This window comes from Planctomycetota bacterium, from assembly GCA_035384565.1.
Lineage (GTDB): Bacteria > Planctomycetota > PUPC01 > DSUN01 > DSUN01 > DAOOIT01.
In genome coordinates this window covers 56,371-102,021 of the sequence record DAOOIT010000017.1, presented here as the reverse complement: position 1 = coordinate 102,021, position 45,651 = coordinate 56,371, and the positions used below count along the sequence as shown (strand labels likewise).

At 69.2% G+C, this 45,651-nt stretch carries 36 protein-coding genes (1 of these 36 only partly in view); 16 read left to right on the top strand and 20 right to left on the bottom strand.

From position 1 onward, the window contains the following. Window positions 1-92: 92 nt before the first annotated feature. Window positions 93-1,406: a KamA family radical SAM protein gene (locus PLE19_08720; GenBank protein ID HPD15020.1), complete on the bottom strand. Its 1,314-nt coding sequence runs from the start codon at window positions 1,404-1,406 to the stop codon at window positions 93-95. Between the two features lie 522 nt (window positions 1,407-1,928). Between PLE19_08720 and PLE19_08715 the strand changes: the two genes are divergently transcribed. Next, window positions 1,929-3,089 (top strand): Gfo/Idh/MocA family oxidoreductase, encoded by a 1,161-nt coding sequence (locus PLE19_08715; protein ID HPD15019.1) that lies wholly within the window; start codon window positions 1,929-1,931, stop codon window positions 3,087-3,089. Window positions 3,090-3,378: 289 nt separating this feature from the next. Here PLE19_08715 and PLE19_08710 read toward each other — a convergent pair whose 3' ends face one another. After that, window positions 3,379-4,554 carry an AAA family ATPase gene (locus PLE19_08710; GenBank protein HPD15018.1) on the bottom strand — a complete coding sequence of 392 codons (1,176 nt, stop codon included), beginning with the start codon at window positions 4,552-4,554 and terminating at the stop codon, window positions 3,379-3,381. A gap of 1,248 nt (window positions 4,555-5,802) precedes the next feature. On the opposite strand from PLE19_08710, the gene PLE19_08705 reads away from it, so the two are divergent. From PLE19_08705 to PLE19_08675, 7 genes are all read left to right on the top strand, one after another. Next, a complete protein-coding gene (locus PLE19_08705; protein ID HPD15017.1) occupies window positions 5,803-6,867 on the top strand; it encodes a uroporphyrinogen decarboxylase family protein in 1,065 nt (354 codons plus the stop codon). Window positions 6,868-6,986: 119 nt separating this feature from the next. Next, a complete protein-coding gene (locus tag PLE19_08700; GenBank protein HPD15016.1) occupies window positions 6,987-8,528 on the top strand; it encodes an FGGY family carbohydrate kinase in 1,542 nt (513 codons plus the stop codon). Window positions 8,529-8,612: 84 nt separating this feature from the next. Continuing rightward, on the top strand, window positions 8,613-9,578 hold the full coding sequence (locus PLE19_08695) for an L-rhamnose/proton symporter RhaT (GenBank protein HPD15015.1): 966 nt from the start codon (window positions 8,613-8,615) through the stop codon (window positions 9,576-9,578). Window positions 9,579-9,596: 18 nt separating this feature from the next. Then, entirely contained in the window at window positions 9,597-9,719 is a 123-nt protein-coding gene (locus PLE19_08690) for a hypothetical protein (GenBank protein HPD15014.1), read from the top strand. Between the two features lies 1 nt (window position 9,720). Next, window positions 9,721-10,839, top strand: coding sequence for a glycerol dehydrogenase (locus PLE19_08685; protein ID HPD15013.1), 1,119 nt, complete (start codon window positions 9,721-9,723; stop codon window positions 10,837-10,839). A gap of 40 nt (window positions 10,840-10,879) precedes the next feature. After that, window positions 10,880-12,073 carry a VCBS repeat-containing protein gene (locus PLE19_08680; protein ID HPD15012.1) on the top strand — a complete coding sequence of 398 codons (1,194 nt, stop codon included), beginning with the start codon at window positions 10,880-10,882 and terminating at the stop codon, window positions 12,071-12,073. Continuing rightward, window positions 12,073-13,473 carry a radical SAM protein gene (locus PLE19_08675; GenBank protein HPD15011.1) on the top strand — a complete coding sequence of 467 codons (1,401 nt, stop codon included), beginning with the start codon at window positions 12,073-12,075 and terminating at the stop codon, window positions 13,471-13,473. The genes PLE19_08680 and PLE19_08675 overlap by 1 nt, the downstream gene beginning before the upstream one ends. A 126-nt stretch (window positions 13,474-13,599) precedes the next feature. Here the strand turns inward: PLE19_08675 and PLE19_08670 are convergent, their stop codons facing one another. Continuing rightward, window positions 13,600-15,366, bottom strand: a complete 1,767-nt coding sequence (locus PLE19_08670) for a hypothetical protein (GenBank protein HPD15010.1) — start codon at window positions 15,364-15,366, stop codon at window positions 13,600-13,602. A 115-nt stretch (window positions 15,367-15,481) separates the two neighbouring features. On the opposite strand from PLE19_08670, the gene PLE19_08665 reads away from it, so the two are divergent. Then, window positions 15,482-16,819, top strand: a complete 1,338-nt coding sequence (locus tag PLE19_08665) for an alpha-glucosidase/alpha-galactosidase (GenBank protein HPD15009.1) — start codon at window positions 15,482-15,484, stop codon at window positions 16,817-16,819. Window positions 16,820-16,902: 83 nt separating this feature from the next. On the opposite strand, the gene PLE19_08660 is transcribed toward PLE19_08665, so the two are convergent. From PLE19_08660 to PLE19_08635, 6 genes are all read right to left on the bottom strand, one after another. Then, the gene (locus PLE19_08660; GenBank protein HPD15008.1) at window positions 16,903-17,610 is read right to left on the bottom strand and encodes a ubiquinone/menaquinone biosynthesis methyltransferase; all 708 of its coding nucleotides are present in this window, start codon (window positions 17,608-17,610) and stop codon (window positions 16,903-16,905) included. Window positions 17,611-17,617: 7 nt separating this feature from the next. Next, window positions 17,618-19,627 carry an FAD-binding protein gene (locus PLE19_08655; GenBank protein ID HPD15007.1) on the bottom strand — a complete coding sequence of 670 codons (2,010 nt, stop codon included), beginning with the start codon at window positions 19,625-19,627 and terminating at the stop codon, window positions 17,618-17,620. A gap of 111 nt (window positions 19,628-19,738) precedes the next feature. Then, complete coding sequence (locus PLE19_08650; protein HPD15006.1) at window positions 19,739-20,833, bottom strand: zinc-binding dehydrogenase; 1,095 nt, start codon at window positions 20,831-20,833, stop codon at window positions 19,739-19,741. A gap of 292 nt (window positions 20,834-21,125) precedes the next feature. Then, a complete protein-coding gene (locus PLE19_08645) occupies window positions 21,126-22,895 on the bottom strand; it encodes a right-handed parallel beta-helix repeat-containing protein (protein ID HPD15005.1) in 1,770 nt (589 codons plus the stop codon). Between the two features lie 19 nt (window positions 22,896-22,914). Then, the gene (locus PLE19_08640) at window positions 22,915-23,832 is read right to left on the bottom strand and encodes a sugar phosphate isomerase/epimerase family protein (protein HPD15004.1); all 918 of its coding nucleotides are present in this window, start codon (window positions 23,830-23,832) and stop codon (window positions 22,915-22,917) included. A 33-nt stretch (window positions 23,833-23,865) separates the two neighbouring features. Further along, complete coding sequence (locus PLE19_08635) at window positions 23,866-24,285, bottom strand: hypothetical protein (protein ID HPD15003.1); 420 nt, start codon at window positions 24,283-24,285, stop codon at window positions 23,866-23,868. 147 nt (window positions 24,286-24,432) lie between these two features. On the opposite strand from PLE19_08635, the gene PLE19_08630 reads away from it, so the two are divergent. The 4 genes from PLE19_08630 (at window position 24,433) to PLE19_08615 (ending at window position 29,258) form a co-directional block, all read left to right on the top strand. After that, complete coding sequence (locus tag PLE19_08630; protein HPD15002.1) at window positions 24,433-25,047, top strand: site-2 protease family protein; 615 nt, start codon at window positions 24,433-24,435, stop codon at window positions 25,045-25,047. Between the two features lie 10 nt (window positions 25,048-25,057). Beyond that, window positions 25,058-26,251, top strand: coding sequence for a segregation/condensation protein A (locus PLE19_08625; GenBank protein HPD15001.1), 1,194 nt, complete (start codon window positions 25,058-25,060; stop codon window positions 26,249-26,251). Window positions 26,252-26,322: 71 nt separating this feature from the next. Further along, window positions 26,323-27,564 (top strand): Gfo/Idh/MocA family oxidoreductase, encoded by a 1,242-nt coding sequence (locus tag PLE19_08620; GenBank protein ID HPD15000.1) that lies wholly within the window; start codon window positions 26,323-26,325, stop codon window positions 27,562-27,564. Between the two features lie 146 nt (window positions 27,565-27,710). Next, the gene (locus tag PLE19_08615) at window positions 27,711-29,258 is read left to right on the top strand and encodes a class I adenylate-forming enzyme family protein (GenBank protein ID HPD14999.1); all 1,548 of its coding nucleotides are present in this window, start codon (window positions 27,711-27,713) and stop codon (window positions 29,256-29,258) included. Between the two features lie 51 nt (window positions 29,259-29,309). Here PLE19_08615 and PLE19_08610 read toward each other — a convergent pair whose 3' ends face one another. The 10 genes from PLE19_08610 to PLE19_08565 form a co-directional block, all read right to left on the bottom strand. Then, window positions 29,310-29,957 (bottom strand): class I SAM-dependent methyltransferase, encoded by a 648-nt coding sequence (locus PLE19_08610; GenBank protein ID HPD14998.1) that lies wholly within the window; start codon window positions 29,955-29,957, stop codon window positions 29,310-29,312. Between the two features lie 41 nt (window positions 29,958-29,998). Beyond that, window positions 29,999-30,709 carry a hypothetical protein gene (locus PLE19_08605; protein ID HPD14997.1) on the bottom strand — a complete coding sequence of 237 codons (711 nt, stop codon included), beginning with the start codon at window positions 30,707-30,709 and terminating at the stop codon, window positions 29,999-30,001. Between the two features lie 243 nt (window positions 30,710-30,952). Further along, on the bottom strand, window positions 30,953-31,483 hold the full coding sequence (locus PLE19_08600) for a TlpA disulfide reductase family protein (protein ID HPD14996.1): 531 nt from the start codon (window positions 31,481-31,483) through the stop codon (window positions 30,953-30,955). 880 nt (window positions 31,484-32,363) lie between these two features. Beyond that, complete coding sequence (locus tag PLE19_08595; GenBank protein HPD14995.1) at window positions 32,364-33,251, bottom strand: ParB/RepB/Spo0J family partition protein; 888 nt, start codon at window positions 33,249-33,251, stop codon at window positions 32,364-32,366. After that, window positions 33,241-33,999: a ParA family protein gene (locus PLE19_08590; protein ID HPD14994.1), complete on the bottom strand. Its 759-nt coding sequence runs from the start codon at window positions 33,997-33,999 to the stop codon at window positions 33,241-33,243. Before PLE19_08590 ends, PLE19_08595 begins: the two co-directional genes overlap by 11 nt. Window positions 34,000-34,938: 939 nt before the next feature. After that, window positions 34,939-35,946 carry a hydroxyacid dehydrogenase gene (locus PLE19_08585; GenBank protein ID HPD14993.1) on the bottom strand — a complete coding sequence of 336 codons (1,008 nt, stop codon included), beginning with the start codon at window positions 35,944-35,946 and terminating at the stop codon, window positions 34,939-34,941. 12 nt (window positions 35,947-35,958) lie between these two features. Beyond that, on the bottom strand, window positions 35,959-37,353 hold the full coding sequence (locus PLE19_08580) for a sulfatase (GenBank protein ID HPD14992.1): 1,395 nt from the start codon (window positions 37,351-37,353) through the stop codon (window positions 35,959-35,961). A gap of 50 nt (window positions 37,354-37,403) precedes the next feature. After that, the gene (locus tag PLE19_08575) at window positions 37,404-38,867 is read right to left on the bottom strand and encodes a sulfatase (protein ID HPD14991.1); all 1,464 of its coding nucleotides are present in this window, start codon (window positions 38,865-38,867) and stop codon (window positions 37,404-37,406) included. 15 nt (window positions 38,868-38,882) lie between these two features. Next, the gene (locus tag PLE19_08570; GenBank protein HPD14990.1) at window positions 38,883-39,845 is read right to left on the bottom strand and encodes a PmoA family protein; all 963 of its coding nucleotides are present in this window, start codon (window positions 39,843-39,845) and stop codon (window positions 38,883-38,885) included. A gap of 83 nt (window positions 39,846-39,928) precedes the next feature. Beyond that, window positions 39,929-40,777 carry a sugar phosphate isomerase/epimerase family protein gene (locus tag PLE19_08565; protein HPD14989.1) on the bottom strand — a complete coding sequence of 283 codons (849 nt, stop codon included), beginning with the start codon at window positions 40,775-40,777 and terminating at the stop codon, window positions 39,929-39,931. Between the two features lie 315 nt (window positions 40,778-41,092). Between PLE19_08565 and PLE19_08560 the strand changes: the two genes are divergently transcribed. From PLE19_08560 to PLE19_08550, 3 genes are all read left to right on the top strand, one after another. Further along, window positions 41,093-41,827 (top strand): polysaccharide deacetylase family protein, encoded by a 735-nt coding sequence (locus PLE19_08560; GenBank protein HPD14988.1) that lies wholly within the window; start codon window positions 41,093-41,095, stop codon window positions 41,825-41,827. Window positions 41,828-41,868: 41 nt separating this feature from the next. Then, window positions 41,869-43,041, top strand: coding sequence for a DegT/DnrJ/EryC1/StrS family aminotransferase (locus PLE19_08555; protein ID HPD14987.1), 1,173 nt, complete (start codon window positions 41,869-41,871; stop codon window positions 43,039-43,041). A gap of 95 nt (window positions 43,042-43,136) precedes the next feature. Next, complete coding sequence (locus PLE19_08550; GenBank protein HPD14986.1) at window positions 43,137-44,102, top strand: uroporphyrinogen decarboxylase family protein; 966 nt, start codon at window positions 43,137-43,139, stop codon at window positions 44,100-44,102. A gap of 282 nt (window positions 44,103-44,384) precedes the next feature. Here PLE19_08550 and PLE19_08545 read toward each other — a convergent pair whose 3' ends face one another. Next, on the bottom strand, window positions 44,385-45,651 hold the 3' portion of the coding sequence (locus tag PLE19_08545; protein HPD14985.1) for an SPFH domain-containing protein. The gene runs 659 nt beyond the window's last position; 1,267 of the gene's 1,926 nt are visible here — the last part of the coding sequence; its start codon lies off the right edge, out of view; its stop codon occupies window positions 44,385-44,387.

Here is a 45,651-nt window from a genome sequence, read left to right as displayed (position 1 = left end):
CGATGCTCTCCGTTGCATCGCCTCCTCCGTGCTCCTAGCCTGCGGCAAGAATCGCCGGCGTCGCAGTCCCACGCGGATTCTTGGACAGGCTCCTAGGTATCCGAGGGCAGCGGGTCCGGGTACCGGTAGAGCTTGCCCTCGAAGTTGCGCAGGAGCACGAAGTTGCCCTCGCGCCCCTGGTAGTATTCGGGCAGAAGGGGTATCTTCCCGCCGCCGCCCGGCGCATCTATGACGTAGTGCGGCACGGCGTAGCCGCTCGTGTGGCCGCGGAGGCCCTGGATGATCTCCAGGCCCTTCTCGACCGGCGTGCGGAAGTGCGCGCTGCCCACGATCGGGTCGCACTGGTACAGGTAGTAAGGCCGCACGCGAATCCTCATCAGGCCGTGGACCAGCCGCGTCATCGTGCCCACGCTGTCGTTGACGCCGGCCATGAGCACCGTCTGGCTGCCGAGCGGGATGCCGGCGTCGGCAAGCCGCGTGCAGGCGAGGGCGGCCTCGGGCGTTAACTCGTCGGGGTGGGTGAAGTGCAGGCTCATCCACAGGGGGTGGTACTTGCGGAGCATGCGGACCAGGGCCGGCGTGACCCGCTGGGGCAGCACGGCCGGCACCTTGGTGCCGAGGCGGATGATCTCGACGTGTTCGATGGCCCGCAGGCGCGACAGCAGCCACTCGAGCCGCTCGTCGGAGAGCGTGAGCGGGTCGCCGCCCGAGATGAGCACGTCGCGCACCGTGGGCGTGGCCGCGATGTACTCGATCGCCCTCCCCCACTCCTCCAGGCTGAACGGCGCGCCGGCCCGATGCCCCACCAGCCGCGAGCGGGTGCAGAAGCGGCAGTAGACCGAGCAGAACCGCGTGACCAGGAAAAGCACCCGGTCGGGATAGCGGTGGACCAGGCAGTGGACGGGGCTCTGGTTCTCCTCGCCGAGCGGGTCCTCTTCCTCGCCCTCGGAACGGACGAGTTCGGCCTCGACGGGGATGACCGTGCGCCGCAGCGGATGCGCGGCGTCGGCGGCATCGAGCAGGCTCAGGTAGTAGGGCGTCACGGCCACGGGCAGGACGTGGTCCTGCCGCGTCAGCGCCCTGCGCTCGTCGTCCGACAGGCGCAGCACGCGCTCGAGGCCCGCCAGGCCTTCGATGCGGTGGCGCACCTGCCAGGCCCAATCGCACCACTCGGCATTGGTCGCTTCAGGGTAGAAGCGCCGGCGGAACGCGCGCGAGCGCGCGCTGATGCGCTGCTCCAGAACCGGCGATTCTGGCGGGGCGGGAATGCTGTCGCGGGTTTCGAGGGAAGGACAAAGCTCACCGGGCCTCGACTGGCTCCACCGGGCAGCACCGGGCGCGCCGCTCGTAGCGGCGCTGAGCACCGCAGTGGTACTCCCCGGAGGTTCGCCGTCTTCGACGCTCATCCGTCGGCTCCTAACCAGAGGATTGGGAGGCGGCATCCCACAGCCGCTCGCGCGCCCAATCCTATCAGAACGAAGTGACAAACGCAACTCTCTTCTCTGCGGGGCCGCTGCGGCTCCGCGCGGCGATCCCACGCTCGCTCCTCTCTCCTGCGGTTCCCCCGACGCGCCCCTCTCCGTCGCCAGGCCGCCGTCTCGCAGGGACGCGCCGCAATAAGCTGGGGGGAACCAACCCGCTATGCCCTGGCCCTTGTGGCTCTCTTGCGCTAATGTGTAACCGGTTTGGGGCGCAATGTCAATAGGAAAAAATCACCCGCGAGCGAAATTTCTGCATTTTTCCGCGCCGCGCGCGGCACCGGCCCGGGGCGCGCGACGGGCGGCCACGCTCCGGCCCCGCCGCCGCCGCACCCGCTTCGCCGTGCGGACCAAGGCCGCCCCGCAAACTCCCGCGCTGGCGCACCGCCGCCGATTTCGCTAGAATACGCGCCGCGGCCACTGTCCCCTCGGCGCAAGGAGCAACAAGGCATGGAGTCCGTTCGCATCGGCATCGTCGGCCTCGGCGGCATGGGCAGCCACCACGCCAGCTACCTCCTCAAGGGCGAAGTGCCCCACGCCAAACTCACCGCGGTGTGCGACGTGGCGCCCGACCGCCTCGCCTGGGCCAAAGAGCACCTCGGCGAGGGCGTGGCCGCCTACGAGAGCGCCGATGCCCTGTTCGCCGCGAAGGTTGTTGACGCCATCGTGATCGCCACCCCCCACTACTTCCACCCCCCCATCGCCGTCCAGGCCTTCGGCCACGGCCTCCACGTCCTCACCGAAAAGCCCGCCGGCGTCTACACCCGCCAGGTGCGCGAGATGAACGAGGCCGCCGCCCGCAGCGGCAAGGCCTTCGGCATCATGTTCAACCAGCGCACCGTGCCCGTCTACCAGAAGCTCAAGGAGCTGATGGACTCCGGCGAGCTGGGCACCATGAAGCGCAGCGTGTGGATCATCACCAACTGGTATCGCGCCCAGAGCTACTACGACAGCGGCGGCTGGCGCGCCACCTGGGCCGGCGAGGGCGGCGGCGTGCTCATCAACCAGTGCCCCCACAACCTCGACCTCTGGCAGTGGATCTGCGGCATGCCCCGCCGCCTCCGCGCCTTCGTCGCCTTCGGCAAGCACCACGACATCGAGGTCGAGGACGACGCCACCGCCTACGTCGAATACCCCAACGGCGCCACCGGCCTCTTCGTCACCACCACCGGCGAGGCCCCCGGCACCAACCGCCTCGAAATCGCCGGCGACCACGGCAAGCTCGTCCTCGAAGGCAACAGCCTCACCTTCTGGCGCACCCGCACCCCCGTCAGCCGCCACATTCGCGAATACAAGGGCGGCTTCGGCGAGCCCGAGTGCTGGAAGTGCGAAATCCCCGTCCGCCAGGGCGGCGGCTCCCACGCCGAAGTCACCCGCAAATGGGTCGAGAACATCCTCAAGGGCACCCCCCTCACCGTCCACGGCGCCGAGGGCATCAACAGCCTCCAGATCTCCAACGCCATGCTCCTCTCCGCCTGGACCGATGCCTGGGTGGACCTCCCCGTGGACGAGGGCCTCTTCTACGAGAAGCTCCAGGAGCGCGTCCGCGCCTCCGCCGCCAAGAAGGCCGGCGGCAAGACCATGAGCGTCGAGGGCACCTTCGGCACCTGACGCGCGCCAGCCCGCGCCTCCCAGGCACCCTCCCCGGGGCGCACCCAGGGGCCTCGCCGCCCTGTCCATCCCGTCCAGCCCCCGGCCCGCGCCATGCTTGCTCATCTCCCCCTCCGTTCCGGAGTGAGCAAGCATGGCGCTTTGGCCATTCTCGCCCTTCTGCGGCCGCGCATGCCATGCTGTATCACTCTCTCCCCCACAGGGGTGATACACCATGGTCCAAGCCGCGGCTCTCCCGTAGGTCTCGGCGCCTCCGGCAGGGCGTCGCTTGATGCCCCCGGTCCACCCGCTACACAAGCCCCGGCGCAGCCGCCCCCGGAGGCTCCGCGGCCCGAACCTCCGCCTCGACCGGGCGGCTCTCCTCCGCTGAGAGCCGCCAAAGGTAGGCGCCGCCGAACACGCTCCGAGCCGCCACCACCCCCAGCTCCCGTTTGGCGCGGCGCAGGGTGATCAGCGCAATGCCTGCCGCCTTGGCGCGTGCCTCCACCTCCGCCGCCGGCACCGGGCCGCCGGCCAGCACCTCCTCCAGCCACAGCCCCGCCCGCTCGCGCCGCGTCGCCGCGGTCAGGCGGGCGTCCAGCGCGTCCTCCGCCCACACGGTCACCGGCCCCGGCTCCCAGGCCAGCACCGGCACGTCGGGCGCCGCGGCCGAAGGCACGATCCGGTAGGCCAGACCCGTCACCCCGCCCGCCAGGTTGCACTTCAGCGGCAGGAACAGCAGGCGGCCCGCCGCCTGGCGGTCCGGCCCCACCGCCCACACCGCGCGCGCCGCCGCCACGAACGCCAGGCTGCCCATCGCGCGATACATCGCCGCGGCATCCGACTTCTTCGTCAGGTGGCTGATCGCCACAACGGCCACCCGGGTCCGTTCGGCCAGCTCCCTCACCGGGGCCAGCGCGTGGCGCACGTCGGCGTTGCTGTTCGCCGCGGCGCCCCCCAGGTACGCGCTCACGGGGTCCAGCACCACGAGCCGCACATCCCCAAGCTCCCGGATGCACGCCGCGAGCACCTCGACGTCGTGGGCCAGCGAAAACATCTGGTCCCCCTCGGCTCCGGCCCGCTTCACGGCCCGCAGCACCAGCACGCGGCTCGGGTCGCCCCCCGCCGCCTCGAGGCGCGGCCGCACCGTATCGCCCGCATCGTCCTCGGCCGTCAGCAGGATCACGCTGCCGCGCGGATGCACACCCGCCGGCCTCGCCTCGCAAGCACCCAGCTCGGACCGCGAAAGCTCCTCATCCGGCCACAGCGCGCCCGTGGTCACACGCGCAGCCATGTCCAGCGCCATCAACGACTTGCCGCGCCCAGGGTCGCCCACGAGCAGCGTCACCTTGCCCGCCGGCACCCGCCCCGGCCACAGCCAGTGGATGGCGCGCGCCTCGACGTCCGACAGCCTTGCGACCCGCACCTCGACCGGCTCCTCGGCCGGCTTGGGCAGCCGCGAATAGCCAGCCCACTTCGCTCCCATGCCCCTTCTCCTCATCGAGTTACACGATACTTGGATACTACACCCACAGCACCCGCATCAAGTCAGGCGAGGTCTCTCAAGCGCACCCCCTTCGGCCGGCAGCGGCGGCCATGCGCCGGCCTCTGCTGGCCATAATCCGCAGCAATATAAGGATTTGCGGAATCAGGTGGATATGCAGCGGCTGGCCTACGTGTCAGCCGTTGGGCAAGGCGTTCCGCCGCCTCACCCTTTGGGCAGCAGGACAAGTGAAATGCTGCCCACTCCGTGAGTATATCATAATAATTTGCTTTGTCAAGCCTCCAATGAAAAAAAACGCCTTCCACCGCCCCAGGCCAAAGGGTTCCAAGGGACGAGGGGGACAGAGGAGACCACAGGCAGCCAAGCTCCCAGGCCGCGCCGGCGTTCCTTGAGTCCCTTCTTTCCCGTGTGGCCCTCCCCCCTCGCTCCGCCCCACTTCCTCGTCCCTACGCTCTGCCCCACTTTCTCGTCCCTACGCTCTGCGTGGGGACGCGCTCTTGGCCGCTCTGCGGCCCTCTTCGCCTTCCTGGAAATGGAAGAAGGGATGCCGGAGCGTCCGCATCTCCGCCCCCACGCAGAGCGTAGGGGCGAGAAGAGAGTCCCCTATGGTCCCCCTCCCCCACGCGGCACCCGGCTCGCGCGACCGCGCTTTCCGGCCCCCGCGCGGACGGGTGCACCCCCGAGTAGTAGGTGGCCCTGCTCCTGTGCGGCGGGTTTCATGTGGCACAGCCGCCCTCGGCTGTGCTTGTGGGCGGCGCGTCCCCGTCCCGCGGTTCGCGGCGTGGGGACACGCCGCCCACGATGTCCCCCACAGATGGGGGCGCTGGTGCGTACGGTCGCCTACCTTCCCGGTTCGCACCCCCCGCAAACGGGTGCGGGCCGCAATTGCAGGTGGATTGCTCCTCTCTGGAGCCTGAAAGGCTCGTATGGTAAAGCCCAGGGCAACGCCCTGGGAAGGAGGCCACCTCAGACCGAGCCCTGAAGGGGCGAGATAGGGGAGCCCCATGCCGCCCCTTCAGGGCTTCCTGGTGGGTGCCGCTGGACCCAGGGCGTTGCCCTGGGCTTCACCATGGCGCCCCGAAGGGGCTACGGAATCTGCCTACAATCCCGGCCCGCACCCCCCGCAGACTCCGCGGTTGACAGCCAGCCGCCCAGCCGCTATCCTGCTGGGCGCGTGCCGCGCGCCTCTCGGCTCCCAGCCCCCCAGGGTGCCTCACGCCCATGAGCGCCATGACCTCCGCCGAACGCGTCCTGGCCGTCCTCCGCCGCCAGGAGCCCGACCGCATCCCCCACTTCGAGTGGATCATTGACCGTCGCGTGCGCGACGCCCTCTGCCCCGGCGCCACGATGGAAGAGTTCACCGTGCGCATGGGCCTCGACGCCATCCTCACCGCGCCCGACTTCAAGAAGGAACGCCTCGGCCCCGGCCTCGCCCGCAGCGAGTGGGGCATGGTGATGAAGGACTCGGGCGAGGAGCACGGCGTGGCCGTCGAGCACCCCGTCCAGACCCTCGACGCGCTGCGCCGGTACCGCCCGCCCGACCCGCACGCGCCCGGGCGCTACGCGAGCATCGAGCGCATGGTGGCCCGCTACAAGGGCCGCCTCGCCGTGGGCGTGCACCTCAACGACGTCTTCTCCATCCCCCGCTACCTCGCGGGCTTCGACACGCTGATGATGGCCTTCGCGGCCGAGCCCGAGCTGGTCCACGGCCTCGTCGAAATCTCGGTGAACGCCAACATCGCCATGGCGCGCGAGGTGGCGAAGCGGGGCGTGGACTTCGTGTTCACGGGCGACGACTATGCGTCGGCGAGCGGCCCCTTCGTGTCGCCCGCCATGTTCCGCGAGTTCCTCTACCCCGGCCTCCGGCGGGTCATGGGCACCTTCAATGAGCTGGGCCTGCCCGTCATCAAGCACAGCGACGGCGACATCCGCCCCATCCTCGACATGATCCTGGACTCGGGCATTGACTGCCTGGACCCGATTGACCCCCTGGGCGGGCTGGACATGGCGGAGTTCAAGCGGCGGTACGGCGGCCGCATCGCGCTCAAGGGCAACGTGAACTGCGCGCAGACGCTCTCCTTCGGCACCGAGAAGCAGGTGGTCGAGGAGACCCTCGCCGTCATCCGCGCGGCGGGGCCGGGCGGCGGGCTCATCGTCTCGTCGTCCAACAGCATCCACTCCGCCGTCAAGCCCGGCAACTATCTGGCCATGTGGAACGCGATCCACATGTACGGAGCCTATCCCCTTCAGTTGGAAGGCTGGAAGGATTCGGGCGCGATTGAGGCGTTCTCGTGAGGCGTGATACGTGATTCGTAAGAAGGCGGGAGCCGAACGCATGTGCCTTCTCTTCTCACGCATCACGCAGCGCGTATCACGCAGCCGACGCGCAGGCTGCGGCAGGAGGAGCAGGACGCATGGACTACCTTGTGGGCATTGACCTCGGCTCCACCAGCCTCAAGGCCGTGGTCTACGATCTCCAGGGCAACGCGGTGGCCAAGGCCAGCCGCCCGACCGAGCGCGTCAACCCCGACCCCGCGCACCCCGACTGGGCCATCTGGAGGCCCGAGCAAATCTGGGGCGGCACCTGCGACGCCCTGCGCGAGGCCATCGGCCAACTGCCCGACCCCTCCGCCATCCGCGCCGTGGCCGTCACCGGCATGGGCATGGACGGCGTGCCGATGACAAAGGACGGCCGCTGGCTCTACCCCTTCATCAGTTGGCACTGCGCCCGCACGAAGCCGCAGCAGGACTGGTGGCTCGAGCACGTGGGCGCCCAGCGGCAGTTCGCCATCAGCGGCAACCCCGTGTGGGCCATCAACTCGGCCCTCCGCATCCTCTGGATGCGCGAGCACGAGCCCGAAATCCTCAAGAGAACCTACAAATGGCTGCTCATCGAGGACTTCGTGAACTTCATGCTCTGCGGCGAGTTCGCCACCGACTACTCGATGGCCTCGAACACCCTGCTCCTCGACCAGCGCACGCGCACCTACTCGGACGAGCTGCTGGAGGTCTCGGGCATTGACCGCGGCCTGCTCGCCGAGCCGCGCCCGAGCGGCACGGTTCTCGGCCAGGTGCACGCGAGGGCGGCGGAGGCCACGGGGCTGCCGAGGGGCACCCCCGTGGTGCTGGGCGGCCACGACTTCCTGTGCGGAGCCCTGCCCGCGGGGGCCTTCAAGCCCGGCGTCGTGCTCTCCGTGCTCGGCACCTGGGACATCATCGTCGCCGCCATCCCCGCGCCCGTGCTCACGCCCGAGGCGGCCGCGATGGGCACGTGGGTGGACTCGCACGTGGCCCGCGACATGTGGGCGGTGATGGGCTCGGCCGTGGCCGCCGAAATGCTCGAGTGGTTCCGCGACCAGTTCGGCTCCGACGAGAAACGCAAGGCCGAAGCCGAGGGCGGCGTGGACTGGGATTACCTGATGGCCGCAGCCGCCGCCGCGCCGCCAGGCGCCCACGGCGTCATGTTCCTCCCCCACATGTCCGGCAGCAGCTTCCCCATCGTGGACGCCTCGTCGGCCGGCGCCTTCGTCGGCCTCCGCAACATCGTGTCCAAGGGCGACATGACCCGCGCCGTCGTCGAGGGCCTCAGCTATCAGTTCCTCCAGATCCTCAAGGGACTCGAGCGCGGCTTCGGCCTCAAGGCGGAGTCGCTGGTGGCCGTGGGCGGGGGCACGAAGAACCGCTTCGCCATGCAGAACAAGGCCGACGTGGCGGGCAAGCCGATCGAGACGCCCGAGCTCGAGGAGGCCACCCCCCTGGGCGCCGCCATTCTCGCCGGCATCGGCGTCGGCCTCTACCGCGACGAGCAGGACGCCTACGACCACGTGGCCCGTCCCGGCCGCGTCTATGAGCCGAACGCGGCGCTCACGGCGCAGTACGCCGAGTGGTATGCGACGTTCGAGCAGTTGTACCCAGCCCTCAAGGGCATTCACGCGCGGTTGCGCAAGCTGGGGTGAGGCCCCATGCGACGTGGAACCCGTCGGGCCGGCCCGACCCGTCCGATGGATGATCCGGAGCCTCCTGACTAAGGAGCACGCACGATGGAGATCTGGCTGGGCTTTCTCTTCCTGTTCCTCGGCGCGGCGTGCGGCGGGTCGTTCGGCCTGCCCAGCAAGTTCGTGAGGAAAGACACGCCCTGGGAGGTGCTGTGGGGGCCGTTCTTCTTCTTCGTCACCGTGCTGCTGCCGGTGGTGGTCGGGCCGGCCGTGGTGGAGGACTTCTTCGGCGTCTACGGCAACGTGGCGATGGCGAAGCTGCTGCCCGTGCTGATCTTCGGCTTCCTGTGGGGCCTGGGCTCGATGACGCTGGGCCTGAGCTTCGCCTTCATCGGCCTGTCCCTGGCCTACGCGCTCAACTACGGCGCACAGATCGTCACGGGGTCGCTCCTGCCCATGGCCCTCTTCAACCCGAAGGACATGGCGACCGAGCACGGGGCCGTGATCCTGGCGGGCGTGGGGGTGTGCGTGGTCGGCGTCATCGTGGCCGCGCGGGCGGCCATGCTCAAGGAGGCCAGCGCCAAGGCCGCCGCCACGCCCGACGAGACCGCCGGGGCCCAGAGGCCCAGGATGCTCATCGGAGTCCTCGTCGGCGTCGTCTCGGGCGTGCTGTGCGCGTGCTGGGCCGTGGCGTCGGGCTACGCCGGGCCGGTGGCCAAGGCCGCCGAGGCCGCCGGCAACAAGGGCGTCGCCGTGGCCTGGGCCGTCACCTGCCTGATCCTGTGGGGCGGCGTGCTCTCGGCCTGCGGCTACTGCGCCTGCAAGCTCACGAAGAACAAGACCTGGGGCCACCTGTTCCAGCCGGGCGTCGGGCGCACGCTGTGCCTGGCCTTCGCCATGGCGCTGCTGCACGACGCCGCCGTGTTCTTCTTCGCCCTCGGCTGGGGCCGCCTGGGCTCGCTGGGCGTGCCCGTCGGCTATCCCGCCTTCATGTCCTTCGCCATCATCATCGGCAACCTGCACGGCTTCCGCACCGGCGAGTGGAAGGGCGCCAGCAAGCGGAGCGTGTAGTGGATCGTCGCGGCCATCGTGGTGCTCATCCTCGGCGTCGTGGTGCTCGCCCAGGGCAACGCCATGGCCGAACGCGCCCGGCACAACGCGGCCTCGGGGGCCGCCGCCCAACCCGTCCTGAAGGCAAAGGAGGCCCAGTGACATGAAATCCGTCCTCATCGCGCCGCGCAAGTACGTCCAGGGCCGCAACGTGCTGGCCGAGGCGGGCCGCTACATCGGCCTGGTGGGCAAGAAGCCCCTCGTGCTGTGGGACCCGCGCGTCAAGGCCGCCGTCGGCGAGACCGTGCTCCAGAGCCTCAAGGACGCCAGGCTCGAGGTTGTGGACGTCGAGTTCCGGGGCGAAACGACGAAGGCCGAGGCGGCCCGCGTGCTCGCCATCGCCCGGGAGAAGGGCGCCGACGTGTCGGTCGGCATCGGCGGCGGCAAGACCCTCGACACCGCGAAAGCGGTCGCCGTCCAGGGCAAGCTCGGCATGATCACCTGCCCCACCATCGCCTCCAACGACTCGCCCACCAGCGCCGCCACCGTGTGGTACAGCGAGAAGGGCGACTTCATGGGCTTCGACTGCTGGCCCTTCAACCCCGACATCGTGATGGTGGACACCCAGGTGATCGCCAACGCCCCGGTGCGCGCCCTGGTGGCCGGCATGGGCGACGCGCTCTCGACCTGGGTGGAGACCCAGGCCGCCATGCGCACCCGCAAGGTGCTCAACCTGGGCGGCGGCACGCCCACCCTGGCCGCTGTGGCCCTCGCGCGCCTGTGCTACGACACGCTCCTGGAGTTCGGCGTCGAGGCCCGGCGGGCCGCCGAGCTCCACGTCGTTACCCCCGCCGTCGAGAAGGTCATCGAGACCAACGTCCTCCACTCCGGCCTCGGCTTCGAGAGCGGCGGCCTCGCCACCGCCCACATGATCGGCAACCTGCTCACCGGCTACCCCGAGTGCAGGGCGCTCGGCATGATGCACGGCGAAAAGGTCGCCTTCGGCGTCGCCAGCCAGCTTTGCATGGACCCCGACGTGCGGACCGAGGACCTCTACACCATCGTGGACTGGTGCATCGCGGTGGGCCTGCCCGTGACGCTGGGCGACCTGGGCCTGGCGGGCGCCGCGCGCGAGCGCTTCAAGCTGATCGGCGACGCCTGCGCCGGCCCCGGCTCCCTGTGCGCCAGCCACGCCTTCGAGGTCACCTCCGAAGGCGTCGTGGACGCCATGTTCGCCGCCGATGCCCTCGGGCAGGAGCGCAAGAAGAAGCTGGGCGCATAGCGCTGCCGGACCCATGAATCACGTTGAGGACGGGATGGCGATGAGACTACAGGCTGTGTTTGTGCTGGCATTGTGGTTCTGCGGCGCGGTGGCGGGGGAGGGGCCGCCGGAGGCCAAGGGGGCGACGGAATCGCCGATCAAGTTTGTGCTGCATCGAATCGGCAACGTGCGCACCGAGGCGTGTGGGGTGGCGGACTTCAATGGCGACGGCAAGCTCGATATCGTGGCCGGCCCGTTCCTCTATCTCGCGCCCGACTTCAAGCCCCTCAAGGTGCGCTCCGTCCGCGGCACGGTGGACGACAAGGGCAAGGGCTACGCCGACGACTTCATGAACCTGCCGCTCGACGTGGACGGCGACGGCAAGCCCGACGTGGTGTCGTGCGGTTGGTTCTCCACGAGCGTCACCTGGAGCCGCAACACCCTCGGCGCCGCGGGCGAGTGGCCCGAGGAGGTCGCCGACAAGGCCGGCAACTTCGAGTGCGGCGACCTCGCCGACGTTGACGGCGACGGCAAGGCCCACGAAATCCTCGCCCACACGCAGCCGACCGTGTGGTACGAAGTCGGCATCCTGGCCTCGGGCAAGCGCGGCCTGGTCAAGCACGTCATCTCGCCCAAGCCGATGAACTTCGGGGCAGGCGTGGGCGACATCAATGGCGACAAGCGCCCCGACGTGCTCCGCCCCGACGCCTGGTTCGAGGCCCCCGCCGATCCCCGCAAAGGCCAGTGGACCGAGCACCCCTGGGCGCTCGGCGCCAGGGACGGCAAGGCCGACCACACCCCGCAAATCCTCGTCCACGACGTCAATGGCGACGGCCTGAACGACGTGGTGACCTCCAACGCCCACAAGCACGGCATCTTCTGGTACCAGCAGGTCAAGGAGGGCGCGGCCGTCTCGTGGAAGCAGCACGTCATTGACGACACCTGGTCGCAGCCCCACAGCCTCGCCCTGGCCGACCTGGACGGCGATGGCGACCTCGACCTCGTGACGGGCAAGCGCTTCATGGCCCACAACGGCGGCGACCCCGACGAGTTCGGCCCCCTCGGCGTCTACTGGTACGAGTTCCGCCCCGGGCCATCGCCCACTTGGGCTAAGCACGTGCTCTCCTACAACGAAGGCGTCGGCTCCGGCATGGAAATCCACGCGGTGGACCTCGACGGCGACGGCGACCTGGACGTGGTCGTGACCGGCAAGTGGGGCGGCCCGGCCTGGTTCGAGAACAAGCGGAAGCCGTGATGCGCCCCGTCCTCCTCGTCAACCCCAACCTGATGAGGCCTCCCGTGACGCCGGTGGGCCTCGACCACATCGGCCAGCACCTGCGCGATGCAGGGTTCGACGTCGAACTGCTCGACCTGGCCTTCGCGCCCTCGCCCGAGGCGGCCATTGACGCGACGCTCCGCCGCCGCGAGTGGCTGCTCGTGGCCGTGAGCGTGCGGAACGTGGACGACTCGTTCGCCGCGAGCCGCGACTTCTGCCTCGCCCGCACGAGGGCGCTCATCGGCCGCATCCGCGCGGCCACCGATGCGCCCATCGTGCTCGGGGGCGTGGGCTTCTCGATCTTCCCCCACGCCGCGCTCGCCTTCTGCGAGGCCGACTACGCCATCCGCGGCGAGGGCGAGGAGCCCCTCCGCCGCCTCGCCCACGGCCTCGCCCACGGCGCGCCCGTGGACGACGTGCCCGGCCTCCTCGCCCGCCGCAACGGGCGCGTCGCCTGCGACAACCCGCCCTTCCGCCACGACCTCGCGGCCATGCCCGTCTGGCGCCGCGACGTGGTGGACAACCCCCGCTACCTCGCCGAGGGCGGCCAGGTGGGCTTCGAGACCAAGCGCGGCTGCCCCCGCGCCTGCACCTACTGCGCCGACCCCGTGGCCAAGGGCACACGACTCGTCGCCCGCACGCCCGCCCAGGTCGCCGATGAACTGGAGAGCCTGGTGCGGCAGCAGGGCGTAGACGTGTTTCACACCTGCGACGCCGAGTTCAACGTGCCGCGCGACCACGCCCTGGCCGTGTGCGCCGAGATGGCCCGCCGCGGCCTCGGCTGCCGCATCCGTTGGTACGCCTATGCCGTGCCCGACGGCTTCGACGACGAACTCGCCGCCGCCATGGCCCGGGCCGGCTGCGCGGGGGTGGACTTCACCGCCGACCACACCGACGCGCGCATGCTCGCCACCCTGGGCCGCACCCACACGCTCGACGATCTGCGCCGGGCCGCCGCCGCGTGCCACCGCCACGCCATCCCCTTCATGTTCGACCTCCTGCTCGGCGGGCCGGGCGAGACGCGCGACACACTCCGCGCCTGCATCGAGGCGCTCAAGGAGATGAACCCCTCGCGCGTCGGCACGAGCCTGGGCGTGCGCCTCTATCCCGGCACCCCCCTCGCCCGTTGGCTGGGCCGAGGCGACGACGAGGAGGGCCTGCTGCGCCCCGCCTACTACCTCGAGCCGGCCCTCGGCCCGGACGCTCACGACTACGTCCGCCGCCTCATCGCAGGCGATGAGCGATTCCTCTTCCCCTCCGGCGGCGAGAGCGCCGCGAACTACAACTACAACGACAACTCCACCCTCTCCGCGGCCATCCGCGCAGGCGCCCGCGGGGCCTTCTGGGACATTCTTCGACGCATGACAGAAGAGCGATGAGATTCTGGCGCGAGCCTGCGGGGGAGGGAACCCCTCTTTCGAGAGGGGCTCCCTCCCCCGCACCCCCGCCCTCCCGGGAAATCTCACCCAGGGCCTGGGGGGAAACCCCCTACAGGCAGTTCTTTCCTACTGACTCGGCGGCTCGGGGCCATTGCTGAGGTAGAGCCTGTCGAGGCCCACCGCGCGCTCACGCACCGCGAAGACGAGAGCATTCACCCCCGGCTGAAGCGGCACCGGGCTGGGCCTCGTGCTGCCCTCGTCCACGGCCGAAGCCAGGTTGAACGGCTCCCAGTGCCACCCGGCCTTTGGGGCGAGGTGCCACGCCTTCAGGCTCGGGCTCTCCACCCCCTCGGGCGCCACGGCGACGAAGAAGGAGTTGGCGCTGGACGAGGGCGGCCGCACCCGCGCCCACAGGTAGACGGTGGCGGGCTCGTTCGCGAGCACGTGGAACACGACCCGCGACGACGGCTTGCCGTACTGGCCGCCGTCCTCATCGGGCGGCTCCCACACGAAGCGCCCGCCGGAGGCGGCCTCGTCGCGCCCCACCTCCATCGCGCCGACCCGCGCGACCGCCGCCTCGGCCTCGATGTAGAGCGGCTTGCCCTCGTAGGCCACCCGCGGCCCGGCTGCCGGCGACGGCAGGCCGCTCTTCTCGGCCGTCGGCGGCCGTGGGATCAACAGGCCGCGATGGCGGGCGACATCCGCTCCCGCCTTCCGGGCCAGCTCGAGCTCCGCGAGCGCCGCGGCCGCGTCGGCCCCGTCGCCGCCCAGCCGCGGGAGCGCCAGGGCGAGGTGATCGCGCCCCCCCTCGGCCTGCCGCACGCGGGCGGCCAGGGCGAGAAGCTCGCCGTCGGCAAGGCTGGCAGGCTTCTTCGGCACGTCGGCGCCGCCGGCCCGCACGATGAGCAGGCCCTGCTCGTACCTCTGGAACGTGGCCTGGGCGCCCTCTGCCTGAAGCGCGTCGCCCGGCTTGAGACGGGCGAGGGCCGTCTCGACGGCCTGCCAGAAGTCGGCCACGGCCTGGGCATCCTCCACGAGCCACTTCGCAGCGGCGGGCGCCTTGGCAAACGGTTCTTCGGCAGCGAGCGCCTTCGCCCTGGCAAGGGCCTCGGCGCGCTGCCCGCTCGCCCAGAGCGGCTGCACCGCGGCCACGCCGCCGTGGTAGAGGCGCAGGGCCTCGAGCTGGCCTGCCACGCCCGGGTTGGCGGCCAGCCACTGCGGGTCGGGCCGGCCCATCAGCCACAGGCCGCGGAACCCCGCCCGCACGCGCCAGGCCCGGAGCAGCACCGAGCCCTGGTGGTAGGCGCTGTCGGGCGCGCGCAGCCGCACCCCCTGGCCGAGCCACGCGCGCAACTGGTTGCCTGCGCGCGCCACGTGAAACGTGTGGGTAAGGCCCTGGCGCAGCCGGGCCTCGGCTGCGGCCAGCACGGCGGCCTGTCCGTCCTCGCGGTAGAGTTCCGGGTGCCACTCGCGCAGGTTCAGCCAGTAGCCGCGCCCCGGGCCGGCGTGCAGGGCCACCGAGCAATGCCCGTGGCTGCCGAGCGGCTCCACGATGCGGCACGCGCCCGCAACGTCCACCGCGCCCAGAAAGTCCATCACGTGCCGCAGCGTGTGGCTCTCGTCCGAGCCGAGGCGCAGCTCGCCCTCGGCCATCTGCGGCGCCGGGCCCGCCTCGACGCGCCAGTCGCCGAGTTGCGCCGGGTCGGACCCGTCGTAGTACAGCTCCACCCGCCCGTCGGGCAGAGGCCGCAGGCCGCCGCGCAGGGCCTCCAGCCCCGACACGGGCGGGAACGAGGGCGCCGGGGGCGCTTTCGCCTCGGGCGCGCCCTCGCCGCCCAGCACGAGGCCGGCCACCGACAGCAGCAGCTTCGCCAGACGCGCGGCGCGAGACATGCCCAGAGGATACCCCCGCGGCAAAGGCCTGTCAACACTTGTCTTTTCCGCCGCTCTCGGCTATCCTGGACGCCCTTGAGCAGCCGTCCACCCCCGTTTCGAAGGAGTCCGTGGGATGCCGAAGATCACTTTCATGGGCGCAGGCAGTACGATCTTCGCCAAGAACGTCCTCGGCGATGCGATGCTGACCGAGTCGCTGCGCGACTCGCATATCGCGCTCTACGACATTGACGCCACGCGGCTCGAGGAGTCGAAGCTCATGCTCGACACCCTCAACGCCAACATCAACGCGGGCCGCGCGAAGATCACCGCGCACCTGGGCGTCGAGAACCGCCGCAAGGCCCTCAAGGGCGCCCACTACGTGATCAACGCCATCCAGGTGGGCGGCTACGAGCCGAGCACCGTCATTGACTTCGAGGTGCCGAAGAAGTACGGCCTGCGGCAGACCATCGCCGACACGCTCGGCATCGGCGGCATCTTCCGCGCGCTCCGCACCATCCCTGTCATGCTCGACTTCGCCCGCGACATGGAAAAGGTCTGCCCCGACGCCTGGATGCTCAACTACACGAACCCCATGGCGATGATCACCGGGGCCGTGCTCCTCGGCACCCCCGTGAAGATCGTCGGTCTCTGCCACTCCGTCCAGGGCTGCGCCGAGGGGCTGCTGCGCCACGTGGGCCTGCGCGACCAGGTCAAGAAGCTCCAGTGGAAGATCGCCGGCATCAACCACCAGGGCTGGCTGCTCGAGATCACCGACGGCGGGGTGGACCTCTACCCCGAGATCAAGCGCCGCGCCGCGAAGATGAATGAGGAGGCCCGCAAGAAGGGCGCCAAGAAGCACTGGGACATGGTGCGCTTCGAGCTCATGCTCAAGTTCGGCTACTACGTCACCGAATCCTCCGAGCACACCGCCGAGTACCAGCCCTACTGGATCAAGAGCACGGCCCCCGAGCTGATCGAGGAGTTCAACATCCCGCTCGACGAGTATCCGCGCCGCTGCATCGCCCAGATCGCCGGCTGGAAGAAGCAGCGCGACGAGATCGTCGCCAACAAGGCCCTCACCCACACCAAGAGCCACGAATACGGCTCGTACATCATGAACGCGATGGAGACCGACGTGCCGATCCGCGTGGGCGGCAACGTGCTCAACACCGGCCTCATCACCAACCTGCCGGCCAAGGCCTGCGTTGAGGTCGCCTGCATGGTGGACCGCAACGGCGTGCAGGGCACCTACGTGGGCGACCTGCCCGAGCAGTGCGCCGCACTCAACCGCACGAACATCAACGTGCAGTTGCTCACCATCGAGGCCGCCCTGACCGGCCGCAAGGACGCCATCTACCACGCCGCCTATCTGGACCCGCACACCAGCGCCGAACTGACCCTCGACCAGATCAAGGCCCTCTGCGACGACCTCATCGAGGCCCACGGCCCCATGCTGCCGCAGTACCACTGAGCGCCGGCCGGGGACAACAAGGGCGCCGACCAAGAATGCCAACGCGCGCAATACCTGTTGGCATCCTTGGTGGGGCAGAGGCATCACGGCGCGTGCGCGAGATAGAGCGTGGCAATGCCGCCCGACAGGCTCCGGCGGCACGCGCCCTGGAACCCCGCGGTACCCAACTCGGCGGGGATGCCCGCGGCGGGGAAGCGATCTACCGACTGGCACAGGAAGCGGTACGGGCTCACCACGCCGCACACGAGCCAGCACATGAGCGCCCCGAAGGTGCGCGTGTAGAGCCAGTAGCCGGCGCGCGACAGGCGGTGGCTCGGCCCCGTGAGCTCGAGCAGCGACACCCGCCCGCCGGGCGCCAGCACCCGCCGCATCTCGGCGAAGGCCCGCGCGCGATCGGCGAAGCTGCGCAGCGCAAACGCACTCGTGATGCCATGAAACACCCCCTCGGCGAAAGGCAAGGCGGCCACGCTGCCCGACACCAGCGTCAGCCGATCCGTCACACCTGCTCGGGCCGCCTTGGCCGCTGCTACGGCGAGCATCTGCCGCGAGGGGTCGAGGCCCGTCACACGACAGCCAGGAGCCCGGCGCAGAACCTCCAGCGCCACATCGCCCGTGCCGCAGCCGATGTCGAGGTAGTGCTCGCCGTCGCGCGGCGCCAGCGCCGCCGCCTCGCGGCGTCGCCAGCCGCGGTCCAGGCCCAGCGACAGCAAGCGGTTGAGCCGATCGTACCGCGGCGCGAGGCCATCGAACATCCGCCGATTCGCGTCGGCGGGCAGCAGCGAATCGCTCATCAAGCGCCTACTCACCCACTTTGAAGATCTCGCCCCTCAGCCACTGCCGCCAGGTGGTTTCATACCACGAATCGTCGTTGGGGAGGGGACGGACGGGGACGGGGGCAACCGCGAAATCGCCGTCGCCGGCGAGGCGGGTTTCGAGGATTTCGCCGCGCAGGGCCATGTTCTCGCTGCGATGAGGCAGTTCGCTGCCGCGCTTGGTCTTGACGGCGAGGTCGCCCTTCTCGTCGAGGATCATGTAGCCGCCGCGGCTGCCGCCGCCCCGCTCGATGAGGGCCTGGATGGTCTGGAGGAAGGCGACGTGGGTGAGGGTGAGGTGGACGTTCTGGATGGCGGCGGGCAGGTCGGCGCGCCCGTCGAGCCGCATGCCGTGGGCCGACACTGCCGCCCAGAGGGCCTTGGCCCCGCTCACGGCGTCGCCGATTCCCGCGGCCGAACGCAGGAACGCGGCGTCGGCGCTCATGCGGTCCTGGATCTCGCCGCGCACCTGGGCGGGCGTGGGGGCCGAGGCGGGCGACTTGAGGAGGCGGCGGATCTCCTTCGCCTCGTCCTTCACTTGGGCCGCGGCGAGCTTGCGGAACTCGGCCAGCGGCATCGGGCCGGCGTGGTAGACGGCCTGGATGCGCTGGGCGGCGCGCAGGCCGCCCACCTGGCCGCTGTTGAGCGCGCTGCCGCCCGGGCGCACGCCGTGCGCGCCGTTCAACTCGCCGATGGGGAACAGGTGGCGGATGTTCGACTCCCACCAGATCGAGCCGCGCAGGCCGCCGTTGTTGTGCTGGGCGCACACGGCGCACTCGAGCGGCTCGCGGAGGTCAATGCCATGCTCGGCGTAGAGCTCGATGCTCTCGGGGTTCATGTGGGCGAGGCGTTCGTAGGGCGTGGCCTGGAGGGCGCCCGAGCGCTCGAGGTAGCGGCGGGCCTCGTCGCCCACGTCGGCCAGCGAGAACTCGCCCATCCCCTCGCCCGGCACGGGGTTCGACAGGAAGTCCATGAACACGCGCCGGCCCGCGGCCACTTCGTTGGCCACCGCGATGTCCACCACCGACGAGCCGAGGTTCTGGAGCCGCGCGGCGTGGAAGGGCCACTGGTAGCCCTTGAGGAAGGTGTTGGCCGCCACCTGGCGTGTCGTCTCGAAGTAGTCGTTGAGGAAGTAGCGGCGGTCGCGCCCGGCGGCGTCGGTCGAGAAGTAGCAGGGGATCACCTGCTGGTAGGTGCCGGAGAGGTTCCAGCGGAACTTCGTGGAGGCGAGGCCGAACTGGCTTTCGGCGAGGTTGTTGGCCACGGCGCCGATCTCGAGGGCGAGGCCGTGGTTGCCGATCTGGCCGTGGGGGTAGACCGAGATGCGGTACATCTCGCCCGGCCCGCCCGTGGCCATGACCACGTTCTCGGCGTTGAGCACGAGGAGGCCGAAGTTCGGGGCGTCCAGCTTGTCCAGCTCCAACGCCACGGCGCCGATCACCCGCTTCTCGGTGCCCTCGCCAGCCGTGAGCAGGCGGATGACTTCGACGCGGTCGAGGACCGGCGTGGCGTTGCGGCGCACCTGGGCGAGGGAGCGGGCGACCATGAATTGTGAGGTCTTGGGGCCGGCGCTCGTCGCCCGCTGGCGCGGGTCGTGGTCGGTCTTGTAGCCCACAAAGGCGCCGTAGGCGTTGAAGGGGAAGGGCACGCCGTTGCGCACGAGGTGGAAGAACTCGGGGGCCGAGCCGAGGCCCTCGATGTAGGCGAGGTCGCCGTGCATCATGCCGCCGGCCGTGAGCGTGCGGGCGAACTCCATCGGGCTGTCGGGCACGTCGCCGAAGACGCCGATCTTGTAGTAGGTTTGCTTATCGGAGCCCGAGTTGTACGACGTGCCGCCGCCGAGCTGGTCGGTGACGACGAGCAGGTCGCTCATGCCCAGCTCGTGCAGGTGTTCGGCGCAATTCAGCCCCGCCGCCCCGCTGCCGATGATCAGCGTCTGCACCGAGAGCACGCGGGCCTTCACGTTGCCGAAGGGCTGTTCGCCATGGTCCAGCATTCGCAGACTCCTGTTGCGTGATGCGTGGTACGTGATGCGTGATACGTGAGAAGAGACAAATGCCGGATGCCTCGGGCGCTCTGCGTCTTCTCACGCGTCACGTTTCACGTATCACGGCCTTAGTACGGCTTTCACCGCCTCGCACTTCTCCACCGCCGCCAGGCCGGCCATCGCCTCGGCCAGCGGGAACGTGTGGGTGACGAGCTGCTCGAAGGGAAACTGGCGCGAGAGCACGAGCTGGACCGCCTGCCACAGGTGATTCGTGTCGCTCACCCACACGCCCTGCAACGCCACATTCTTGCGGGCGATCCAGGCGAAGAGGTCAATGGGGAACCGCTCGCGCGGCTCGGCGATGCCGGGGATGGCATACGTGCCGCCGGGGGCAACCAATGCGATGTTCTCCTCGAGTGCGCGCACCGAGCCGGTGCAATCGAGGACCACGTTCGGCCCGAAGCCGCCGGTGGCGTCGAGGAGATACTGCCTGCGCTGGTCGGCGCTCATCTCGCCGACGTTGATCGTGCCGGCCGCGCCGAAGGCCCGGGCCATGTCGAGGCGGGAGGCGTCGGCCGGCGTGCCCGCCACGTAGACGCGGCTGGCCCCCGCCTTGAGCGCGAAGGCCAGGCAGAACAGGCCGACAGGGCCTGGGCCGACGACGAGCACCACGTCGCCCGGGCGGATGCGCGAGACCTCGATGGCGTGCGCCGCCGTGGCGCCCGAGCACGACGCGGCCACGAGCACCGCGGGGTCCATCGCGTCGTCAATGCGGAGGAAGGGCGCGCCCGCTTTCACGTGCAGATACTCGGCGTAGCAGCCGCGCAGGTGCGGCGGCTCGGCGCACGAGAATGAGATGCCGTAGGTGCGGCGGTGGGGGCATAGCGACGGCTCCTTGCGCACGACGCAGTAGTAGCATCGCCCGCACATCACGCCGCGCTCCCACATCACTGTGTCGCCGGGCCGCAGCACGCGGCCGAGCAGGTCGCGTTTCTCGCCGCCCGTGTCGGCGACGGTGCCGACGGCCTCGTGGCCGAGGATCATCGGCAGCGGCGTACGGGGGTCCTTGCCGCGCCACATGTGCACGTCCGATCCGCACACGCCGGCGGCGGCGATCTTCACCAGCACCTCGCCCTCCGCGAGTGGCTGAACCTCGAACTCGCGATACACGAGCGGCTCGTTGAACCTCTCGAGAACAGCGGCAGCAGCTTTCACAGGCGCGCTCCGGTCCGGTTGGGTGAGAGGCCGTGGGGCCGCGGGGCGCGGCCCGACGACCTGGCTATTCTACTCGAGACGAGGCGGTTTGGGAAACGCGGCCTCGAGCCAGACCATGTCCGAATGCATACGGGTGAGAGCCCGCACTGGGAATGACTGTTGCGTGGAATGCGGCCCAGGCAGCATGTGGCACAGCCGCGCTCGGCTGCGCTTGTGGGCGGGACGTCCCTGTCGCGCGTACCGCGGCGTGGGACACGCCGCCCACAGTGTCCGCCATACGCGGGCGCACCTGTCAGGGCGCGGCGGCCTCGGGGCCGAAGAGGCGCAGGGCCGTCGGCTTCGAGGGCACGTCGCGGAAGGGGCCGGGGAGCCGCGTGTCGGGCGGCCAGACCCGCCCGAAGAAGTCGTGGGTGATCGGGGCGAGGGCCTGACACCAGGGCGCCGGCCCCGTCACGTGCCAGGTGAGGGTGAGCGACTCGCGGTCGAAGCTGGCCACGACGCCGTCGCTGAGGTTGTGGCTCACGTCGGCCTGCTCGCACTTCGTGCTGATCCCCTCCTTGTTGGCAAAGAAGACGTTGTTGACGGCGACGTGGCCGCCGTTGCCGACCGGCTCGCCGTGTACCTTGCGGTCGGTGACTTTGCCGCGGAGCAGGATGGCCGGGCCGGAGCTGCGGCCGATGAAGTTGTGGGCGAAGGTCTGGCCGCGGCTATCGTGCTCGTAGAGGCCGGCGCCCTGGGTGTCCCAGATGACGTTGCGGTCAATGAGGTTGGGCCGCAGCGAGGCCTCGAGGAAGATGCCGCCGTGCACGGTGCGCGAGCCGACCACGAGGTTCTGCGTGCAGCGCGAGTTCACGTTGGCGAAGTCCATCCAGATGCCGCAGCCGTGGTGGGTGTCGAAGATGCGGTTGCGGCGGATGAGGGTGCCGTTGTTGCAGTGGAGCTTGATTGCGCCCGTCTCCCAGTACTGCTCGACGGGGTGGAAGGCGTTGTTGCAGAGGAGGTTCTCCTCGACCAGGCAGTGGGTGGCGGCGAGGCCCTGGATGCCGCACACGCCGCAGTCGGTGACCGCGTTGCGGCGGACGATGTGCCAGGCGGGCTTCGTCTTGGGCTGCGGCAGGCCCCAGAACTGGTCGCCGATGTCAATGCCCACGCCGTTGGCCTGGCGCACCGTGTTATGCTCGATGAGCCAGTGGTGGCCGCGCCAGGTGGAGAGCGCGCCGTACTGCGGGAAGGGGAAGGGGTTGCCCGCGTGCTCGATGGTGAAGCCCTTGGCGTGGATGTAGCCGAGGCCCGTCTCTCCGGGGGCGAAGACGCATTGCTGCGTGGTGATCTCCATCGTGGCCCGGTTGGGGTCGGCGTCGCCGAAGGGGCGGACCAGGATGGCGGGGCCGCCTGTCTCCAACGCGACCCAATAGGTGCCCGCCTCCCTCGCCAGGTCGTCGCGCTCGTTCACCTGGCGCAGGCGGCGGCCATCCTGGAACACGAGGCCGCGGGGCAGCGTGTAGGGCTTCTTGCCGCGCCAGCCGTGAGCCCAGTCCATCGGCTCGAACTGCTCGGGCGTGATGTTGGGGATGAGGAATGGGTTGTAACCGTGCCGGAACCACCTGGCCTCGATCTTCAGCGCCCAGACCCCTCGGAGCGAGCTGAGGGAGGTCCACTTCTCGGTCACCACGCGGGAGCCGCGGATGACCACGTCGGCCCCGGGGGCGGCCTGGTAGCTGATCATCTTGTCGGGCCCGGTGCCGCCGCGGCGCGGCTGCACCCATTCGCGGTAGACCCCCGCCGCCACGATCGCGCGCTCGCCGGGCTCGAGCACCATCGCCGCGCGTTGAATGGTCTTGAACGGCGCCTCCTTTGTGCCCGCGTTCTCGTCCGAACCCGCCGAGCCGTCCACGTAGTACGTCCTTGAGAACTCAAGCACGGGCTGCCAGGTCTTGAACTCCGAGCCGTCGGGCAGGAGCACGGGCGGGTCGAGGCTGACGAGCGCGGGCTGGGGCATGGCAGGCTCCTGTGCGGCGGCAAGCGAGAGCGCGAGGGAGAAGAGCACGATTCCCACGGGCATGCGGCCCCCTCAAGGGGGTTCAGGCAGCGGCCCAGGCGGCGGCGAGGGTGCGTTTGGAGCCGGCGAGGAGGGCCTCGACGGATTCGCCCTGGAGCGGCTTGACCTCGAAGCTGAGGATCGGGCGCCACGTGGTGCTGAGGAAGCCGGCGTCGAGCAGCGCGCGCAGGTAGTCGGCGAGCTGCGGCACGTCGTTCTCGCCGCCGGGCACGCCGAAGCGGGGATGGCTGTCGCCGTAGGCCTCGTGGGCCGCGTCGCGCATCACGCAGTTGCCCATGTGGGCGTGGACGAGGTAGTCGCGCACGGCGCTCACCGCCTGCTGCGGGGTTTCGCCCTGGAGCGGCAGGTGGCTGAGATCGATCATCAGGCCGAACGACGGGAAGTCGCGCCGCACGCGGCGGGCCACCTCGGCGGCCTCGGCGTTGGGGCCGATGAGGCAGTTCTTGCCGAAGGGCACGCGGTCGAAGGTCTCGAGCACGATGGGCGGTCCGCCCCTGTGCGCGGCATAGTCGCACAGCCACTTGAGCGAGTCCACGAGCCGGTCGGTCGCGGCCTTGCGCCCGCCCTCGCCGGGGTCGGGGCCGCTGAGGACGGCGCAGCCGGCCGCGCCCAGCTCGATGGCCTGGTCAATGGCCCGTTGGACGGCCTCGATGGCGGCGGTGCGGTCGGTGTCGCTGGGGGCGTTGAGGTCGAGCCTGCCCCCGAGCAGGATCGGCTGGGCGCCGAAGGCGAGGGTGAGGCGGGCGGTCTGGGCGATGTCGCGCACGCGGCGCCGCGCGGCGGGGTCGTGGATGCGGGTGACCTCGACGGCGTCGAAGGCGGCGTCGGCGGCGAGGCGCTCGAAGGTTTCGGCGATGGGGCCCTCGCCGCTCATCGTCTGGGGCCAGAGCATGAAGTGGATGATGCCGACGCGCGCGTAGGAGGAGAGCGGCTCGTCCATGTCGGCTCCCTGGTGCCGGCGCGGGCGACAAGGTCAGGAGGTGACCTGTTGCCGCATCACGCGCCCGAGGAGGGCCTGGAAGCGCGGGTCGCGGCGGATGCCCTCGAGGTCGGGGTCGCGCTGAAGGTAGGTGCAGTCGTGGTAGCCGAGGCCGATGGCGTGCTCGAGGGTCTCGATGGCCTGGTCCACCCGGCCGACGAGCGAGTAGGAGCAGGCAAGGTTGTAATGGATGATCGGGTCGTTGGGCCGGAGGCGGCAGAGGCGCTCGTCCACCGGCAGGCTCTTCTCGTGGAGGCCGCGCTCGGTGTAGTCGTTGCCGAGCGCCATCAGCACATCCACGGAATCGGGCAATCGCTTGAGGATTCGCTCGTAGAAGGCTATCTCGAAGTCGAGGTCGTCGTGACTCGTGCGCTTGCGCCTCACCGGCGCTTCGCTGTGGTCGGCTTCCGGCATGGTTCGCCTCCAGCGGCCTCGGGTCTCTGCTCTCGGCGATTCTCGACTCATGATAGTGATCCGGCCCGTGGAAGTCAAGCGAGCTTGACTTGCCGGCACGCCTGTGGTACAAACACGGCCAACCACAAGTCCCACGGGTGTCGCCCCATGCCGGATTTCGACCTGACGCTGTTCGTGCTGCGGATTCCCCCGCTGCTCTTCGCCCTGACGATCCACGAGTTCGCCTACGGCTGGTCGGCCTACCTGTGCGGCGACCCCACGGCGAAGCACCTGGGCCGGCTGACGTTCAACCCCCTCGCGCACCTCGACCCGATCGGCGCGCTGTGCCTGCTCTTCGCGCCCTTCGGCTGGGCCAAGCCGGTGCCGGTGAATCCCTACAACTTCCGCCATCCGCGCCGCGACGACATTCTGGTCTCGCTCGCCGGCGTGGCGGCCAACCTGGCGACGGCGGTGGTGGTGGCCCTCCTGCTGCGCGCGTTCCCCGCCGCTCCAGCGTCCGAGATCGGGCGGTACTTCTGGATCATGCTCTTCATCCTGCTCCAGATCAGCGTGGGGCTGGCCCTCTTCAACCTCATCCCGATCCCGCCGCTCGACGGCTCCCACGTGCTGCGCAACCTGCTGCCGCGCGAGCAGGCCATCGCCTACGAGCGCCTCGCGCCCGCGATGTCCGTCGTCTTCCTCGTGCTGATCGTCTCGCGAGCGATTGACCTCGTCCTCCTCCCGCCGCACACGTTCCTCGTCCGTCTCCTGCTTGGCTCCTGAGGCGCGCATGGTGTCGTCCTACGAAGAGGAAAGCTACGGCTACAAGGTGGACCTGGAGGCCTTCAGCGGCCCCCTCGATCTCCTCCTGTACCTGATTCGCCAGGAGGAGGTCGAGATCGCCGACATCCCCATCGCACGCATCACCGACCAGTACCTCCAGCACCTCGAGGTGATGCAGCAGGTCAACGTGAACCTCGCGGGCGAGTTCCTGGTCATGGCCGCCACGCTGATGGAGATCAAGTCGCGCATGCTCCTGCCCCAGCCCGAACGCGAGGGCGACGAGGAGCAGGAGGACCCGCGGGCCGACCTCATCCGCCAACTGATCGAGTACAAGCGTTTCAAGGACGCCGCCCGCGCGCTCGCCGCCCGGGCCGACGAGCAGGCCCTCAAGTTCACCCGCGGCGCCGCCGCCGCGCTCGGCCTGCCCGAGCGCGCCCCCGAGGAGAACCTGCCCATCCTCCTCGGCGAGGTGACCGTGTGGGACCTCGTGGCCGCCTTCAAGGTGATCCTGAGCCAGACGACGCTGGACCCGACCCGCCACATCGTGCTGGACGAGCGCCCGGCCAGCGCCTACTGCAACGACCTGCTCGACGAGCTGCGCTCGCGCCGCCACGCCACGCTGCGCGAGCTGTTCAACCCGGCCGACGGCCGCCTCGGGCTCATCCACGCCTTCATGGCCCTCCTCGAGCTGATCCGCCGCCGCCGCGTGCGCGCCGAGCAAGCCGGCGCCCACGGCGACATCCGCATCGTGCTCCTCGACGACACGCCGCTCAGCGAGACCGAACTCGTGGCGCCCACGCCCCCGCCCCCGGAGCCCGAGGCGCCCGAGGCTACGCCCCCCGAGCCGGCCCCGCCGCCCGCCGCGGCAGCCAGCGACGAGGACGCCGCCGCCGACACCGAGGTCGAGGACATCGCGGTGCCCGAGGTCGCCGCCCTGGGCGACACGGACGGCGAGCCGCCGCCGGCCGCCGGCGAGGAGACGCACGCGGTGGTCGAGGACGCGGTGCCCGTGATCCCGCTTCGGCCCGAGCCCGCGCCACGTGTCAGGAAACGCAAGGCCCGGGCGACGCCCATCGCCCCCGCGGCGGCCCTCGCCCTCAGGCGGCGACATCGGCAGCGCACCCGGTGCCTGCTCGCGCGCTTCGCGCGCCTCCGCCCCCTCGCCTCGACCCGCCGCGTCGCCGGCCCCAGGCGGCGCCGCTAGGAGCCTGTCATCCGCCGGGCTATAATGCAGAGAGCCGGTGTCGCCCGAACGCTCGAGGAAAGGAGTCAGCGATGGCGCGACATATGCGAGTCACCTCCCGCCGCGGCTTCATGGGATCGGTCGCCCTGGCGGCGGGGCCCTACTTCCTCACCTCCAGCGCCCTCGGCGGCGCGCGCCGGCCCGCGCGGACGCCCGAGGAAGCCCCGCGGCCCCCCGCCAGCGACCGCATCACGATGGGCGGCATCGGCATGGGAGGACGCGGCAGCGGCGACCTCACCGGCTTCTCCAACTTCCCCCAGGTGCAGGTGCTCGCCGTCTGCGACGTGGTGAAGTCCAAGCGCGAAAACATGAAGGCGGCCATGGACCGTAAGTACGGAAACACCGACTGCGCGTCCATCAACGACTTCCGCGAGATCACGGGCGACCCGCGCATTGACACCGTGATGATCGGCACGCCCGACCACTGGCACGCGATCATCGCTTGCGAGGCGATGAAGAACGGCAAGGACGTCTTCTGCGAGAAGCCCGAGACGCTGACGATCCGCGAGGGGCGGAAGATGGTGGAGACGGCGCGCCGCTTCGGCCGCGTCTTCTCCGGCGGCAGCCAGCGCGTGCTGGGCGACTATGGGGCGCTCGCGCGCTACATCCGCAGCGGCGCCATCGGCGAGGTCAAGGAGGCCTTCGTCGGCGTCGGCGGCCCCTCGCGCGATTGCGATCTGCCGCCCGAACCCGTGCCGCCCGGCCTCGACTGGGACCTCTGGCTCGGCCCCGCGCCCTGGGCGCCTTACAACAAGGGCCGCCTCGGCTTCCGCGCCTGGAAGGACTACTCGGGCGGCGGCATGACCGACTGGGGCGCGCACAAGTTCGGCGCCGTGGTGTTCGCCATGGACCTCCAGGAGACCGGCCCCGTCGAGATCCTCCCGCCCGACGGCAAGGACGTGAAGCTGCTCACCTACGTCTACGCCAACGGCTTCCGCATGTACCACGGCGGCGCGCCCGACATCACCTACAAAGGCACCGCGGGCGAGGCCTCGCGCGGCAGGATGGGCCAGCCCCTCCGCCCCGTCGAAATGCTCGGCTACAAGGGCAACGGCGGCCTGGCCGGCGACTTCCTCCACTGCGTCGTCACCCGCGAGCGGCCCTTCCGCGACGTGGAGTTCTGCCACCGCGCTGTCACCGTCTGCCACCTCGGCAACCTCGCCTACTGGCTCGGCCGCCCGCTCAAGTGGGACCCCGTGAAGGAGGACTTCATCGGCGACCCCGACGCCAGCCGCTGGGTGGACCGCCCGAAGCGCGAGCCCTGGACGCTGTGAAGGCAGGCGGTGTTAGGTGTTCGGGGATAGGTGTTGGGGTACAAGAGACCGGCAAGAGTGGCAGGCCTGGCTCCCAACCTGCCCCCACCCCCTAACACCTGACACCCAGCACCGCCTCCGGTGTTCCCTCCGCTCAGGAGAATGCCATGGCCTACCGTGAGATCCGAAGCACCCGCGACATGTGGGAGAACAACCTCCCCCGCTTCCCCCGCAAGACGGCCATCGTGGAGGGCGACGTGGCGCTCTCGTTCGCCGAGGCCAACGACAAGATCGAGCGCCTCCGCACGGCATTCGTCAATCGCCTCGGGATCAAGCAGCACGAGAACGTGGCCGTCCTCCTGCCCAACTGCCTCGACTACTTTCTCGTCTACTGGGCGCTCGTCAAGCTCGGTGCCGTGGTCGTGCCCGTCAACACCCGCCTGCGCGCCGAGGAGATGCACCACATCCTCCGCACCACCGACGGCTCGACCCTCCTCGCCCACAAGACCCTCTGGAAGACCGCCCAGGCCGCCTTGCCCGATTGCCCGAACATCCGCCACATCGTCAGCGTCGGCTTCGAGGAGGACGGGCTGATCCCCTACGACGAACTCCTCGCCACCGAGCCCCAGCCCTACACCCCGCCCGACATCCAGCCCGACGACCTGGCCATCATCATGCACACCTCCGGCACCACGGGCCAGCCCAAGGGCGCCGTGATGCACCACGCCGACCTCCTGTTCAACGTCCGCATGTCCCTCCTCGCCCACGGCTGGCGCCACGAGGACGTCCACCTGCTCGTGGTGCCCATGTTCCACGCCACCGCGCTCTACTCGATGCTCCCCGCCTCGGCCTACCTCGGCTCCACCATCGTCGTCGCCCCGCGGCCGCACGTGCCCGAGCTCGTCGCTCTCATCGAGCGCCACCGCTGCACCACCTTCTTCGGCGTGCCCACGCTCTTCTACTGGCTCGCCACCGCCCGCGGCCTGGAGAAGCACGACCTCGCGTCCCTCCGCCTCATCGCCTACGCCGGCTCCATGATGCCTCCCCAGACCATCTACAAGCTCCGCGAGCGCTTCCCCGGCGTCGCCCTCCACAACTTCTTCGGCCTCACCGAGACCATCTCGGCCACCCACGTGCTGCCCAACTGCGATGCCACGACCCACGCCGACTCCATCGGCAAACTGCTGCCCGAGGTCCACCAGCTCATCGTGGGCGACGACCTCCAGCCCGTGCCCCCCGGCACCGTGGGCCAGCTCTGCTTCCACCGCTCGAACATCGTGCGCGGCTACTGGAAGCGCCCCGGCCTCATCGAGCAGGCCTGCTTCACCCACGAGGGCGAGGAGTACTTCAACACCGGCGACCTCGCGATGGCCGACCCCGACGGCTACGTCTACCTCCGCGGCCGCAAGAAGGAGATGATCATCGTCGGCGGCGAAAACGTCTACGCCATGGAGATCGAGAACACCATCCTCACCCACGAGGCCGTGATGGAGGCCGCCGTCGTCGGCGTCGAGGCCACCGGCGCCAGCGCCTACCTCGGCGAACTCGTCAAGGCCGTCGTCGTGCCCCGCGAGGGCCACAAGGTCACCGAGCTCGACATCAAGCGCCACTGCGCCGAGCGCCTCGCCAGCTACAAGGTGCCCAGCATCGTCGAGTTCCGCGACGCGCTCCCGCGCAACCCCGGCGGCAAGGTGCTCAAGCGCGAACTCAAGTAGCCGCCTGCGCGCGCACCGCCACCCGGCGCACACGGCCCCCTCCCCCGTCCCTCAACGCACCTTGTACGCAATCGTCATCCCGTCGCGCTTGGCGTCCGACGCACGCACCGTCACGCTCTCGTAGTCCGGGCTGTTCGCCAGGTAATCCAGGAAGTCCCTCATCGCGCCGGCCGACTGGATCGTGTTGTCCGCCACGATCACCGCGCCCGCCTTGAGTTTCGCCTCCACGGCCTTCAGGTACTTGAAGTAATCGCTCTTCGCGGCGTCAATGAACAGGAAATCAATGGGCCCCTCGAGCGTGGTCAGCACCTTCAGCGCATCGCCCGTCACACACGTCACGCTCTTCTCGAGGCCCATCTTGCGGATGTTCTCGCGGCACTGCTCCGCCGTCGCGGGGTCAATCTCGATGGTCGTGAGATGCCCGCCCGTGCGCTCGAAGCCGATTCCCATGTGGCAGGCGCCGAACCCGATGTACGAGCCCACCTCCACCCCGCGTTGCGCGTGCCGCGCCTCCACCAGGATGCGCAGCAGCGTCGCGTCCTCGGGCGTCGTGCTGAGCGCGCTCTTCGGCATCCCTGCGAGAAACTCGCGGCGGAACGCCTCGCTCGGCCGCTCCCCCTCCCCTGCCCCGGCGGCGCCCGCCGCCAACGCCGCCAGCGCACACGCCACCGCCCTGCCCCACGACCCCCGTTGCACCATGCCGCGCTCCTTTCTCAAGAGTCCGCCCGCGGGTCACGATCTCACCGCACCTTGGGCCAGTCAATGTCCAGACCGCCGATCTGCGCGGTCAGCACGATGGCCGTCATGCCGCTCGACTCGCGGCCGCCCACGCCGAACAGCGCCAGGGTCATCTCGCTGTCCGCCGTGTTCAGCCCGCCGATCACCAGCGACTGCCCGTCGCGCACCGTCACGCGCGTCGCGAGCTGCGTCACATCCACCACGCTCCCGCGCCGCGTGCTGAAGCGCGGCCAGAGCTCGATCGCAATCTGCCCGCCGCCCAGAATCGTCGGCCGCACCACGAGCTGGCGGCCCACGAACTCCCGCTCCGCAATCAGCAGATACCCGCGCGGCGTCCAGTAGCCCAGGCGCGTCAGCCAGATGTCGCTCCCCATCGCCAGCGCGCCTTCCGTCCCGCTCCTCACCACGATGAACATCTGGTCGCGGCTGCCGGACCGCGTGCGACTCACCGAGCCGCCGAGGCGCCCGGCAAACGAGCCCGACACAACCCGCACATTGAGCCCGCCGCGCGCCGCCCCCGGGTCCCCACCCGAGATCACTCGCTCGCCGCTGCGCGCACGGAAGCTCCCGCTCAGGTCCATCGCCGACGCCGTGCCCGCGTCCAGCTTCTCCACCACGATCGCCACGTTGTCCGGCGACCGCCCGAGGACATCGCCCTCCTTCGGCACGCCCCAGAGCCCCTCGTCCCTCCGCGGCGTGGCGCCGAACGGCAACTTCCCTTCCGCCTGGGTCCCCTGCGCCCCCTGCGGCGCCGCGGCAACCCTTGGCGACCCGCTAAAGGGCGGACCGCTCCCGCGCCCCTGGTAGACGCTCGGATCCAGCCAGGCGCATCCACTGGTCCAAACGGCCACGCCCAGCACCGCACCGAATAACGCTCTTCCTGCAATCATGGCCATTCCCCCTGCCCGGCCGCTTGCCTCCCTCCTCATGATACTCCGATCGCGGCGCCGGAACACTCACTTCTTCGCCAATTCCGCAAGCACCATCGCATCCGTCAGCTTCTCGCCCGTCCCTCGCCACACCACGGCACCATCGCGGCCGATCAGCACCACCGTCGGCACCGCAACGATCTTGTACGCGTCGAATGTCACCCCCGACCCTCCCTTCATCTCATCTATAGCCAGCGGATACCCCACCGGAGTCCCCTTCACGTACTCCTCGAGATCGTTCTTCTCATCCTCCGTCACCCCAATCACCACCAGGCCCTCCGCCTTATGCCTCCGATACAGCTCATCGAGATGCGGCATCAGCTTCCGGCACGGCCCACACATCGTGTTCCAGAAGTCCAACAACACCACCTTCCCCTTGAGACCCTCCAGAGTCAAAGGCTCCGTCCCGTACCACTGCGCAATCCGCAGCGCCGGCGGCCCCACGGCCTTCGGCTTCGTCGCCGCCCCCTCACTCGGTCGCGCCTTCGGCCCCTCCCCCCTCTCACAGGCAGCGGCACCCACCAGGCACACCGCCATGACCCATGACCCCGTCCTCATCTGCGCTCTCCTACATCGTCCACCCGCCCCCGGCCGCCAGCCACACCGCGCGCACACCCGTCTGATTCTACAGCCGTCATACACTTAGCGCAACGCCCTCTCGTCCTTACGCTCTGCTCCCTCTTTTCGTCCCTACGCCCTGCGTGGGGCGAGCCTCTTGGCCGTTCAGAGGCCCCTCGCCTTCGCGGAACAAAGGGCGACGGGTCGGGAACCTCCCGCGGCTTGCGAACCTGCGGGAGGTTGGGGCTGCCTGCGCGACCGTCCGCATCATCGCCCGCCGCTCCACTAACAAAAGCTGCGGCGCAGTCATCACCCCGCGTTCCCACGGACCGAGGTACCCCCAAGCCCCAAGCATCTTGCATAGCGCACCTGACCCGGCATCTCCCAGCCAAGCCACCCACCCGAGGATGCCACAGTCCCGCACGAGCCAAGCATACCGCTGTCCCTTACTACACGATGCTCCCTCGACGCCCAAGAGTGGCTTTCCGCTTTACTAACCCTTGCACTTTCCGATGTTGCTTCACTCGTCTCACCATAGCCATCTTGCTACGCTATGCTCTCGCTTCACACCTCTTTACTCAATTCGTGTTCCTTCTCCACCCACCTTCGCACCAAGACCCTATTTCGATCCGCCCACCCAACGCGGTTCCACGAGATTTCATCGCACCAGAGGTTCTACACCACACTACCGGCGTTCATGCATCACCCACCATGCCCCCCCATCAGCCCAGGAACTGCTCCCTAGCCCCAGACTACCTCTGTACCCAACCTGCCCCCTGTGCCGCCACCTCGCTTTCTGCCACACCCGTAACCTACTCGCCGGGAACTATCATGACTCGGCACCTCTACGGAACTAGCCACTCGTCGCCCCCACCCCTCTCTAAGTCGCGGTCGCCTCCTCCGGACGGCCCGCCCTCGGCAGCAGGCGCTCCAGGAGGCGCTGGAAGTCATCCTTCGTGAAGAAGTCCACGACGATTCGTCCCCCCTCGTCGTGCTTGTGGGGCAGGATGGTGACACGGGTGGCCAATGCTTCGCGGAGTTTGCCCTCGAGGTCCGTGATGTAGGCAGGCTTGGGCTCGGTTGTAGATTGGTGCGAGCGTGCCCGCTTGAGTCGGTCATTCACGATCTGCTCAGTCTGGCGCACGGAGAGGTCGTCGCGCTGGATGCGCGCGGCGAGGCGCACTTGCTCGGCTCTGTCGGGCAGGGCTAGAAGGGCGCGCGCATGCCCCATGGACAATGTTCCACGTGAAACAGCGTCCTGGATGTCGGTTGGTAAGTCCAATAGTCGCAAGATGTTAGCCACCGAGGAGCGTTTCTTGCCGAGGCGCGCGGCAGCCTCCTCCTGCGTCAGGCTGAAGCGTTCGATGAGGTTCTTGTACGCCCTGGCCTGCTCCATGGGGTTGAGGTCCTGGCGCTGGATGTTCTCGATGAGCGCCAGCTCGAGGCTCTCGTTCTCGCTCGCTGGCCGCACGATGGCTGGGATGGTGGCCAGGCCCGCCAGTTGCGCGGCGCGCCAACGGCGCTCGCCCGCAATGAGCTCGTAGCCGTCCTCCAGTGCGCGCACGATGATCGGTTGGATCACTCCGTTGCGTGTGACCGACTCGACGAGCTCGCCGAGGGAGTCCTGGTCGAATTCGTGCCGCGGCTGGTTGGGGTTGGGTCTGACCTTGGCGACAGGGATTTCGAGGGTCTGCTGAGGTTCGGGCTGGAGTTCCTCGGCGTTGCCGAGGAGGGCGCCTAGGCCGCGGCCCAAATGGCTACTCTTCATCGGAGAGAATCTCCTTTGCCAGTGCGACGTAGCTCCAGGCTCCGATCGAGCGTGGAGCGTAGTAAATGATCGGCTTGCCGTGCGAGGGCGCTTCACTGAGCAGCGTGTCCCGAGGGATCGAGGTCTCGTAGACATGTTGTCCACAGTGGTAGCGCACCTCGTTGGCGACTTCATCGGCGTACGGGAGGCCGGGCTGGTACATGGTGAAGAGGATGCCCTCGAGACGCAGCTTGGGGTTGTAGTGGTCGCGCACATGCTGGAAGAGCTCGAGCATCTGCGCCAGCCCCTCCATGGCGTAGTACTCGCACTGGATGGGGATTAGGAGGCCGTCGGCGGCCGCCAGGGCGTTGGTGGGCAAGAGGCCTAGCGACGGCGGGCAGTCGACGAAAACATAGTCGTAATCAGAACTTATGGCTGCGACTGCTTTGCGGAAGCGGGTGACCCGGTCGGGGTGATGGGCCAGCTCGGTCTCGGCGCCGCCGAGGAGGCGGCTGGCGGGACAGAGCGAGAGGTTGGGGACGTCCGTGGCTTTGACAGCCGCGGGTGTCTTGTCGGGCGCGAAGAGGACATCGTGGGCGCCGCCGTTGCGTGCCCGCAGATGCCCCAGCCCGCTGGTGGCATTCCCCTGGGGGTCTATATCTACAAGGAGGGTCCTCGCTCCCGAGAGTGCGACACAGGCGGCGAGGTTCATGGCGGTAGTGGTCTTGCCCACGCCGCCCTTCTGATTTGCGATTGCGACGACCTTCATCGTGAGGGGTCCCGCCTGGAGCCGCGTCGCGCAGTCTCACGCGGCCTCGAGTCGTGGCATGTGGATCGGGGAGACGCCGCCGGAACGGGGAGGGATATCATGCACAGGGGTCCAGCGCCAGACGCTTGGCTTGGCCGCAGGCGCGACACTGGCGGGGCGGCCGGCAGGCGTCGTGTTCCACGTGAAACATTATAGCGCTTCACCATGAGAGTGCAAGAGGAAAATCGCGAGAGTTGACTTGAATGGCGGGTAGTTGTAGCCGCCGAGATCCCCGGAACAGGGTGCCCCCTGCCAGGCAGCCGCGAGCGTCCCGCTTGCGGTTACCCTTGGCCGTTCGACAAGCTGGACGCTTGTCGCTGCGGGGAGTCGCAACGGAGACGGCCTACAGAGATAGTCCACGCCCGAGAATGCCGTCCTTGGGGGGGAGACTGCGCCTGGAATCGGCCAGCGAGCCCCCCCTCCCGAACGTTCCAATGCGTTCGGGAGGGTGCGCCCCCCAGCGCCCGCCCCTCCCGTTACCCTCCCGAGGGTATTGGAACCTTCGGGAGGGTGGTCTCTGGAGCATGCTGCTTCCACTGGCCGCAGGCGACGCGGGTTCTGAGGGAGCGCCTAGTGCCTCGGGGGTGGGCGGGCTTGCCTCGGTTGGCCTAGTGCGGGGTGCAGACGTTCCTGCTCCTTGCGGCCCTGGCGGTTCGTGGGGAAGGCCCTGGCGAGTGCCCGCGAGCGGCCTGCTCATACTTGCTCAACCCTGAGAGGGGGCAGGTGAGCAAGTATGGGCAGATGGCCGAGGATTGACGATTCTCGCGGTTCCGGCCATTCGCGCTCAATTCCGGGATGAGCAAGTATGGGAGGGGGCATGCCCGGGGATCGTAAGTCATTGCGGGACGTTGGGCCCCCTTTGGCCCCGCAGCGCAGCCCACGGGGGTCTCCGCACAGACCCTAGCTCGTGAAGGGAAGCCGCTCGCGGGTGACGGGATGGAGTGGCGGCAGGCCGGCAAGGTAGCGTTCGAGTTCCTGGATGCACAGCTCGCCCATGCGTCGGCAGTCGGCGCCCGTGGCGCCGGCGAGGTGGGGGGTGAGGATGACGTTGGGGAGGGAGTAGAGCGGGCTGCCCTCGGCGGGCGGCTCGGGGTCGGTGACATCGAGGCAGGCGAGGAGGCGGCCCGTGCGGAGCTCGGCGACGAGGGCCTCTTCATCCACGAGTGCGCCGCGCGCGGTGTTGATGAAGACCGCGCCGTCCCTCATGCACCGCAGTTGCGTGGCGCCAATCATGTGTCGGAGGTGGGGGAGGTTTGGGGCGTGGAGGGAGACCACGTCGCTGCGGGCGATGAGGTCGTCGAGTTCGGTCTTCTCAACGCCGAGGGTGCGGGCCTCGTCGAGGGTGAGGAACGGGTCTGCGACGAGGATCGGGCAAGTGTAGCTTTTCAGAAGACGGATTGTTTCGCGCCCCGTGGCGCTGGCACCGATGATGCCGACCACGGCGCGATGGGTGCCACGGGAGGGGCCGAGGTCGGCTCGGCGCCAGGCACGGCGGCCTTCGCGGCGCAGCGCGGCCAGGTGGGCCCAGGCGTTCTTGAGCGAGAGGGTGATGAGTGCGACGGTGAACTCGGCCACGGCGGTGGCGTTGGCGAGGGCCGCGGTGGTGACGGTGATGCCGCGGTCGTAGACGGCTTCGGTGACGAAGCCTTTGACGGAGCTGGCGCCGTAGAGGATGACGCGGAGGTCGGGCGCGGCGTCGAGGATGTCGGGGGTCATCCTGGGCATGCCCCAGGTGGAGAGGACGATTTCGACGCCGCGGAGTGCGGCCTTGACGGTGGCGGGGTCGTTGTGGGGGAGGGCGGTTGCTGCGACATCGCAGAGGGCTTGCGCCCGAGCGATGAGCTCGGGGCCGAAGACCAGCTCGACGTTGGCGGCAGGCGCCAGGAAGGTGGCCTTCTTGCGGGGCATGCGCGCTCCTCACTACTTCGGCGCGGGCTGAGGGCGTTCGGTCCAGCCGGAGGGCAGCTTCGGGTCGTAGTCGGGGTTGCGCGCGGGCATCTGTGCGCCGACGGCGCGCCGCCAGTCGTCGAGTTTCTTGCGCAGCTCGGCGGCCTTCTCGGGCAGCTTGGGGGCGAGGTTGGAGGCTTCGCCCAAGTCGTCCTTGAGGTTATAGAGTTCGAGCGCGCCGTCGTCGTAGAACTCGATGAGCTTCCAGTCGCCCTGGCGCACGGCGCCGCCGGGCCGGCCGCCCTGGTTGCTGTAGTGGGGGTAGTGCCAGTAGAGGGCGTCGCGCTGGAGGCCGCCGGCCTGCTTGAGGAGCGGCACGAGGCTCTCGCCGTCCACCACGTGCTTGGGGTCGGCGGGGACGCCTGCGAGTTCGAGGAAGGTGGGGTAGAAGTCCTGGGAGCAGACGGGGATGGAGCAGGTGGAGCCTGGCTGGATGACGCCTGGCCATCGGATGATGAGGGGTTCGCGGATTCCGCCCTCGTAGAGGTGGCCTTTGCCGGCCCGCAGCGGGGCGTTGGAGGTGGCGGGGGTGTTGGGGCCTTCCTTGACGGAGAGGCCGCCGTTGTCGGAGGTGAAGACGAGGACCGTGTGGCCGGCAATGCCCAGTTCGTCCAGCTTGGCCATCACGCGGCCGACGCTGGCGTCCACGCACTCGACCATGCCGGCGTAGAGGGGGTTGTTCTGCGGGGCGTCGGGCTTGGCGCGCGCGGTGTACTTGGCCACCAGGTCTTCGGTGGCCTCAAGGGGGATGTGGACGGATTGGTGGCAGAGGTAGAGGAAGAAGGGCTTGTCCTTGCTGGCCTCGATGAACTTGAGGGCTTCGTCGGTGATGGCGGAAGCCTGCTTGTCGGTGCGGTTGGGCATCTTGGTGGGGCAGACCTGGAAGCCCTGCTGGTCGGGGGTGGAGAGTTTGCCCTCGTTGAGGTGCCACTTGCCGACGTGGCAGGTGGCGTAGCCGGCGGCCTGGAGGGCCTCGGCGAGCGTGACCTCTTCGAGGGGGAGGTGGAGCTGCCAGTTGACGGGCAGGATGGGGGGGTTCTTGGGCCAGCGTTTCCCGACGAGGAAGTTGGTGAGGTGGAGGCGCGCGGGGTACTTGCCCGTCATCACGCTCGCGCGGGTGGGCGAGCAGACGGGGCAGGCGGCATAGCCGTCGGTGAAGCGCATGCCCTGGGTGGCCAGGCGGTCAATGTTGGGGGTCTCGTGGAAGGTGCTGCCGTAGCAGCCCACGTCGGCCCAGCCCATGTCGTCAATGAGGATGAAGACGAAGTTGGGCCTGGGCTTCGGCGGGGCGCCGGCCAGGCGCCGCGCGCAGCCGAGCGCGCTCAGGGAGGCAATGGCGGCCTGGTGGAGGAAGGAGCGGCGATTCATGGCGGACCCCTTGAACTGATCGGACCGATGGGGCGACCGGTGCGCCGGCGTCAGGCGGTTCCGCAGGGTCGGCGGTTCTTGCCGGTCATGCCGCGGGTGGCGTCGCCGAGGTCCTCGCGGCAGCGCTGGGCCAGGTCCTCGAGGCGCTGGACGACGTCGGGGTTGGCGGCGGCGACGTTGTTCTTTTCGCCGATGTCGGCGTCGAGATCGTAGAGTTCGGCGGGGCGCTCGTGTGCGGCCTTGGCCTTGGTGGCGGCGACGTTGCGGGCGAGGTGGAGCTTCCACTTGCCGCTGCGGACCGCCTGGAGCGCGTAGCCGCTGTAGTAGAAGAACGCCTCGGTGGGGCTCTTGGCGCCGGGCGCGCCCAGCATCAGGGGCGAGATGTCCTTGCCGTCAATGAGGCGGTCGGTGGGGGCCTCGGTGCCGGCGAGCCGGGCGAAGGTGGGCAGGATGTCGAGGGTGGAGGCGAACTCGGCGCAGGTTCGCCCCGCGGGGATGCGGCCGGGCCACCAGAGGACGCACGGCACGCGCATGCCGCCCTCGTAGGTGGTGCCCTTGCCGTCGCGCAGCGGGAGGGCCGAGCCGCCGTGCTCTCCCATGATGAGCCACGGGCCGTTGTCGGAGGTGTAGAGGACGCAGGTGTTCTCGGCGAGGCCGAGGGTGCGCACGGTGTCGAGGATCTGGCCCGTGCTCCAGTCGATCTCCTCGATGACGTCGCCGTAGAGGCCGCGCCTGGACTTGCCTTTGTGCCGGTCGGAGACGAAGAGCGGGATGTGCGGCATCGAGTGCGGGAGGTAGAGGAAGAAGGGCTTGTCCCTGTTCGCCGTGATGAACCGGATCGCTTCTTCGGTGTAGCGCGTGGTGAGCTGCGACTGGTCTACGGGGTACTCGATGAGCTTGCTGTCGCGGAAGAGGGGCACGGTGTGCTTGAGCGGCTTGTCCGTGCGCATCTTTTCCAGGGTCATGCCGTCGCGCCAGGCCACATTGTCGGCCACCTCCATGGTCGGGTCCACGGCCATGTCGTTGCTGTAGGGGACGCCGAAATAGGCGTCGAAGCCGTGGCGGGTGGGGAGGAAGGGGGGCAGGTGGCCGAGGTGCCACTTGCCGATGCAGGCGGTGGCGTAGCCGCGGGCCTTGAGGAGTTCGGGGAGGGTGACCTCGCTGTCGGCGAAGCCGATCTTCGAGCTGGGGAAGACCACGGCGGGCAGGGAGACGCGTTGGGGGTAGCAGCCGGTGAGGAGCGCGGCGCGCGAGGGCGTGCACACGGGCGCGGCGACGTGGAAGTCGGTGAACCGCGTGCCCTCGGCGGCCATTCGGTCAATGCAGGGGGTCTGGATGTCGGGCGAGCCGAAGCAGCCGAGGTCCTGGTAGCCCTGGTCGTCGGTGAAGATGAGGATGAAGTTCGGCGGGCGCGGCGCGGCGGGCGCCTCGGCGCCGTGCGCGGCCTGTGCGGCGGCGGCGGCCGCCGCCCCGGCCACGCCCAGGAACTCGCGGCGGTTCAGTCTCGATGCCATCGCTCGGCCTCCTCGTCACTTGCCCAGTGGGGGGAGAAGCGAGAGTCTGCCCGTGACGTACTCGTTGTAGCGCTCGGCGATCTTCGCCTCCTTCGCGTCGCCGTTGTGGACGAGGACGCCGACGCGCATGGCCAGCGATTCGCCTTTCTTCAGCGTGAACGGCTTGCCATTCTTCGGGTCGGCGCGGCGCGGGCCGAAGGTGCCGTAGTCGCGCGTGAGCCAGGTGTGCGGGTGCTCGTTTTCGGCGTGGGAGAAGAAGGCCAGGCCCTCGGTCTTGCCGTCGAGCGTGTTCGTGTAGTCGCACCACTTGGCGGGCTTGCCGTGGGTGCCGGCCTGTTTGAGGCCGCCCTCGGAGTTGAGCAGCGTGCCGCCCCTCTCGACGGAGAACTGCGGGTGGATGCGGATGTAGGGCCAGGCGTAGTGGGCGGCGTCGCTGCGGAAATGCACGTCGCCCCACTCGGCCGTGACGGTGAAGCGAATGTCGAGGAACCACTCGCCGTTGCCGAGCGCGAGGAAGCGGGCGTCGCGGGCCTCCTTGAGCACGGGCTTGTCGGGGGCAAGCTCCCAGAGCAGCTCCATGCCGAGCGCCGCGGAGTCGCCCTCGGCCTTCTCGGCGGCGAACCTCGCGTGGCGGATGCAGGGGCCCTTGCCGTCCTTGAAGCTGTAGAAGGCATTGTAGAAGCTGGCCGGCGCCTTCTCGCCCTCGAGCAGCACGGTGTCGGCGAACCAGAAGCTGCGGTGGTGGGGATACGGGTCCGTTTGCTTGATCGTCAGTTCCTTGCCCGAGGGGCTGTTGACCGGATGGAAGTAGGGCAGGAAGCTCTCGGGCTCGAAGTGGTAGACGAGCGCGGCCTTGCCGTCGGCCAGGATGGCGAGCTGGTGTTGCGCGTCGTCGCGCTTCAGCTCGACCTGCGCGGCGGCGGCCAGCGCGGCCACAGCCATCAGCACGGCCACGGTGCTTCCCGTCAACTGACGCATGGGGCTTTCCCTTTCCGGCAGGATCGCAGGCGCACCGACGCTCGGGGGCTTTCCTGCGCGGGCCAGCGGCCGGGCGGCCTCGCTCAGGCCTGAAGCTGCTTCCTCAGCCAGGCGATGCTGGCCTTGAGGTTGGCGTCGGTGCCGCTGCACTCGATCGAGAGCACGCCGCTCCACTTGGCCTTCTTGAGAAGCTTGATGCACTCGCGGATGTTCTTCGCGTTCACGCCCTTGCCGATGGGCGATTCGCTCATCGCGATGCCGGTCTCCTCGCCCCGCGCGGCCGCGGCGAGCGCCGGGCTCACGTCCTTGATGTGCATGTAGCTCAGCTTCGGCAGGAAGCGCCGCAGGAAGTCCACCGGGTTGCCGCCCGAGATGAAGGTGTTGCCGGTGTCGAGGTTGAACCGCAGGTACGGCGTGTCGAAGAAGTTGAGCATGCGGTCGAGGATGTCGGGGTTGGTGGTGTAGGGGCCGTGGGTTTCGATATTCACGATGACCTGGAAGTCCTCGGCCCACTCGAGAATCTGGCGGTAGTTTTCCTTCGTGATGGCCAGCACCTCGTCGTCGGTGTAGCCGGCGGGCTTGAACTGGCCGTCCGTGGTGTCCACCCGCGGGCAGCCGATCAGGTGGGCGAACTCGATGGCGCGCTGGGCGTAGCGGACGGCGAACGTGGAGCCGAGCGGTCCGGTGATGGGATAGGCGGCGTCAATCTGCGAGGGCCGGAGGCCCATCGAGTCGAGGTAGCGGCGCAGCTTGATCGGGTTGGTGTCGAGCGACACGGCGGGGCTGTAGCCCAGGCCCTCGATGAAGTCCTGCCCGTCCACCACGCCGAACTCGATGTGTTTGAGGCCGAACTTCTTGGCGGCCTCGCAGGCCTGCTTGAACGAGCCGCTGAGGCAGCGCCAGTTGTCGGTGTGCATGCTCAGTTCGATCATCGCCACTCTCCTCGCCACAGAGGTGTCGGGCCAACGCCACTCGCGCCGAGCAGCCTATCATGAGGCCGCGGCGCGATCAAGCCCAGGGCCTCTTGCACGGAAGCGGCGCGGCGCGTACAGTGATGCGAACACGAAGGCCCCGTGGCGGCACGGGGCCGCTGGCAGAGCGCGGAATGCCGAATGACGAAGTGGAAGGGTGGGCGCGCCTGGCTCTCCTGGGCTTCCATTCGACATTCGACATTCGGTGTTCGGTGTTCCACATTCGTTCCGCCACACGAGTGTGCGCCCGCAGGGCTCGGGCGACAGGAGAGGACTATGGGATCAGACCGCTTCACATGGCCCAAGGGCCGTCGCGCGGCGGTGAGCCTGAGCTTCGACGACGCGCGGCTGAGCCAGGTTGACCGCGGCATGGCCCTCTTCGACGCGCACGGCGTGCGGGCCACCTTCTACGTCTCGCCCGGCGGCGTGACGGCGCGCCTGGACGGCTGGAAGCGCGCGGTCGCCGCCGGCCACGAGATCGGCAACCACACGGTCCACCACCCGTGCAGCGGCAACTTCGCCTGGTCGCGCCAGAAGGCGCTCGAGGACTACTCGCTCGAGCGGATGGAGCGCGAGCTGCTCGACGCCAACCGATTCGTCGCCGAGACGCTGGGCGTCACGCCCGTCACGTTCGCCTACCCGTGCGGGCAGGCCTATGTGGGCCGCGGGCGCGATACGGCGAGCTACGTGCCGCTCGTCGCCCAGCATTTCCTCGTGGGGCGCAGCGCGGGCAACGAGATTCACAACGACCCCGCCTTCTGCGATCTCGCGCAGGCCGCCAGCCTGGGCTCCGACGGCAAGAGCTTCGAGCAACTGCGGGCGATGGTGGACCGCGCCGTGGCCGACGGCGGCTGGCTGATCCTGTGCGGCCACGAGATCGGCGACAGCGGGTTCCAGGTCACTCTCGCCTCGGCGGTTGACGCCCTGTGCCGCTACTGCAAAGACCCGGCGAACGGGGTGTGGATTGACACCGTCGCTGCGATCGGCGCGCATGTCGAGAAACACAGGTAAGGCGTGCAAACCTGCACGCGCAACCCCTGGAGGACGAAGCCATGCTGCGAGTCGGCCAGAAGGAAGTGGACGCGATCGCGAAGGTGCTCCTCAGCGGCAAGGTGTTCCGCTACAACATCGGCGGCGAGTGCGCGCGCTTCGAGCAGCGCTACGCCAGGTTCCTCGGCGTCCAGCACGTCTGGATGACCTCCAGCGGCACCACGGCCCTCACCGCCGCCCTGGGCGCGCTCGGCCTCGGGCCCGGCGACGAGGTGCTCGTGCCCGCCTGCACCTACATGGCCACCGCGGTCTCCGTCGTCGCCGTCGGCGCCATCCCCGTGATCGTGGACATTGACGACTCGATCACGATCTCGCCCGATGCGATTGACGAGGCCGTCGGGCCGCGCACCCGCGCCGTCATCCCCGTCCACATGTGGGGCCTGTGCTGCGATATGGACGCGATCCGGGCGGTCGCCCGCAAGCACGAGCTGCTGGTCGTCGAGGACTGCTGCCAGGGCGTGGGCGGGGCCTACCGGGGCCGCATGCTCGGCTCGTTCGGCCAGGCCGCCGCCTTCAGCTTCAACTACTACAAGAACATGACCTGCGGCGAAGGCGGCGCCGTGGCGACCAGCGACCCCAACGCCTCGGAGCGCGCCCGCTGCATGATTGACTGCTGCAACTTCTACTGGACCGGGCGCAAAGAGGGCGTGGTGCCTTTCCTCTCCAACGGCTCGCGCGCCTCGGAGCTCGAGGGCGCGATGATGAACGCCCAGCTCGACCGCCTGCCCGCCATGATCCGCACGCTCCGTCGGCAGAAGAAGCGCATCCTCGCCGCCACGGCGCAGACGGGCCTCCAGCCCATCCGCGCCCACAGCCTCGACTGGGAGTGCGGCACCCACGTGATGTGGACCCTGCCCACCCTCGAGCAGGCCGAGAAGTTCCGCGAGCTCGTCGGCGGCACCATCTGCGGCAAGACCGGGCGCCACGTCTACACCGAGTGGGACCAGATCTTCAGCCACCAGGGCGCGCACCATCCCGCCCTCAACCCCTTCACGCTGCCCCAGAACCGCGGCTGCCGCAAGAAGTACACGAAGGACATGTGCGCCCGCTCGCTCGACATTCTCAACCGCACCGTGATGATTGGCAACCACCCCGACCGGAAGGCGAAGGACGTGGCGGCGACCATCGCCAAGGTCAAGGCCGCAGCAAGACAGGTGTTAGGTGTTGGGTGTTAGGTGTCGGGGTACGGAGGAAGAAGCTCCGTTGGCGTCCTCTTACCCCCAACACCTGACACCTGCCGCCCAACACCGCTTCCTAGAAGGGCAAACCCATGAGTGCGCAAGACGACCGTGTCAAAGCCATGAAGTTCCAGCACCCCGAGTACATCCCGGTCGGCGTGGGCATTCTGCCCGCGGCGTGGAAGCGCCACCGCGAGAAGCTCGACCGCATCCTCGCCCGCCACCCCGCCATCTTCGGCGAGGTGAAGGTCGGCGAGCGCGATTACGACAAGGTGGGCGGACTCTACGTCCAGGGCCGCCACGTGGACCCCTGGGGCTATGTGTGGGAGAACGTGTGCGAGGGGATGGACGCCTACCCCGCCGTGCACAATGTGCCCACGCGGGCCGACGTGCACAGGCTCAAGGCCCCCGAGGTCCACGACGGCATGCCGCACGGCTTCATGTACATGCGCCTGTTCTACCTCCGAGGCTTCGAGGAGCTGATGCTCGACTTCGCCGAGGAGCCGCCCGAGCTCCAAATGCTCATTGACATCGTGCTCGACTACAACGTGCGCGAGCTGGAATACAAGATCGAGCAGATGGGGCCGGGCGAGAAGTTCGTCTACTTCGGCGACGACCTCGGGATGCAGCACGCGCTGCCCATGGGCCCCTACAAGTGGCGCAAGTACCTCAAGCCCTGCTTCATGAAGCTCTACCGCCGCTGCAAGGAAGTCGGCTGGTGGGTCTACATGCACACCGACGGCCACTGCTGGGAGATCATCCCCGACCTCAAGGAGTGCGGGGTGGACGTGATCAACCCGCAGTTCCGCGCCAACGGCCTCGACAACCTGGTGCTCACCTGCAAGGGGAACATCTGCGTGAACCTCGACCTCGACCGGCAGATGATGCCCTTCGTGGGTCCGGCGGAGCTGGACGCGCACATTCGCGAGTGCGTCTCGCGCCTGGGCACGCCCGAGGGCGGGCTGTGGATCACCGCCGAGATCGGTCCCGACGTGCCCCTCGAAAACGTCGAGGCCATCTGCGCCGCCCTGGAGAAGTACCGCGCCTACTTCCGCTGAGGCGGGGCGAGATGAGGCCCCGCGCGCGCATCGCGCGCACCCTGCGCGCCTGATCAGAAGCTCTTGCGGCGAACATGCCGGCCTGTAGGGGCTCCACCACATCGGCATGTGCACGGCGCGGCCGCCCTGGGAGTCTATCCGAGAATCCGCGTGAGACGGCGAGGGCGACCCCGGTGGGCGTTGTGGGCGGGACGTCTCTGCCCCGCGAATCGCGGGGCACAGGGGGTCCCGCCCACAGTTGGGGCCGACTCGCGGGGCGCGGAGGCTCCACCCGCAGCTCGGTCACTGCGCCTCGGCGGGCGGCGGGGGCGCGGCTGTCTTGGCCTTCGCCGTCGCGAGGGCCTCGACGAGGGCCTCCTCGAGAACCTTGGGATCTACGTCCACCTTCTTGCCCGCGAGGCGGCCCACGGCGTCGCGGAGGGCGGTGCCGGTGCCCTGGACGAGGTTCATGGCGGCTTCGCGGACGTTTTCGGGGGTGGACTCGACGAGGCCCTGGACGGTGAGGCCCCAGCCGACGCTCTTGAGGAATTGGCCGTACATGGTGGCCAGGGTGCTCGGGTCGCCGAAGAGCTGCATCTTGGCGCTGGCGAGCATGGTGCCCACGGCATTGGCCATCTGGATCTGGACTTCTTTGTTGGCGATGATCTGCTGCTTCTTGAGCTCGAACTCGAGGGCGGCGCGGCTGTAGCGCTCCTGGTTCTCGAGGTCCTGGCGGCGGACTTCGACGCGGGCGGCCTCGACGTTGACCTTCTCGCGGTCCACCTGGACGGGGACCATTTCCTTGGCGCGCTCGCCCTCGGCGATCTTCTTGGCGGCCTCGGATTCGCCCTCGGCGAGGATGAGCATGGCCTGCTTGCGCTTGTCGGCTGCCGTGAGCTCGCCCTCGGCCAGCTTCACGGCCGTGTAGGCCTTCACGTCGGCGTCCACCTGCTCCTGGTAGCGGCCGATGTCCACCTGCTGCCGCTCGGTGATCATCTTCTGCTGGGCGCGCCGGTCGGCCTCGGTGGTGACCTTGATGGTCTCGATGCGCTGGGTTTCCTCCTCGCGCTTGGCCTCGGCGGCGCGGGTCTGGGCCTGGGCCTGAGCGCGCTTGGTCTCCTGCTCGGCCACGGCCACTTCGGCCAGGCGCTTGGCCACCTCGACGGCTTTGGCCCGCGCCACGTCGGCCTCCTGCTGGGCCTTGTCGCGCTCGATCTGGGCCAGCCGCTCGGCCTCCTCGCGCTTGGCCTGCGCCACCGAGAGGTTCCGGTCGCGCTCGATCTCGGCGTTCTGGACCGTCAGCTCCTTCTGCACGCGGGCCAGCTCGACCTCGCGTTCCTGCTGGATGGCGAACTCGCGGGTCTCGCGCTGGCGCTCGGCGTGGGCGTTGGCCACGTCGCGGCCCTGGGTGGCCTCGGCCAGCTCGCGGTCCTTGTCGAGCTCGAGAATCTGTTTCCGCGTGTCCACGTCCTTCTTGCGGATGTCGCGCTCGGCGTTGCGCTGGATCTCGTTGCGCTTGACGAGCTGATCCTGGGTCACCTCGGTGATGCGCCGCTTGCCTTGCGCGTCG

Bases quoted from the DNA above. Each gene is read 5' to 3' on its own strand.
- PLE19_08720 (HPD15020.1), bottom strand. From the start codon at position 1,406: ATGAGCGTCGAAGACGGCGAACCTCCGGGGAGTACCACTGCGGTGCTC.
- PLE19_08715 (HPD15019.1), top strand. From the start codon at position 1,929: ATGGAGTCCGTTCGCATCGGCATCGTCGGCCTCGGCGGCATGGGCAGC.
- PLE19_08710 (HPD15018.1), bottom strand. From the start codon at position 4,554: ATGGGAGCGAAGTGGGCTGGCTATTCGCGGCTGCCCAAGCCGGCCGAG.
- PLE19_08705 (HPD15017.1), top strand. From the start codon at position 5,803: ATGACCTCCGCCGAACGCGTCCTGGCCGTCCTCCGCCGCCAGGAGCCC.
- PLE19_08700 (HPD15016.1), top strand. From the start codon at position 6,987: ATGGACTACCTTGTGGGCATTGACCTCGGCTCCACCAGCCTCAAGGCC.
- PLE19_08695 (HPD15015.1), top strand. From the start codon at position 8,613: ATGGAGATCTGGCTGGGCTTTCTCTTCCTGTTCCTCGGCGCGGCGTGC.
- PLE19_08685 (HPD15013.1), top strand. From the start codon at position 9,721: ATGAAATCCGTCCTCATCGCGCCGCGCAAGTACGTCCAGGGCCGCAAC.
- PLE19_08680 (HPD15012.1), top strand. From the start codon at position 10,880: ATGAGACTACAGGCTGTGTTTGTGCTGGCATTGTGGTTCTGCGGCGCG.
- PLE19_08675 (HPD15011.1), top strand. From the start codon at position 12,073: ATGCGCCCCGTCCTCCTCGTCAACCCCAACCTGATGAGGCCTCCCGTG.
- PLE19_08670 (HPD15010.1), bottom strand. From the start codon at position 15,366: ATGTCTCGCGCCGCGCGTCTGGCGAAGCTGCTGCTGTCGGTGGCCGGC.
- PLE19_08665 (HPD15009.1), top strand. From the start codon at position 15,482: ATGCCGAAGATCACTTTCATGGGCGCAGGCAGTACGATCTTCGCCAAG.
- PLE19_08660 (HPD15008.1), bottom strand. From the start codon at position 17,610: ATGAGCGATTCGCTGCTGCCCGCCGACGCGAATCGGCGGATGTTCGAT.
- PLE19_08655 (HPD15007.1), bottom strand. From the start codon at position 19,627: ATGCTGGACCATGGCGAACAGCCCTTCGGCAACGTGAAGGCCCGCGTG.
- PLE19_08645 (HPD15005.1), bottom strand. From the start codon at position 22,895: ATGCCCGTGGGAATCGTGCTCTTCTCCCTCGCGCTCTCGCTTGCCGCC.
- PLE19_08640 (HPD15004.1), bottom strand. From the start codon at position 23,832: ATGGACGAGCCGCTCTCCTCCTACGCGCGCGTCGGCATCATCCACTTC.
- PLE19_08635 (HPD15003.1), bottom strand. From the start codon at position 24,285: ATGCCGGAAGCCGACCACAGCGAAGCGCCGGTGAGGCGCAAGCGCACG.
- PLE19_08630 (HPD15002.1), top strand. From the start codon at position 24,433: ATGCCGGATTTCGACCTGACGCTGTTCGTGCTGCGGATTCCCCCGCTG.
- PLE19_08620 (HPD15000.1), top strand. From the start codon at position 26,323: ATGGCGCGACATATGCGAGTCACCTCCCGCCGCGGCTTCATGGGATCG.
- PLE19_08615 (HPD14999.1), top strand. From the start codon at position 27,711: ATGGCCTACCGTGAGATCCGAAGCACCCGCGACATGTGGGAGAACAAC.
- PLE19_08610 (HPD14998.1), bottom strand. From the start codon at position 29,957: ATGGTGCAACGGGGGTCGTGGGGCAGGGCGGTGGCGTGTGCGCTGGCG.
- PLE19_08600 (HPD14996.1), bottom strand. From the start codon at position 31,483: ATGAGGACGGGGTCATGGGTCATGGCGGTGTGCCTGGTGGGTGCCGCT.
- PLE19_08595 (HPD14995.1), bottom strand. From the start codon at position 33,251: ATGAAGAGTAGCCATTTGGGCCGCGGCCTAGGCGCCCTCCTCGGCAAC.
- PLE19_08590 (HPD14994.1), bottom strand. From the start codon at position 33,999: ATGAAGGTCGTCGCAATCGCAAATCAGAAGGGCGGCGTGGGCAAGACC.
- PLE19_08585 (HPD14993.1), bottom strand. From the start codon at position 35,946: ATGCCCCGCAAGAAGGCCACCTTCCTGGCGCCTGCCGCCAACGTCGAG.
- PLE19_08580 (HPD14992.1), bottom strand. From the start codon at position 37,353: ATGAATCGCCGCTCCTTCCTCCACCAGGCCGCCATTGCCTCCCTGAGC.
- PLE19_08575 (HPD14991.1), bottom strand. From the start codon at position 38,867: ATGGCATCGAGACTGAACCGCCGCGAGTTCCTGGGCGTGGCCGGGGCG.
- PLE19_08570 (HPD14990.1), bottom strand. From the start codon at position 39,845: ATGCGTCAGTTGACGGGAAGCACCGTGGCCGTGCTGATGGCTGTGGCC.
- PLE19_08565 (HPD14989.1), bottom strand. From the start codon at position 40,777: ATGATCGAACTGAGCATGCACACCGACAACTGGCGCTGCCTCAGCGGC.
- PLE19_08560 (HPD14988.1), top strand. From the start codon at position 41,093: ATGGGATCAGACCGCTTCACATGGCCCAAGGGCCGTCGCGCGGCGGTG.
- PLE19_08555 (HPD14987.1), top strand. From the start codon at position 41,869: ATGCTGCGAGTCGGCCAGAAGGAAGTGGACGCGATCGCGAAGGTGCTC.
- PLE19_08550 (HPD14986.1), top strand. From the start codon at position 43,137: ATGAGTGCGCAAGACGACCGTGTCAAAGCCATGAAGTTCCAGCACCCC.